Below are 55475 nucleotides of genomic sequence, written 5' to 3' on the forward strand. Positions count from 1 at the left end.
CGGGCGGGCCGACGGGCGTTTCACGGTCGCGGTGCGGCTGCCGACGGGAGGGTCATGACGGTCCGGGTGCTGATCGTCGACGACGACGCGCTGGTCCGCGTGGGCCTGCGCACGGTGGTCGACGCCGAGCCCGACCTCGAGGTGGTCGCCGAGGCCAGCGATGGCGCCGAGGTGCCGCCGCTGGTCGCCCGCCACCGGCCCGACGTGGTGCTGATGGACGTGCGGATGCCCGATGTCGATGGCATCCAGGCCACCCGGCACCTGATAGCCACCGCCGCCGTGCCGCCCCGGGTGATCGTGGTGACCACCTTCGAGAACGACGACTACGTGTACGACGCGCTGCGCGCGGGCGCCAGCGGGTTCCTCCTCAAGCGCGCCCGGCCGGCCGAGGTGGTCGACGCGATCCGGCTGGTCGCGCGCGGCGACTCACTGCTGTTCCCCGCCGCCATCCGCCGACTGGTCGCGGCCCGGGGCGGCCAGACCGACCGCCGGACCGCCCGGCTCACCGCGCGTGAGGCCGAGGTGCTGCGGCTGATGGCGGCCGGACTGTCCAATGCGGAGATCGCCGCCCGGTTGGTCGTCGGTGGCGAGACGGTCAAGACCCACGTCGGCAACGTGCTCGCCAAGCTCGGCGCCCGCGACCGGGTCCAGGCGGTCATCACCGCGTACGAGTCGGGCTTCGTCACCCCGACCGGCTGAGCTCCCCCGGCTGGGGGAGCGGGTTCACGCCGCGCGGGGAGGGACCGGATCCCGCTCAGCGGGAGCGTGAGTGGCATGACGAACTCCCGATCCTCGGCCGGTTATCTGGCCGCAGCCTGGGCGCTGAGCTACGGGGTGGTCGCCACGGTCTGGGCGCTGACCGGCGACGGCTATCCGTTCGGTGCCAACAACCCCGACGACGACCTGCACCCGTTGCGGGCGGTGCCCGTCGACCTCGGAGCCACCGTGTACGCCGTGCTCCTGCTCGGTGTCGGCGTGCTCGCGCTGGCCACCTCGGGTCGCCAGCCGATCCGCCCGCCTCGGCCGTTGCGGGCCGTCCTGCTCGGTGTCGGCTGGGCGGCGGTCGCCGCGCTGGTCGTGCTGGTGCCCAGCGCGCACATCCTGGCCGTCGTCGGCTACACGCCGATGTTGCTGATCGGTGCGCCGCTCGGCTGGCCGTCGGACATCGACTACGGCGTGATCTTCAACTGGACCACCGCCAACGAGGTGTGGGCCATCGTCGGTGGGCTGTTGCTGGCCCGGGCCCTGCTGACCTGGCAGGGCTCCGCGCGATCGGGTCCGGTCCGCTGGGGCACCTGGGTGACCTACGTCGCGGCTGCCGTGCCGGCCCTCTACGCGGTGACCCGGTTGGGCTTGGCGGTCGCCGTCGCTTCGGGGATGGTCGAGGGGGAGTTCGACGACCCCGACCTGGCGCTGGCGGCGACCGGGCTGGGCGGCTTCGCGCTGGTCGGCGCGTGGCTGACCGTCGGGCTGGTCCGCCCGTGGGGCGAGCGCTTCCCGCGCTGGATGATCGGCCTGGCGGGCCGGCGCGTCCCGGTCAAGTTGGCGACGGTCCCAGCCACCGCGGTCTCGATCGCGGTAGCTGGTGCGAGCGCGAGCTTCTTCAGCGATCCCGGCCTGCTCGGCGACATGGTCTCGGGCGAGGTCGCGGTCTGGCCGATGGCTTTCTGGCCACTGTGGAGCGTGACGCTGCTGCTCGCCGCCTACGCCTACCACCGCCGTCGCACCTCCCTCACCGGTCAGGCGGCGACCGGCTCCGGGGACGGGATCGAGGCGCGGACCGCCTCGTCGACGTCGGTGGCCGACAGCCCGAAGGTCGACTCCGCCAGCGTGGTGTCGAGCACGAAGGGGCGCTCCCACTGGTAGCTCATCTCGACGAACTCCCGGGTGCGGCGGTCGAAGAGCCCAGCGGCTCGGACCGCCGCCTTCGGGTAGCTGCGCAGCCGCGGCAGCGGGTAACCGCCCACCTCGGCGACCTTCGCGACCACCTGGCGCATGGTCATCGGTGCGGGCGAGGGCACGTGCCACGCCTGACCCCAGGCGCGCGGGTCGCGGGCGAGCGCGATCAGCGCGGCGCCCATGTCGCCGGTGTAGGTGAAGGTGTGCGGGTGGTCGAGCGGGCCGGGCAGCCAGACCGTCTTGTTGGCGCGCAGGCCGGGCATCGCCATCTCGATGATCGAGTAGCGCGGGCTCAGGTAGTCGGAGCCGCGCACCTCGGTGACCCCGCTGATCCGGCCCGATCGGTAGGCCGCCACCGCGTCCTCCCACATCTTGACCCGGACCCGGCCCTTGACCGTCGGCGCGGCCAGCGGCATGTCCTCGGTCATCGGGCGGTCGACGGGACCGTAGACGTAGAGGTTGCCGGTGATCGCCAGCGGCGCACCGCTGGCCCCGGCCGCGGCCAGCATGGCGTCGGCCATCGGGGGCCAGTCGGTCGGCCAGGTGTGGTACGGCGGGTTGGCGCAGTTGTAGATCGCCACCGCGCCCTTGCTGAGCCTGGTCAGAACGGTCGCGTCACCGGCGTCGGCGGCGACCCGCTCGATGTTGGGGTGGACCGGGCCGCTCCCGCTGCGGGTGATCAGGCGGACCTGCTCACCGGCCTCGGCGAGCTGGCGGGCGGTGGTGCTGCCAACGGCTCCGGCGCCGACGATGACATGCATGATCTTCCTCCATCGAGTGGATTGGGAGAGCAGTGCTCTCCGTTGAGAGCAATAGTCCACGGATCAGTGCCCTCTGTCAAGAGCAGTGCTCTCTTATGAGACACTTGTTCTCGTGAAGGCCACATCCATGCGGGCCCGGCTGCGGGCCGAGATGACCGACGAGATCAAGGCGATCGCGCGGCGGCAGTTGGCCACCGAGGGCGCGAACCTGTCGCTCCGGGCCGTCGCTCGCGACCTGGGCGTCGTGTCGTCGGCGATCTACCGCTACTTCCCGAGCCGCGACGACCTGCTGACGGCGCTGATCCTCGACGCGTACACCGCTGTCGGTGATGCGGTCGCGGCCGCGGAGGGCGCGGTCGACCGGGCCGACTTCGCGGGCCGCTTCCTCGCGATCTGCCACGCCGTGCGGGATTGGGCCCTGGCCAACCCGCACGAGTACGCGCTGATCTACGGCAGCCCGGTCCCCGGCTATGCGGCCCCGACCGACACGGTGGCGGTGGCAACGCGTGCGGTGACCATTCTCGGCAGGGTCATCGAGGACGCCGCCCGCGCGGGCCTGCTGAGCCACGACGACGTTGTTCTGCCGCCTGACGTCGCGGGGGAGGTCGAGCGCATCGGCGAGACCATCGCGCCGAGCGTGCCGCTCGGCGCGCTCAGCCGGGCGCTCGGGAGCTGGCTACAGCTCTTCGGCTTCGTCAGCTTCGAGCTCTTCGGCCAGCTCAACAACGCGGTCGAGCTCCCGGGCCCGCTCTTCGACCACCAGATGCGCGCCCAGGCGCGCTACATCGGGCTACCCCTGCTCTGAGTCGTTGATCGTCTCTCGGTGCTTCAGGTAGCGCTCCAGCAACCCGGTGAGCTCGCTCTGGATGAACTCGTAGAAGTCGCCCATGGCCGCGATCCGGTCACCGGCGGGCGTGGTCCGGCCGCCGGCGGCCTCGACGCCGCCCTCGGCGAGCTTGGCGACCTGCGCGAACAGGGTGCCCTTGACGATCGAGCCCAGGTACCAGGCGTCGTCAGGAAGCTTGTAGCGGTCGCGCCGTGAACCAGGCACCGCCGAGCGCTCGACCAAGCCGAGGTGCTGGAGATAGCGCACGGACTGGGAGACGGCGGCCGGGCTGATCTCGAGCCCGTCGCTGAGCTCCTTGGCGGTCAGCGAGCCGGCGTCGGTGGCCATGAGCTGCATGAGTACGCGGGCCGCCATCCGAGGGAATCCCCAGTCGGCATAGAGCCGTGCCATGTCCTCGACGTACTGCCGTAGGGCGGCCTCGTCGCGTTCCCCAGCCATGTCCCGCACCTCCTCCAGTTCCGTGATCTATCTTGACGCGCTCTTGACGCGAATCAAACTTCACAACTTTGTGAAGCAAGTGTAGCTTCCAAATTATGGAGAACGTCATTTCGGTCAATGGGCTCGTCAAGAGCTTCGGCCGGACCCGCGCCCTCGACGGTCTTGACCTCGAGGTGCGCCGCGGAGAGGTGCACGGCTTTCTCGGCCCCAACGGTGCGGGCAAGTCGACCGCGATCCGCGTGCTGCTCGGCCTGCTCAAGGCCGATAGTGGCACCACCACCCTGTTCGGGGGAGACCCCTGGCGCGACGCGGTGTCCCTGCACCGTCGCCTCGCCTATGTGCCCGGCGACGTGACGCTGTGGCCCAACCTGACCGGAGGCGAGGTCATCGACCTGCTCGGCCGACTCCGCGGCGGGCTCGACACCAAACGCCGCGACGAGCTGGTCGAGCGATTCGAGCTGGACCCGCGCAAGAAGGGCCGCACCTACTCGAAGGGCAACCGGCAGAAGGTGGCCCTGATCGCCGCCCTCGCCTCCGACGCCGAGCTGCTGGTGCTCGACGAGCCCACGTCCGGACTCGACCCGCTGATGGAGTCGGTGTTCCAGAGCTGCGTCAACGACGAGCGCGGCGCCGGGCGCACGGTCCTGTTGTCCAGCCACATCCTCGCCGAGGCCGAGGCGCTGTGCGACCGGGTGAGCATCATCCGGGCCGGCCGCACGGTCGAGTCGGGCACCCTCGCCCAACTGCGCCACCTGACCCGCACGTCGATCCACGCCGAGCTCGCCGGCGAACCCAACGGGATCGGTGCGCTCGCCGGCGTGCACGACCTTGTCGTCGAGGGCGAGCGGGTGCGCTTCCAGGTCGACAACGCCGAGCTCGACACCGTGCTGCGCGCACTGACCACGGTCGGGGTCCGCGGCCTGACCAGCCAGCCGCCGACGCTGGAGGAGCTCTTCCTGCGCCACTACCAAAAGGCCGAGCAGGCTGATGGCCCTGCGGGCCAGGCGGTGCCGGCATGACCGGCACCTGGCAGCTCTTCCGGCTCAACCTCCGTCGCGACCGCGTCGTGCTTCCCCTGTGGACGATCCTGCTCGGGCTGTTTCCCGGCCTGGTCGCCAGCAGCTTCGCCAGCCTCTATCCCGACCCGGCCGAGCTCGCGGAGTTCGCCGCGTCCATGTCCAACCCGTCACTGACCGCCGTGTACGGCCCGATCTGGTCACCGAGCCTCGGCGGCATGACCTCGTGGCGGTCCAGCATCGTGCTGCTGATCGTCGCGCTGGCCACCGCGTTCACCGTCATCCGGCACACCCGCGCGGAGGAGGAGCAGGGCCGCCGCGAGCTGCTCGGCGCCACCGTGGTCGGTCGCGGCGCCGGGCTGGCCGCCGCGCTGCTGGTCGCGTTGCTGGCCTCGGCGGTCGTCGGTGGCCTGACCGCGCTCGGCACCGCGGCAGCCGGCGCCGACGGCACCGGTTCGGTCGCGCTCGGCCTCCAGTACGCCCTGGCCTGTCTGCTCTTCGGCGCGATCGCGGCGGTCGTCGCGCAGCTCACCCAGGGCGCCCGCACGGCACGCTGGATCTCGGGCGCGGTGCTGATCGGCGCCTTCCTGCTGCGGATGCTCGGCGACGCCGGCGGCGACCTGAACTCGCCCCTGTCCTGGATCTCGCCGATCGGCTTTCTCCAGCGGATCCGGCCGTACGCCGACGAACGCTGGTGGGTGGCCGGGGTCGTGGTGCTGGTCGTGGCGCTGCTCGCCGCCGCCGCGTACCGGCTGAACGCCGTGCGCGACCTCGACGCGGGTCTCATCGCGTCGCGGCCCGGTCCGGCGCGGGCGCCGCGCGCCCTGCTCTCCCCGCTCGGCCTGGCGTGGCGGCTGCAGCGCTCGACGCTGTTCGGCTGGCTGATCGGGTACGCGGTGCTCGGCGTCTTCCTGGGCTCCGCGACCGACGCGGCGGTCGACGCCGTCAAGGACAGCCCCGACCTGGGCGACGTGATCGGTCGGCTCGGCGGTGGCGCCTCGATCGCCGACATGGTGATCGCCGCCGGCCTCGCGATCATGGGGATCGGCGCGGCCGGGCAGGGAGTGCAGGCGGCCCTGCGTGCCCGGAGCGAGGAGAGCGCACTGCGCGCCGAACCGATCCTGGCCGCGGCGGTCGGGCGTACCCGCTGGATCGGTGGGCACCTGCTGTTCGCGTTCTTCGGGCCGGCGCTCGGCCTGCTCGTGGCCGGGGTGTTCCTCGGCATCGGCTACGGCACCGCATCGGGGGAGGGCGGCGGCGCGATCGGCCGGGTGACCGGCGCGGCCGCCGTCCAGGTGCCGGCCGTCTGGTTCACCGTGGCGATCGTGGTGCTGCTGTTCGGCCTGTTGCCCCGGCTGACCTCGTTGGGCTGGGGAGTGCTCGCGTTCTTCCTGCTGCTGGGCCAGCTCGGCGCGATCCTCCAGCTCAGTCAGTGGGCGCTGGACCTCTCGCCGTTCAGCCACCTGCCGGCGCTGCCCGGCGGCGACCTGACCGTGACACCGCTGGTCGCTCTGGTCGCCCTCGCGGCCGTGCTGACCTCGGTGGGCCTGGTCGGCTTCCGCCGGCGCGACCTGGCCAGCGGCGGATAACCGGTTCGGTGGGGCTCGCGGTCGAAACCCCGAGCCCCACCGAAACATGGGCTCAATTTTATAAAACGAACGCTCGTTCATTGACGACCGAGGTCATCGAGGGGTACGACGCCGGCCAGGCCGGTGATCACCAGCAGTTCGACCAGACGCTCGTCGGCGCCTTCGACGGTGACCTCGCAGTCGTGCCGGCGGGCGGTCAGGCAGATCCGGGCGAGCGCCTCGACGGTGAGCAGGTCCGGGCAGGCCAGGGTTACGCAGACCACGACGCGCACCGGGCCGGGCAGCGCGGCCAGCCGCTCGCACAGCCCCAGGATCTCGCCGCGCCGGATGGTCGGGCCGAGCGTCAGCACGATTCGACCCGTCGACGGCTGCATGCGCACCTCCGGCGGGTACGACGGCCTCCTCGACGAGTTCGTCGTCACCCACCGACATCATCGCGGTTGCACGCGGTGCAAGGTGCGGCGGGTGGCCAGCAACGACGCGCCGAGCGCCAGGACGGCGCACACCGCGACCACGACCGAAAGCTCGGGCCACGGCAGGATCAACCGCACGTCGGCTCCGGTCTGGCCCGCCAGCGCCGACCGGATGCCGAACAAGGCGGGCAGGGCGACGAGGAACCCGACCGCCGTGCCGAACAGAACCACGAGCGCGGTCTCCGTGCCCACCATCCGCAGGATCTGCCGGTTGGTCGCGCCGGACAGCCGCAGCACCCGGAAGTCGCGGCGTCGATCGCCGGTCGCCATCACCAGCGTGTTGGCCACCGCGATGCTCGTGTAGCCGACCGACATGCCGACCATGACCAGCACGAAGATCCACACGAGGCCGTCCTCGTCGTCGTTCGACGAGTAGGTCAGCGGGTCCTGCGCCAGCACGCCGAGACCGGCGGGCACCGCGGACACCGGTGCGCCGCGCACGTACGCGGTCTGGGTCAGGGCCGACGGGTCGTGTTGCCGGACCAGGTCGCGGGGCAGCAGCAGCGGGGTAGGCAGTGCCTCGGGCGGCACCGAGGCGGCGACCCGCAGCGGCACGATCTCTCCGTCCGCGAAGGTGAGTCGCAGGGTGTCACCGGGTCGCCAGCGTGGGTCGGCGACCACCACCGTGCCGGCGGCCAACGCGGCGGCGTCGCCGGCGACCGGCACCGCGCCGGGCACCACACCGAGCGCGTCGGACGGCGTCTTCCCGTTTACGAAGACCTGAGTGGACAGTCCGGACAGGACCGTGCCGGGCAGCCCGGCCACCGCCGTGTCGGACAGCCCCGGTGTGCCGTCGGCGGTGACCACCACGTCGACGCCCAAGGCCCGCGCGTCCTCGCCGCCGAAGGCCGGCGACATGGTCTTGACCATGCCGAGGATCAGCACGGCGAAGCCCACCGTCAACAACACGGGTCCGGCGGTCGCCGCGGTCCGGCGCACCGCCGCTCCCGCGTTCTCCCGCACCACCTCGCCGGTGGCCGACCGGCGCAACGGCAGCGTCAGCGCCCGCAGCGCGGGCGGGATGACCACCGGTGCGAAGAGGGTGATCGCCACGATCAGCGCCAGCGCTGAGAAGATCGCCGTCGTCATCGAGGCGCCGTCCTCCACCATCGGCGTGAGCACGGCCAGCGCCAGCCCGGTGACGCCACACAGACCCCCGAACACCCAGCGGGGCACGGTCATCGCGCGGCGGTCGACCGCCGCGTCGCGCAGTGCCTCCAGCGGCCTCACCCGCGCCGCCCGGCGGGCCGCTGCCCAGGCACCGGTCACGGCCACCACGACTCCGGTCAACACGGCGGGACCGACGGCGAGCAGGGATGGGCTCGGTGTGAAACCGGCCGGCTCCAACTCGGCCCGCACCAGCAGGTCGCCCAACCAGGGCGCCGCCAGCATGCCCAGCGCGGCTCCCGCCGCCGACGAGACCACGCCGACCACCAGGGCCTCTCCGAGCAGCAGTCGGCGGGTTTGTCGCGGCGTCGCGCCGATCGCCCGCAGCAGGGCGAGCTCGCGGCGCCGTTGATAGGCGTTGAGCGCCGCGGTTGACGCCATCACGAACACGGTCGCGAACGCGGCGAGCAGCACCATGACGGTGATCAGTTGCGTGCCCAGCCAACGGGTGCGGCTGACCGCCTCCGGCTCCAGAGCCGTGCGCGCGTCGCCGGCCACCACGGTGCCGGCACCCCCGATCTTCGCGCGCGCGGCGGCGGCCACGGTCTCAGCGGCCGCGGCGGGTTCCAGGACCAGGCCGATCGCCCGTACGCCAGGTGCCAGCGCGACCGCCGAAGCGTCCGACACGTAGATCCCGGGGCCGTCGACCGTCCCGGAGACCCGCATCGGCCTGGGGCCGGTCGCGGTCAGCACGGTGGCCGAGTCGCCGGGTGCGAGCCCATAACCCGCGTCCAGCACCACCTCGTCCGCGGCGCTCGGTGCGGCGCCGGCCACCAATCGGTAGGGCGCCAACGCCGCCGTCGACCAGCCGTGCCCGAGCGGGTCACCGGCCGCCGGGTCACCGATCGGCCGGCCGGCGCTGACGAGTTGGGCGTAGAACGACCGGTCCGGCACCGCTGCCGCCACGCCGGGCACGGCGCGCAGCGATGCGGCCAGTTCCTCGGCGCGCCCCGTGGACCACGGCACGTACTCCACGTACGCCTCGGCGTCCTCGCCTCCGGCCGGAGACTGGACGATCACCGCGGCCCCGGCGAGCCGGTCCGGCACGGCCGGCTGGGCGGACACGAAGACCACCAGCGACGCGGTGAGCACGCCGACGCCGAGGGTCAGCGCGATGAACGAGCCGACGAACCCCGTCCACCGCTCACGGACGGTCGACCACGAGAGCATCACGCCTCCAGCCGAGCCATGCGGGCGGCGACCTCTGCGGCGAACCCGGCGTCGCCCGGAGTGCCGGGCGCGGTCAGCTCGTCGACCAGGTGACCGTCGGCGAGGAACAGCACCCGATCCGCGTACGCGGAGGCAAGCGGGTCATGGGTGACCATGACGACCGTCTGGCCGTGGCCGTGCACGGCCTCCCGGAGCAGCCCCAGCACCTGCCGAGACGAGCGCAGGTCCAGCGCGCCGGTCGGCTCGTCGGCGAACACCACGGCCGGCCGGGTGACCAGCGCGCGGGCGATCGCCACCCGCTGCTGCTGCCCACCGGACAGCTCGCTCGGCCGATGCCCGCCCCGGTCGGCGAGCCCGACGGACGCGAGTGCGGCCGCGATGTCGTCGGGTGCCGGACGCCGGCCGGCCAGCCGCAACGGCAACGCCACGTTCTGCGTCGCGGTCAGTGCGGAGACCAGGTTGAACTCCTGGAAGACGAAGCCGATCAGCTCCCGGCGCAGCGTGGTCAGGCGATGTTCGGACAGCCCGCCGAGCTCGGTGCCGCCGACCGAGACCGTGCCCGCCGTCGGCTGGTCCAGCCCGGCGGCGCAATGCAGAAGCGTCGACTTGCCAGAGCCGGAAGGGCCCATCACCGCCGTGAAGCTGCCGTCGCGGAAACCGACGGAGACGCCGTCGAGGGCGGTCACCGCCGCCCCGCCAATGCCGTACGTGCGCCGTACCGACCGCAGCGTGACCGCCTCGGCCTGCCGGGCACCTGTCGTGATCGTCATGCCCACCAGCCAACCGTCGAACGACGCCCGGCACATGGGCGCGAAGGCGACAACCGGGGGTATACCTGGGACTACCGTCGATCAGGACACCGCCGGGTACCGTCTGCTCGTGACCGCCCGAACCGCCTTCCAAGCCGTGAGCGAACGCCCGCTGGGCTTCCTCGCGTCGTCCTGGCCGTGGCGGTCCGTGGCCTACCTGATCTCCGGCGTGCTGCTCGGCGCCGTCACCGCCGGCGTGCTGATCGGCCTGTTGCTGGCCGGCGCCCTGCTGGCCCTGGCGCTCGTCGGCCTGGTCGCGTTTCTCGCCGTCGCGCTCTCCGGCATCGCCGTCGGCCGGTTCGAACGGTGGCGGCTGCGCCTCGTCGACCCGGACCCGCTGCCCAACCCGCATCGCCGACCCGAACGCAAGGGCCGGATCGCCTGGGTGCGCACACGGCTGCGCGAGCCGGCCACCTGGCGCGAGCTCGGCTACACGGTGGTCTCGCTGGGCGCCCTGTGGTGGATCGACGCGCTGATGCTGGGCATCGTGCTCGGCATCCCGGTGTCGCTGGTGCTCACCCCGTTCTTCCAGGAGCCGAGCCAGTTCGTACCCAGCTTCCTGTTCGTGGTGGCCGGGCTCGCCCTGTTGCCGTTCGCCGCTTATCCGGTGACGGTCTGGGCGGGGGCGCGGGCGGCGTTGGCCCGAGCGGTCCTCGCCCCACGCGACGCCGAGCTGGGCGCGCAACTCGTCGAAGTGGCCCGGTCGCGGGCGCGTCTGGTCGACGCGTTCGACATCGAGCGCCGCCGGATCGAGCGGGATCTGCATGACGGCGCACAGCAGCGACTGGTCGCGCTGAGCATGGCGATCGGCCTCGCCCGCCTGGAGGTGTCCGACGACTCGCCGGCCGCCAAGCACCTCACGGCGGCGCAGGACGAGGCCGAGCGGGCACACCACGAGCTGCGCGAGCTGATCCGCGGCGTACACCCGCAGGTGTTGACCGATCGGGGTCTGCCCGCGTCGGTCACCGACCTGGCCGACCGGTCGCCGGTGCCGGTGGACGTCGACGTCGAACTGCCCCGGCGGCTCTCGCAGCCGGTCGAGCTGACCGCGCATTTCGTGGTCAGCGAAGCACTGACGAACGTCGCCAGACACAGCCAAGCCCTGTCTGTCACCGTCCATGTCCGGCTGCATGTCGACACCCTGGTGCTGGAAGTGCGTGACGACGGCATCGGCGGAGCCGACCTGGCCCTGGGAACTGGCCTAGCCGGGCTGGCGGACCGGGTCGCGGTGACCGGCGGCCGGATGCTGCTGTCCAGCCCGCCGGGTGGGCCGACCCTGATTCGGGTGGAGATGCCGTGCTCCGGATAGTCGTGGCGGAAGACGCGGTGCTGCTGCGCGAGGGCCTGATCGGCATCGTGGAACGGTTCGGCCACCAGGTGATCGCCGCGGTGGGCGACGCGGCGGCGCTGACCACGGCGGTCGCGCACGACCGGCCGGACGTGGTGCTGACGGACGTGCGGATGCCGCCGAGCTTCACGGACGAGGGCCTGCGAGCGGCGGTCGAGCTGCGCGCTGCCTACGAAGGCCTACCGGTGCTGGTGCTGAGCCAGTACGTGCAGCCGACGTACGCGGCGGAACTGCTGGACAGCGGCGGCGGGCGCGGGGTGGGCTACCTACTCAAGCACCGAGTGGGCCGGGTCGAGGAGTTCATGGACGCGCTGGTACGGGTGGCCGCCGGCGGAGCTGCCGTCGATCCTGAGGTGGTGGCGCAGTTGTTGGGCCGGCGCCGGGACCCGTTGACCAGGCTGACTCCTCGGGAGCGGGAGGTGCTCGGGCTGATGGCGGAGGGACGCTCGAACGCAGCGATCGCGCGGGCGCTGGTCGTGTCAGAGGCGGCGGTGGCCAAACACATCGCGAACATCTTGGTCAAACTCGACCTACCACCAGCCCCGGACGAACACCGCCGCGTCCGCGCCGTCCTGGCCTTCCTCGGCGGCTGATCATCGGCTCTGCTCTGCGGATCAGCCCGGCAGGCCGTAGAACGCTCGGATGAAGGCGTGCTGGTCCGCCAGGGACGTGACCCGGGCGGCTGGTGCTGGATCCAGCAGGTCGACGACGTCGAAGGGCCCTTCGCCGGTCAACACGTAGCCCTCCCGCCCGCCGGAGAACTGGCGCAGTTGTCCGGACGGCAAGACGTCGGCAGGTTGGCGTCTTCTCCCCAGCATCGCGTCGCCCGGTAGCGGTGCGGTACGTCAAAGCCACATGCCAACCACGATGGGTATAGTCCGGCGGCATGAGCCGGGACCTCGCCGAGTCGGCCGCGCTGGTTTCGGCGTCAGCCGTGATGTTCGACCAGGACGGCCGATTGCTCGTCGTGAAGGCACGCGGCGAGCGTGAATGGGACATTCCCGGCGGGCATCTAGCCGTGGGCGAGGATCCTGTGGCTGCCTGCGAGCGGGAGATCCTTGAGGAACTGGGCGTTGCGGCGCGGGTCGAACGCCTCTTAGCTATCGACTGGGCTCCGCTTCCTGACGGCAGAGCAAAGCTGCTCTTTGTCTTCTCTGCCGAACTGCTGGAGCCGGTCCGTGCGTCACCCAGGGCCCAGGCGGAACTGGAGTCTGCTGAGTACATCGCGCCCAATTCGGCTTTACCGATGCTCGCCGAGCGTGTCCGCAAGCGGGTTGCCGCCGCGCTCGACGTGCTTCGCGGAGACGGTTACGCGTTTCTGACGGACGGTAGCATTCCCCGTTACGCCTCAAGGACGATCCGGTAGACATTGGTCTCTCTCTTGACGAAGCCGATCTGTTGATAGAGGCGGTTCGCTGCCACTCGCTTGGGCCGCGAGGTCAGATCGACGTCGCGCCGACGGGCTTGCCGTGCGACGTCGAGACACGATCCGATGATCGCGCGCCCGATGCCGCGCCGACGGTACTCCTCGGCTACGACCACATCCTCGATAATTGCGCGCCTGCCAGTCAGGACTTCAAACGTCACAAGAATTCCGCAACCCACGATCTCTCCATGATGTCGAGCAACAACGACGGATACGTTCGGTTGGGAGAAGATGGCTTCCATGTCTTCGTCGCCAGGCGCGTCAGCATCATCGGCGAGTTGACCGAGCAACCGGGCCAACTGTCTGGCGTCCTCGGGACTCGCGGAACGGAGCAACTCGATGTCATACGAGAGCGCCACAGCTCATCTCCTGAATCGCTCATCTGTGTAGGATATGCATATTGATGTCAAATGATATACTGCGAGAATGAGGCGATGCATCGTAACGGGATCGTCAGGTTTTCTCGGACGCCACCTGATTAATCATCTCGCAAAAAGATCCGACTTACAAGTCGTTGGCGTTGACATTCTGCCTCCCGTTGCAACTGGAACGGAGCATCACCAGGTCGACTTGCTCGATCGGTCGGCCACCAGAGCAGTGTTTAAAGGCGCAGACATGGTCTGCCATCTCGCGGCCATGGGCGACGTTGTAGCCGCCGAGAAGAACCCTGAGCGCACACTGGAGAGAAACGTCGCTGCGACGCTCAACGTAAGCCGCGAGGCGGCCGATGCGAATGCGTATCTGATCTATGCGTCGACGTGGGAGGTGTACGGTCAGTCCGCGACGGCCAGCGAATGGGGCGCTGTCGACGAGAGCCGGTATTGCCTGCCGACAAACTACTATGCCGCTACCAAACTAAGCGGCGAACACGTCATTAGCGCGACAGCCGCCATCTCCGAACTTCGCTATTCGATCCTTCGACTCGGCACCGCGTACGGCCGCGGAATGCGCCCACACACAGCCATCATGTCCTTCCTCGCTGCAGCCTCAACGGGAAAGGACATTGTTATCGCCGGCACGGGCGGTCAAACGCGTCAGTTCACTCATATAGGCGACATATGCCGAGCCTTTGAACTAGCGTGCGATCACCAACCACGCCGAGCGTTGCTGAACATAGCGGCACGTCGCTCAGTGTCGATTTCCGAGGTCGCGGGCGTGATCTGCGGTCACTTCGGGGTCAACGCGGTGTCGAGCGCCGGGCGTCACGGCGATCCACCCAACGCGGTCGTCGATGTGCAGGCCGCCAAGGTCGCGCTGGGCTGGGAGGCAGCAATGGACTTCGAGTTCGGCTTACGCGAGCTCATCGCGGAACACGCCGTCACTGACTCAAGTAGGCCGTGAGTCGGCAGTTCCCGCTGCAGATATCGCATACAGATACTCCGGCGACCGGCAAAAGCCTTGAGTAGCAAGGAGCTAGCCACTCGTACAGACGCCGAATATGCGACGTCAGTCGAGGAAGGAGTCGATCCTCCCACGATGCGGTGCGGTACTTCTCGACCTGTCGCGCCGACGAGCCATCGTAAATTGCCGGAATGACCACTTGCGCGAAAGAATCGCGCGAGATACCGGACTGTGCCGCACGTACGAGAATCTCGACGGACACATGGGCGTCAAACTTCAAATGTGGCAGGAGTCGTCTGAGAGTCGGCGCCTTGATACCTACTAGACCACAGGCGGGATCGCTGACATCCCATCCGGTGACCCGCGCGAGCGCTGCCGACAGCACGTGCGCCATGAAAACACGGTCCGCCGGGGTCGACCGCTGATCCGCGCGCGAGCTGAATCGCGCGCCGTTGACGATGGTGGCGCCGTTGATCAAGGCCGCCTCAACTTCGTCCACGCTCCCCGGCGGATGCTGACCATCGCCATCTACGAACACAATCTGCTCGGTCTCATCCGCGAGGAGGCGTTCCAGCCCGTACCGGATGGCTCCGTCGCGGCCCAACCGTAGGGCAGTGCTGAGCACCTCGACGTTGTGAGCCCGACCGATAGCCGCTGTCGCATCGTCCGACGCATCGTCGATGACGACGATCCGGCGAGAGGAAGCTCGATGCAGTTGCGAAAGAAAGCCGACGAGACCATCGGCTTCATTGTTACTGGGTACTAAGACCAGCGTCCGTGGACGATCGGCCGCGGTATCCGTGGACTCGCTCATGAGATCGAATCCAGCCGAGCCCGATCGATCTGATCCGTGAGTGCATTCGAGGTGGACACTTCGTCGACGGACACCCGGTTATGGGCACATGGCCCAACGCGTCCAGGCCGCAGGCGGTCGTCCGCCAGTAAAACGGTGCCGAAGTCGGACGCACGCGCGGGACGCATCGGCAACGCTTTGCCGTCCGGCACGGCGAACAGGTCACCCTCATACAGCCCATGTTCGCGCAGCCATCCCTCCGCTAAGCGGACCTGCTCGGTGAACTCAGCTGCAGACATGATGGCGTAGCTGGCGTGAGTCCATCCGTGGTTGCCTATGTGGACCCCTAAGTCGAGCAACGATTGAAGGTCGTCAAGGGTTGGTGGCTGCAAATAGGAGGGAATGGCCGGTGCTGGAACGCACAGCGCCTCCGCGGTGTACGCGGCGAACGAAACCCGGTCGTCCTCGTTACGCAATGACAGAAGGCGTGACTTGACCAAGCGGCGGAAACGCTCCTTTGCCGCACGATCAGCAAGGGGATACACGACACCCTCGAAGCCCACCTGCTGCAGCGAGGTCTGGTCCAGCGCACAGTTAAGCACCGCGAACGGATAAACTTGTCGCGACTCTATGTTCCAAGGGTTGACGAACAGTGTCACAGCCATGCCGGCGTCCGCGAGCAATCGAGCGACATTGGCCGCGGCCTCGGTGCTGTCATCGACGGTTATTGCTATGCCCCGCCCCGACACGGCTTCCGCGACATCGACCACCTGAGCACTTATCAGCTTGAACTGTTGGATTGCCTCCTGTTCGCTCACGAAATTGCGGGAAGTAAAAGACTGCGGATCGGGCGCATTGATCGCACCGTGCAGCGCCAGGATCAACCACGCACCTCGATTCCTATGAAGCTTCGATCGTCGAACGAGGCATTTCCGGGCTTAACGCCTTTGGTGTGGGGTGGCGAGCCGATCATCAGCGGGTCCGCCTGAATCCGCGCTAAGAGCGCCAACTCGCTCTTTTCCAGGCTCGGGGAAGGATTGGGATAGCCGTCACTCACCAGCGTGAGGCGGCCACAGCCTGGTGGCACGGGGAAGACGTCTACCCGGGCACGCGGATCGACAATGCCGTCGAACGCGCCGTAGCCCAAGTTGACGTCGGCGCTGTTTCGGAATACCGCTGCTTTACGGAGCAACGGCAGAACGAGCTCGCGCCCCAGATCGTTCTCGCGGAGCTTGTCCACGCTGGTGCCCTCGGCGATCAAACATCTCAGGTACGCTGCGCGCGTCCGAGCGGCGATCTCCTCGTGCGGCGCGTGACGCACGTGAAACTGGTCGTCGATCCCGAACGCGCAGTCGCCGATTCGCCAGACCTCTCGGCGTTGGCAGGCGAGAATCACCATCGATGCCGCTGGAATCTCATCGCTTGGCAATGAGCCTGCCTGCGAGTTGCGCAGGCGTTCGTCGCGAATCGTCTCGTGCAGCAGCTGGATCGCTTCGTCCGCTGAGGCATTTTCGGGAAGCGACTGCACAGCCGCAGCAAGCACGTCCGCGATGACTTCGCCGCTGAAAAGCCCTTGTCGTCTGTCTGAGGTTTTCGGTGTCGACCCGTCGATCACCGCAACGAATGACGGTGTGATCACGACTCGATCTTGACCGCCATCGTCTTCACCGCTAGCGCTGAGACAGTACGACTCCAAAACGCGAAAGGTCTGCACTAAAGTTCCTTGTAGTAGAGCTCCCGGGGCGGCAGCACGTGTCCGTTGTGGATGTCGCTTTCGACGACGGCGATGAAGTCGCCCTTGAACTTCTTACCCAGCGGCCGCACGGACTGGACGAAGTACCGGGCTGCCGCAACGACACCGTACGTGTGCGCACCCGACAACAATATTATTGTGCGGGGCTTGGCCGAGTACGGGTTGGTTATCCGAGCCACCACGCCGTGGTCCATGGTCAAAGGTGCGGTGACTTGATCGAGGGGGATGTTGACTCCGTTGGGCGCGGTGAGCGACAGGCTGTCGAGCTTGACCTGGCTGCGTGGCTCGAGCCTCTGCAAGATGCGTGCGGCGACCTCGTTGTTCTTCGGGCCACCCAGCACGATAACGTCCTGCTCCATCTCCTTGCGGAACTCGTCGGGGAAACACAGGCGTTGCGTGTCGAACTGCGAGTACGCCCGAACGAGCGACGGCGAGATGACCGCGAGCGCTCTGGCCTGACCGACGCCGGTTGAGGGGCGCTCGTACGCGCCGGTGTTGGTCGTGACGGATTGCGCGATGCAGATGCTCGCGCTGTACGGGTCCTTCAGCCGCCATCGCCGCCGCTCTGGTACTCGCTGCCGAAGCCTGGTGCCGAACCACGTCAAAACGGCGAGTCCGACGCCGGGTGTCAATGCGGTAAGGAGGACCTGCTCGGTTAATCCCATTCGCCACGCGCCTTCCTGCGAATCGTTAGCCGGCGGTCGGACGCGGGCCGGGCGGCGACCCGAAAGCATATACCTGCGGTTCCGCAATTGATAGGTTGCGCTCACCAGTTTGGGCTATCTGCGAGTTTTGTCGAATGGCGCTTCGAGGGCCGCGCTTTACTCTCCGAATTCGCGATCTTAGGATCCCATCCCCCAAGGCACCCGCACTCACGCCTTCTGCCGGCCCCAGGGCCCTACTCGTCCCCTCGCACCTCGAAGACGATCGCCTGTTCTGGGCGTAGGCGGGGCACCTGGAAGCCGATCGTGGACAGGGCACGGCCCGTCGTGATGAAACCGTCGTCGGGTAGCTCGGCGTCGGCTCCCCAGCAGCGGGTCACGCGGTAGCGGCGTTCCGGGTGCAGGCCCGGCAAGCGAAGACGACGCTGGCGTAGCTCGGTCGGGTTGTCGAGTTGGGCGTGCACGAAGACCGCCGCCTCATCCGTGACCACGCCGGAGACGTCGCCGTGCACCGTGCGGCCACTGTGGAGCACCACCCGCAGACGCTTGTAGAGAGCTGCCCATTCGGCCAGCAGATCTAGCTCGACCTCCGTGCACGTGCTGATGTCCCACTCGATGCCCGCGTGGCCGAACAGGGCCGTGGCGCAGCGGAAAGCCAGGCCCGCGCTGCGGCCCGTCGTGTGGGCTGGGCTCGGGCCCACGTGGCTGCCGATCAGTTCCGGCGGCAGCAGCAGGCCCGTCCAGCGTTGGATGTGCTGCCGGTCCAGCGCGTCGTTCGAGTCCGAGGCCCAGACCCGGTCCGTGCGGGCCAGGATGCCGAGGTCGACCCGGCCGCCACCCGACGCGCAAGACTCGATCTCCAGAGCGGGGTGTCGCGCGCGGAGGCGGTCGAGCAACGCGTAGACCGCGGCCGTCTGGCGGTGCACGCCCGCGACCCCATCGCGGGCCGCTTCCAGCAGGTCGCGGTTGTGGTCCCACTTGAGGTAGTCGAGCTCATATTCAGTGACCAGCGCGGAGATCCGGTCGAATAGGTAGTCGGCGACCTCGGGCCGGGCCACGTCGAGGACGTGCTGGTGTCGGGATGGTCGGGGCAGCCGGCCCGGGGTGGCCAGGATCCACTCCGGATGGTCGCGGGCCAACGACGAGTCCGGGTTGACCATCTCCGGCTCGAACCAGAGGCCGAACCGCATGCCGCGCGACCGCACGTGGTCGACCAGCGGGTGCAGTCCCGAGGGCCAGACCACCGGGTCCACCGTCCAGTCGCCCAGCCCGGCCGTGTCGTCGCGGCGGCCCGGGAACCAGCCGTCGTCCAGCACGAAGCGCTCGACGCCCACGCGGGCGGCGAGGTCGGCCAGGCGGGTCAGGCGGTCCAGGTCGTGGTCGAAGTAGACGGCTTCCCAGACGTTGAGGGTCAGGGGGCGAGGGCCGTGCGGGTGGCTCGGCCGCGACCGGATCATCCGGTGCAGCCGGTCGCTGAGCCCGTCGAGCCCGGCGTCCGACCAGACGAAATAGCCTGTGGGCGTCGAATAGGACTGCCCAGGCGTCAGCCGCACCTCGCCCGGCTCCAGCAGTTCGCCGCCGCCGAGGACCGCCACCGTGCCGGAGATTCGCTCGGCGTACTCCTCGTGCCCGCCGCTCCATCCGATATGGACCGCCCACGCCTCCGAGAAGTCGGGCGTCCCGGCTACGAGCAGCGGCGTGGCGTCGTGGCCCGTGCGGCCGCGCCGGCTCTCCCGGGCGTGCGTGCCGTTCCCGAGCGGCCGTCGTTGTGGCACCCGCTCCAGACCCCATCGTCCGGTGAAGTCGAGGACCTCGGTGGCCTGTTCGGGAAGGGGCAGCACGGTACGGAGCGCGGCGATCGTCCAGACGTCGGTGCCGACGTTCGTCAGCGTGTGCCGCAGGTGCACGACACCATGAAGATCGAGGCGGAGCTCGCTGCGCACCCGCACGCCCGCCGTCTCGTCGACCGCTTCGGCGACCACCGAGCCCTCGGAGACCGACACCGGACCGTCGAGTGCGAGCCGCAGATAGGGCCACTGCCCTGACCGGTCGCCCGTGACGCCAGGGCGGCCCGCATAGCCGTCCCACTGTGTCGGGAGCAACGGCATGCTCCCCACCGGCTGGGTCGGACCTTCGACAGCGGAGGCAAGATCGCCACCGGCGGCCGTGACCAACGCGCGCAGCGCGGCGTCGTCGAGCGGGCCGGGATCAGCGCCCCAGTGCACCACCCGGGGCAGTCCGGGGCCGGCGAGATCGAGGATCAAGGCCGCGCCCGCGGCGGCCAGCACGACGGGCTCGGTCATCGCCACAGCCTACGTTGGCTGCCCGGCCACGGCGAGATCGTCGGAGGGCGTCGGGTCGATGGTGGTCACCGCGGTGTCGCTCGGCGCCTGCTGCTTTCGGGCCAGGGCCAGGAAGGGCCAGGCGAAGGCCGAGATGACACCGCTGATGACGTACGACGTCGGGTAGCTCCAGACGTCGGCGGAGCGGCCAAGAATCGGCTGGGCCACCACGCCGCCGGTGGAGCTCATCAGCGAGTCGAACGACAGGATCGTCGCGCGTTGGCGGGACGGGATCAGGCTGTTGATGAACGCCTGGCGGATCGGGGTGGCGGCGGCCCACAGCAGGCCCCACAGCATGATCAGGGTCAGCACCACCCAGAAGTTGGCGATCAGGCCGATCAGCACGACGACCATCACGCTCAGCACCGCGGCGGCCAGCAGGGCCGAGCTGCGACGCCGGAAGAGCCCGCGGATGCGGCCCGTGAGGAAGCCGCCGGCGATCTGGGCCGCGGAGAGCAGGGCGGCGACCAGGCCGGCCACGCCGTAGGCCTGCGGGTCACCCCACAGCTCCAGCAGGTAGGGCTGCAGCGCGTAGAAGACGTAGACGCCCACGCCGCCGACGAACGGGGCCGCCAGCATCAGGTAGCGGACCGTCGGGACCCGCCAGCCGTAGTCGACCGAGTCGCTGACGATGCGGCGGATCTCGGCGATCGGGCGGCCGCCGCGGTTGGGGGTGAAGCCGATGTCGCGCATCACCACCGCGGCCACCACGAACATCACCACCAGCACCCCGGCCCGGACGACGAACGGGACGCCGAGGTTGGTGAGCTGGGCCAGGTAGCCGCCGCCGACCGAGCCGGCCAGCATCGCCATGCCGGAGGCCATCTGGGCCCGGCCGAAGACCGCGTCGAGTTGGCCGTCGAAGCCCGTGGCGGTCAGCGCGTCGACCAGCCAGGCCTCCGTGGCGCCGGAGAAGAAGGTGAAGCCCAGGCCGAGCAGCGCCGAGACCACCGCCCACTGCCAGAACGGGGCGTGCAGGTGCCAGAGGAGCACGTAGAGCCCTGTGGTGACGGCCAGCGTGAGGGTGCCGAGCAGGAACGAGGCGCGCCGGCCGCGTAGGTCGGCCACGATGCCGGTCGGCACCTCGAAGAGCACCATGCCGGCCGTGAAGAACGCGTTGGCGGCGAACGCCTCGAGGTTGTTGAGCCCCGCGTCGAGCAGGAAGATCGTGTTGATGCCCCAGATCAGCGACGCGGCGAGCGTGTTGCCGACCGTCAGCAGGTAGTAGATCCGCTTGATCGACGCCGGAGTCGCGGTCACAACGCACGCTCGGCACGGACCAGCGTGTCGATGGCGTCACGCGCACCGTCGACCGGCCGACGCACGGAAGCGGCACGCCGGACCACCAGGTCACCCAGCTCCGCCACGATCCCGGAAGGGGTCCACAGCCGCGAAAGATCCTGCGGCCCGCCCGTGCCCTCGGTGAGGTTGGTCGCGTCATGCCCGACGGCCAGCAGCGTGCCGCCGGGAGCGACCGCCGCGGCGGCCCGGCGCAGCACCGGCTCCCACAACTCCGGCGAAACGTGCAGGTAGGCGATCAGCACCAGGTCGACCACCGGCGGCACATAGTCGGCCAGGTCGGCGTGCACCCACGTGACGTCGAGCCCACGCGCGGCGGCCAGGCGCCGGCCCTTGTCGAGGGCCACGGCCGAGAAGTCGACGGCGGTAACCCGCCAACCGAGGCCGGCCAGCCAGAGCGCGTTGCGCCCCTCACCGGCGGCGAGGTCGACGGCTGTGCCCGGCGACAGCCCGGTCAGCTCGTCAGCCACGAACCGATTCGGCGAAGCGCTCCAGACCAGGTCGGTCTCGGCGTATCTGTGGTCCCACCCCTGCGCGTCCATCGCCGACAAAGCTATCCCCCGGGTCCGACAATGAAGCGTGATCAGACGTCGAGTGGTCGTGACCGGCCGGGTGCAGGGCGTGTTCTTCCGGGACACCTGCCGCCGGCAGGCGCTCGCGGCCGGAGTCACCGGCTGGGTCCGCAACCTGTCCGACGGCAGCGTGGAAGCCGCCTTCGAGGGGTCACCGGACGCCGTCGACCGCATGGTGAAATGGACTCGCAAAGGGCCGCCCGACGCGGTGGTCTACGACACCACGGTGACCGACGAGCCGCTCCAGGGCGACGACGACTTCACCGTGCTGTCGACTCCCCGCTGACGAAGGGAACGACGCGCATGGGTGTCCTCGACCACTTCCGGCTCGACGGCAAGGTCGCGATCGTCACGGGCGCCTCGTCCGGTCTCGGGGTGGCTACCGCCGTCGGGCTGGCCGAGGCGGGTGCTGCGGTGGTCGTCGCCGGGCGCCGCAAAGACCGGCTCACCCAGACCGTCGCGCTGGTGGAGCAGGCCGGCGGCAAGGCGCTCGCGGTGCCTACCGACGTGTCCGACCCCGATGCCTGCCGCGCGCTGGCCGCCGCGGCGGTCGAGCACTTCGGCCGGCTCGACATCCTGGTCAACAACGCCGGCGTCGGCACCGCGGTGCCAGCGTCACGGGAGACGCCCGAGGAATACCGCCAGGTCCTCGACATCAACCTGATGGGCGCCTACTGGATGGCCCAGGCGGCCGGCAAGCACATGACCGACGGCGGCTCGATCATCAACATCTCCAGCGTGCTCGGCATCGTCTCGGCCGGGATGCCGCAGGCCGCGTACTCCAGCGCCAAGGCCGGCCTGCTCGGCCTGACCCGCGACCTGGCCGCCCAGTGGACCGGCCGCAAGGGGATCCGGGTCAACGCGATCGCGCCCGGCTTCTTCCCGTCGGAGATGACGGACCAGTACCCGGACGGCTACTACGAGCAACGGATCGCCCAGGTGCCTGCCGGTCGCGCCGGCGACCCGATGGAGTTCGCCGCCACGGTGGTGTTCCTGGCGTCCCGTGGCGCCGGCTACATCACCGGCGCCACGATCGTCGTCGACGGAGGCGCCACTATCGTGTGACCGGCGCCAGCCTCTTGCGGAACACCCAGTAGGTCCAGCCCTGGTAGAGCAGCACCAGCGGGAGGAACAGGACCGCGACCCAGGTCATGACCTTCAGCGAGTACGGGCTGGCAGCCGCGTTGGCGATCGTCAGCGTGCCGGCCGGATCGCCGGTCGAGGGCAGCACGGCCGGGTGCAGCGCGGCGAACAGCGCGACCACGGTCAGCCCGATCGCGGCCGCGGTGCCGGCGAAGGCCCAGCCCTCCCGGCGTACCCGGTTGGTGGCCAGCGCGGCGACGGCGGCGAGTGCCGCCGCGCCGCCGAGCCCGATCGTGACCGCGTCGCGGCTCAGGTCGACCACCAGCCAGGCGAGGAAGCCGAGGAGCAGCGCGACCGCGACCGGGCCGAACCGGGACGCCAGCCGGTTGGACCGGTCGCGCACCTCGCCGGTCGTCTTGAGGGCCACGAACACCGCGCCGTGCCAGACGAACACCGCACCGAACGTGGCGGCACCGAGCAGCGCGAACGGGTTGAGCAGGTCGACCAGGCCGCCGGTGTAGTCGTGGTCGGCGGCCAGCGGGACGCCGCGCACGATGTTGGCGAAGATCAGTCCCCAGAGCAGCGCGGGCAGCAACGATCCACAAAGGATGGCCCAGTCCCAGCGCGCCCGCCAGGCGGCGTCTTCGCGCTTGCCCCGGAACTCGAACGCCACCCCGCGCACGATCAGGGCCAGCAGGATGAACAACATCGGCAGGTAGAAACCGGAGAACACGCTGGCGTACCAGTGCGGGAAGGCCGCGAACATCGCGCCGGCGCCGGTGATCAGCCAGACCTCGTTGCCGTCCCAGACGGGGCCGATGGTGCCGAGTAGCTGCCGCCGCTCGGCGTCGTCGCGTGCGAACGTGCGCATCAGCACGCCGACGCCGAAGTCGAAACCCTCCAGCACGAAGTAGCCGACGAACAGGAAGGCGATGGCGAGGAACCAGAAGGTCGAAAGGTCCACTGTGGTCTCCTCAGTCAGTAGGCGAGCGCGGGAACGTCGTCGGCTTCGTCGGAAGCCTCGTCACGCACCGGCTTCGGCGGCGGCAGCCCGGCTCGCGCGTACCGGAACAGCAGTTTGCCTTCGATCACCGCAAGAACCGCGTAGATCAGCGTGAACGCGAGGAACGACGTCAGCACCTCAGCCAGCGACACGCTGCGGGACACCCCGTTTCGGGTCAGCAGCTCGCCGAAGACGATCCACGGCTGCCGGCCCATCTCGGTGAAGATCCAGCCCGCGGTGCTCGCGCCGAGCGGCAACAGCGGCAGGATCAGCCCGGCCCGCAACAACCAGCGGTTCGACGGGGTACGACCGCGCCGCTGCGACCAGAGCACCAGCAGCGCGATGGCGGCCGCGGCGAGCCCGAGCGTGATCATCACCCGGAAGCTCCAGTAGGTGACCGGCACGATCGGCGAGTAGCTGCCGGGTCCGTACTCGGCCGCGTATCTCGCCTGGAGGTCGTTGATGCCCTCGACGGCGCCCTTGGGGTTGCCGGTGGCCAGGAACGAGAGCAGGTAGGGCAGCTTGATGGTGAAGACTTCGCGGCTGCCGTCCAGAGTGCCGATGGTCAACACGGAGAACGACGCCGGCTGTTCCGAGTGGTAGAGCGCCTCGGCCGCCGCCATCTTCATCGGCTGCACCTCGGTCATGATCTTGCCCTGGATATCGCCGGTGAACACCAGGCCCGCGCTCGCGACCATGGTCACCCAGGCGCCGAGCTTGAGCGCGAACCGATGCTCGGACGAGTCGGCGTCGGGGCGCCGCACCATGTGCCAGAGCGAGACGGCGACCAGCAGCGAGCCGGCGACGACGAAGGCGGCGAACAGCGTGTGCGGGAAGGTGATCAGCGCGACCTTGTTGGTCAGCACGGCCCAGATGTCGGTGAGCTCCGGGCGGCCGGTGTCGGGGTTCATCTTGAAGCCCACCGGGTTCTGCATCCACGAGTTGGCGGCCAGGATGAAGAACATGGACAGCACGCTGCCCAGCGCCGCGGTCCAGATGGTCGCGAGGTGGATCCGCTTCGGCAGCTTCTCCCAGCCGAAGATCCACAGGCCGAGGAACGTCGACTCGAGGAAGAACGCGAGCAGGGCCTCCATGGCCAGCGGTGCGCCGAACACGTCGCCGACGAAGCGCGAGTAGTCGCTCCAGTTCATGCCGAACTGGAACTCCTGGACGATGCCGGTGACGACGCCCATCGCGAAGTTGATCAGGAACAGCTTGCCGTAGAAGTGGGTCAGTCGTAGGTAGCGCGGATTGCCGGTGCGATGCCAGAGCGTCTGAAGGGTGGCGACCAGCGGGCCGAGCCCGATGGTCAGCGGCACGAAGAGGAAGTGGTAGACGGTGGTGACACCGAACTGCCACCGGGCGACGTCGAGCGCGTCCATTGCGAACCCCCATTTACTACGGCCGGTAGTAATACTACGTGCTGTCGTAGTGCGGGCAGTTGTCGGATGTATCACTCGACTACCGGGGCTAAACCTCGCGCCCGAGGGGTGGGTCGGCCGTTGACATCGGATGTATTGATAACTATGGTCGCCTCGTGCCGGAGGGCGTGCCATCGATCGATCGCGTCGCGGACCAGGGGGACGACCGCTGGCCGGCCGCGTTCACGCCCGGCAACGCGCAGTGGTCCGGTCACCTGCCGACGCTGACCGATGCCCCAGAGGCGCTCGCTCTGGCGTACTACCGGGCGGCCTGGCAGGTCCTCGACGGCGCACCCGGGCCACGGGCGGCCGCCCTGCTCGACCCGGTCCGCACCCGCGCGCATCTGCTGGCCGGCGAGGCGACCGACTTCCGCGCCGTCGAGGCGTACGTGGTGCTCACCGGCGATCTGGATCTGCTGGCCGAGAAGGCCGGCGGCGCGACCGTGCTCGACCGGCTGCGCGGGCTGCCCGACGGCGGGACGGTCGCGCTCGACGCCGCGCGGGTCGGTCGGGCCCGGTCGCTGGCCGCGCTGCTGCGCCGGCTCGGTGAGCGTGACGAGGCGGCGGCGATCGAGGTGGCCGCGGCCGAAGATGCCCGGGGCGTCCTGGCCCGCTACGCGGGCGGCGGGCGCTGGCGAACGGCCGAGACACCCGATGACTTGGCCGCCGCGTTCCGGGCAGTAGCCGGCGAGATGCCAGAGTTCCTCGACCTTCTCCAACGCGGCGAGCTCGTCGAGTTCGCCGATCGGCAATTGGGAGCCGAGCCGCCCGGTGGCGTCGCGTACGCGTTGTGCCGCCTGGGTCGCCCCGACCGTGCTGCGGTCCTGCTGGCCGGTGCGGCGAGTCCCGGTGCCGCCGAGCTGGAGGCGATTCTCGGCGGGCTGTTCGCGATCCGCGCCGACTTCCCCGGCTGGGAGGCCGGCTCCCGGCGGGTCACGCGGCCGGGTCTGGGTCGCCTAGAGAACTTGCCGGCAGCACTGACATAGGATGAATCACAGCTCAAGGCCCTCCCGCGATCGCAACATCGGTGGTTATCCTCCTCACACCTCCGATGTATGGGATGGCTCAATGCCCCATTTTGTCTCGCTGGACACCTACGACGTCCGCTTCCCGACCTCGCTCGAGCTCGACGGCTCGGACGCGATGAACCCCGACCCGGACTACTCGGCGGCGTACGTGGTGCTGCGCACCGGTGTGCCGGACGCGCCGGAAGGCCACGGTTTCGCGTTCACCATCGGCCGGGGCAACGACGTGCAGACCGCCGCCATCGCGGCCCTGCGTCCGTACCTCGTCGGGCGCGACGTCGACGCTGTGCTGGGCGACCTGGGCGGCTTCTGGCGCGAGCTGGTGCACGACTCGCAGCTTCGGTGGCTGGGTCCGGAGAAGGGCGTCATGCACATGGCCATCTCGGCCGTGGTCAACGCGCTGTGGGACCTGAAGGCCAAGCGGGCCGGGCTGCCGCTCTGGCAGTTGCTCGCGCAGCTCTCGCCCGAGGAACTGGTCGACCTCGTCGACTTCCGCTACCTGACCGACGCGTTGACGCCGGCGGAGGCGCTGGAGATCATGCGCGCCGCCGAGAAGGGCCGGGCGGAGCGGATCGAAACGCTGCTCGCCCGTGGCTACCCGGCCTACACGACCACCCCCGGCTGGCTCGGCTACGACGACGCCAAGCTGCGCCGGCTGTGCCAGGAGGCCCTCGACGCGGGCTTCACGCAGATCAAGCTGAAGGTCGGCGCGGACCTGGCCGACGACATCCGCCGGCTGCGGATCGCCCGCGAGGTGTGCGGCCCGGACTTCCCGATCGCCGTGGACGCCAACCAGCGGTGGGACGTCAGCGAGGCGATCGAGTGGGTGTCGGCGCTCGCGGAGTTCAACCCGTGGTGGGTGGAGGAGCCGACCAGCCCGGACGACGTCGTCGGCCACGCCGCCATCGCCCGCGGCATCGCACCGATTCCGGTGGCCACCGGTGAGCACGTGCAGAACCGCGTCGTGTTCAAGCAGCTCCTGCAACTCGACGCGCTGTCCTATCTGCAACTCGACGCCACCCGGGTGGCCGGCGTCAACGAGAACATCGCGATCCTGTTGCTGGCGGCCAAGTTCGGCGTGCCCGTGTGCCCGCACGCGGGCGGCGTCGGCCTCTGCGAGCTGGTGCGGCACTTCTCGATGTTCGACTACGTCGCGGTGTCGGGGACGATGGACAACCGGGTCATCGAGTTCGCCGACCACCTGCACGAGCACTTCATCGACCCGGCCGTCGTACGCGACGGGCGTTACGTGGCACCGGTCCTGCCGGGCTTCAGCGCCACCATGCGTCCTGAGACGCTCTCGGACTACGCGTACCCTGATGGCCCGATCTGGAGCGGGAGGCAGTGATGGGTGAGTTCGAAGGCCTTTCGGCCGTGGTCACCGGCGGCGGTTCGGGGATCGGCCTGGCGACCGCGCGGTTCCTGGCCGCCCGCGGAGCTAAGGTGGCCTGCTTCGACCTGAAGGTCGACGGCATCGATCCCGGGATGGTCGGCGTGGTGGCCGACGTGTCCGACGACGCCGCCGTGCGCGCCGGCATCGCGACCGCGGCCGAACAGTTGGGCGGCATCGACATCCTGGTCAACAACGCCGGCATCGGTGCGGCCGGCACGGTCGCCGACAACGCCGACGACGAGTGGCACCGGGTGCTCGACGTCAACGTGCTCGGCATGGTCCGGGTCAGCCGGGCGGCGCTGCCGCACCTGCGCGCCTCGGCGCACGCCGCGATCGTCAACACCTGCTCGATCGCCGCGACCGCCGGCCTGCCCAACCGCGCGCTCTACAGCGCGAGCAAGGGCGCCGTGCTCTCGCTGACCCTGGCGATGGCCGCGGACCACATCCGCGAGGGCATCCGGGTCAACTGCGTCACCCCGGGCACCGCCGACACCCCCTGGGTGCGGCGGCTGCTCTCGGCGGCCGAGGATCCGGACGCCGAGCTCGCCGCGCTGCAGGCGCGTCAGCCCAGTGGCCGGCTGGTCTCCGCCGACGAGGTGGCCGCCGCGATCGGTTACCTCGCCAGCCCGCTGGCCAGCGCCACCACCGGCACGGTGCTCGACGTCGACGGCGGCATGCACGGCCTGCGCCTGCGGCCCGTCTCGTGAGCCCGACGCTGGCGCTGGGTTGCGCTTCGCTGGGCAACCTCTACCGCGCGATCGACGACGAGCGCGCGACCGCGACGGTCGACGCGGCCTGGGACGCCGGGATCCGCTACTTCGACACGGCTCCGCACTACGGCCTCGGGCTCTCCGAGCGCCGGCTGGGAGCGGCGTTGGCCGACCGCCCGCGGGCTTCGTACACGGTCAGCACCAAGGTCGGCCGGATGCTCGAGCCGGTGCCGGGCGGTGGCGACCAAATGGACGACGGCGGCTTCGCGGTGCCGGCCACCCACCGGCGCGTCTGGGACTTCAGCCGCGACGGGGTGCGCCGCTGCCTCGACGAGAGCCTCGACCGACTCGGGCTCGACCGGATCGACCTCGTGCTGCTGCACGACCCGGAGGACCACGCCGACCAGGCGATCGCCGAGGGCTACCCGGCGCTGGCCGAGCTGCGGGACCAGGGCGTCGTCGGCGCGATCGGCACCGGCTCCAAGGACGTCCCGTTCCTGACCCGCTTCGTCACCGAGTGCGAGCCCGACGAGATCATCGTCGCGGGCCGTTACACGCTGCTGGAGCAGCCCGCGCTCGACACGATCCTGCCGGCCTGCGCGGCGGCCGGCACCGCGGTGCTCAACGCCGGCGTCTTCAACAGCGGACTGCTCGCTGTCGAGCGGCCGCACGCCGGCCTGCCCTACGAGTACGGCCCGGCACCGGCGGCCGTCGTCGAACGGGCGGCCGCCATCGCGGAGGTGTGCGTCGCGCACGGCACCACGCTGCCGGCCGCGGCGCTCGCCTTCGCCGGCAGCCACCCGGTGGTCCGCTCCGTGATCGTGGGCGCCGACTCACCCGACCAGGTGCGGCGCAACGCGGCGCTCTTCGGCACCCCGCCGCCGGCCGAGCTGTGGCCGGCGCTGGTCGAGGCCGGGTTGCTGGACCCGCGGGTGCTGCCGTGATCGTCGACGCGCACCACCACCTGTGGACGGCCGGTGCCGACTACACCTGGCTCGACGAGCCGGGGCTGGAGCCGATCAACCGCACCTTCACGCCGGCCGACCTCACCGCGGAGCTGTCCGCGGCCGGGGTGGAGCGCTCGGTGCTGGTCGAGGGCGGGCGGTGCGACACGGCCGAGGCCGCCGTGTTGCTCGGCCACGCCGCCGCGACTCCAGCGATCGCCGGAGTGGTCGCCTGGGCCGATCCGGCCGCACCGGACCTGGCGTCGACGCTTGCCGGCTATCGGGCTCTGCCCGGTGGCGAGTTCCTGGTCGGCATCCGCTCCCAGGTGCAGGGCGAGGACCAGGACTACCTGGACCGCTCTGACGTACGCGCCGGGCTGGCCGTGATCGGGGCTGCCGGGTTGGTCTTCGACCTGGTGGTGCGGGCCGACCAACTGCCGTCGGCCGCCCGGGTGGCCGCCGCCCTGCCGTCGGTGCGGTTCGTCCTGGACCACCTCGGCAAGCCACGGATCAAGGCCGGCGGCTTCGCGGAGTGGAGTGCGGCGATCGCATTGGTCGCGGCCAACCCCAACGTCACCGCAAAGGTTTCCGGACTGGTCACCGAGGCCGACTGGCAACTTTGGACGGTCGACGACCTTCGCCCGTACGTGGCGGAGGCCCTGCGGCTCTTCGGTCCTGAACGGCTGATGCTCGGGTCGGACTGGCCCGTCTGCCTGCTGGCCGGCGGCTACGGCGCCGTCCGGTCGGCGCTGCTCGACGCGCTCGGCGAGCTTCCCGCGACCGAACGGGCAGCCATCCTGGGCGACACGGCGACGCGCGTCTACCGGCTGCCCGCGTAGATTTCATTGCGGAGGGTGACGGAATGGCGCTGACCGACGAGGCGATCGACAAGATCAAGGGCATGATCATGTCCGGGGAGCTCGGCCCGGGTGACCGGCTGCCCAAGGAGGCCGATCTCGCCGAGCGACTGGGCCTGTCCCGCAACTCGCTCCGCGAGGCGGTGCGGGCACTGTCGATGATCCGGGTGCTGGACGTGCGGCAGGGCGACGGCACCTACGTCACCAGCCTCTCGCCCCACCTGCTGCTCGACGCACTGAGCTTCGTGGTCGACTTCCACCAGGACGACACGGTGCTCCAGTTCCTCGAGGTGCGCCGGGTCCTGGAGCCCGCGGCCGCCGCGCTGGCCGCCGAGCGGATGCTCGACGAAGACATCGACAAGCTCCGGCTGATCCTCGAGGACCTCGGCGACGAACCGACGATCGAGGCGCTGGTCGCCAATGACATCGAGTTCCACCGGCAGATCGCGGTCGGCACCGACAACGCGGTGCTCGCCTCGCTGGTCGACGGGCTGTCCGGGCCGACCATGCGCGCCCGGATCTGGCGCGGTCTGACCCAGGAAGGCGCCGCCGCCCGCACCCGCGAGCAACACCAGGCGATCGTCGAGGCGATCGCCGGCCGCGAGCCGGACCTGGCCCGCGCCTGGGCGACCGTGCACATCGCCGGCGTCGAGGAGTGGCTGCGCCGCGTGCTTTAGGGCGTGTCCTGCCGATCAGGACACGCCCTAAACCATTTGCCCGCGCTGGTACGTTTCGGCGTATGGGAGCTATGTCGATCCGGATCCGCCTCGCCTAGCGGCGAGCTGATCCGACTTTCCTCTTTTCAGCTCCGCCGCGTCCGGTCCGCTGCCGGTGCGGCCTCTCGTGCTGCCCGGCTCCGAATCTTCAGTCGCGGAGCACGCACATGTCTCGCCAATATGCCGGCCGCCACGAGTTCGGCCAGAACTTCCTCGTCGACCCGTCGGTGATCGCCGACATCTCACGTTTGGTCACCGCCACCGATGGCCCGATCCTCGAGATCGGCGCCGGCGACGGCGCGCTCACGCGACCGCTGAGCCGGCTCGGCCGGCCGGTCACCGCGATCGAGATCGACCCTCGCCGGGCCAAGCGGCTCGCCGACGGTCTGCCGCCGCAGGTCACCGTCCTCAACGAGGACCTGCTGTTCCACCGGGTGCGCGGCGGGGTCGGTGCGGTGGTCGGCAATGTGCCGTTCCACATCACCACCGCCACGCTGCGCTGGCTTCTGGCCGCGCCACACTGGCACACCGCCGTGCTGCTCGTGCAGTGGGAGGTGGCCCGCAGACGGGCCGGCATCGGCGGCGCGAGCCTGCTCACGGCGCGCGTCTGGCCCTGGTTCGACTTCACCGTCCACTCCCGAGTGTCCAAACACGCCTTCCGCCCGGTGCCAACGGTCGACGGCGGCCTGCTCGTGGTCCACCGCCGTCCGACGCCGCTGGTCACCGACCGGGACGCGTACCAACGTTTCGTGCACACGGTCTTCACGGGTCGCGGCTATGGGCTGCGCGAGATCCTGACCCGCGCGGCCGGCGTGCCGGCACCCGTGGCCCGCGACTGGCTTCACACGCAGCGGCTGCTCCCGAACGCCTTGCCGCGCGACCTCACAGCCGAACAGTGGGCTGCGCTGTGGTCGACGGTCCGGCGAAACCCGGGTGCGCGCGGTCGGCGCGGTGGTGTGTGATCGCGGCATGACGATTGAGTTGGCCATGCCGGATGTCGACGGGTTGCGCGAGGTCGTCGGTGTGCTGCGGGAGTGGCAGCACGAAGGCGCGCCGATGCAGTTGCATCCCGGTGACCTCGGCTGGTTCTGGCGGTTCGGCGCGGACGCGACGGCCGCCGCGGTCCGCACCTGGAGCCGCGACGGGCGCCTGCTCGCCATCGGCCTGCTCGACGGTGCCACGTTGCTGCGGATGACGACGGCGCCGGACGCGATGCGTGACGAGGAGTTGGCGCGGCAGGTGGTCGCGGACCTGAACCAGCCTTCGCTAGGTGCGCTGGTCGCAGTGGAGGCGCCGCAGGGCGCCCTGGTCAAAGACCTGCTGGCCGAGGACGGCTGGAAGCCCGGCGAGCTGAGGGCGCCGCTGAGTCGCGACCTCACCGCTCCGGTGCGGGAGCCGGGCCTGCGGATCGAGACGATCGGGCCGGAGCAGGCGCAGGTGCGGGTCGCCATGCAGCGAGCGTCGTTCGACAGGTCGACGTTCACCGACGAGCGCTGGCACGCGATGGCGGGCGGGGCCTACTCCGACGCTCGCTGTCTGGTCGGCTACGACGACCAGGGCAGTGCGGTGGCAGCGGTGACGGTGTGGTCGGCCGGCCCCGGCCGGCCCGGATTGCTCGAACCCATGGGCGTGCACCGCGAACACCGGGGCCGTGGCCACGGCAGAGCCATCACCCTCGCCGCCGCGGCCGCGCTACGAGAGCTCGGCTCCTCGAGCGCGACCGTCTGCACTGCGAGCGACAACTTCGCCGCCGTCGCCACGTACATCTCCGCTGGTTTCGATCCACTCCCCGAGAACCCGGACTTCTGCCGGAACGCCTAGCCCGTATGGATTTCGTCAAGAAATCGCACGCTCGGTGCCGAGGATCTTCGCGGGTGCACAATCGGGAGCACAGGCGTCCAGGTGACGGCAGGGGAGCTACGGTGCGCGGTCAGGCACTGGTCGGCAAGGTCGGCGTGGTGGTCACCGCCGTTCGTGGCGGAGACCGGGCCGGGGAGATCCGGATCGTGGCCCAGGGCGCACGTCACCACTACCTCGCGTACGCCGTCGTGCCGATTCCGATCGGCGCTCACGTGCTCGTCATCCACTACCGCGGCGCGCGGCAGGTCGACGTCGAACCCTGGTCTCCCATGGACCTCTAGAAAGGCCACAGCGATGTTCGGTTATCGCGTTCCCGCACCCAACGAAGCGCTGCTGATCAGTGGACGCAAGCAGCGCGGAGCGGATGCGCTGCCGTTCAAGATTGTCACGGGGCACGGCGCCTTCGTCGTGCCGATTCTGTCCAGGGCCTCCCGCCTCAGCTTGGCGATGCAGGAGGCCGAGGTCGAGGAGGACTGTTTCACCCAGCAGGGTTTGACCTTGGCTGTCCGGTCCGTCATCGCGTTCAAGGTCGGCGACGACCACGAGTCGATCGCGGCCGCGGCCCGCCGGTTCCAGGGCGACCAGTCGCAGATGCCGATCCTGGTCGGCCGGATCTTCAGCGGCCATCTGCGCAGCATCATCGGCAGCATGACGGTCGAGGCGATCATCCGTGAGCAGCAGACGCTGGCCGACGCGATCGTCGACGCGAGCAAGACCGAGATGGCCCGCATCGGCCTGGACGTCGACTCACTCCAGATCAGCAGCATCGACGACAAGGGCGCCGGCTACATCAGGGCGCTCGCCGCACCGCATCAGGCGAGGGTCAACCAGGAAGCCAAGGTGGCACAGGCGATCGCCGACCAGGCCAGCGCGATGGCGCAGCAGGAGAGCGTGCGCAACCAGGCCGAGTACGCCCGCCAGACGGCCATCAAGCAGGCGCATTACCAGGCCGAGATCGACCAGGCCCAGCAGACGGCCGCCCAGGCCGGCCCGCTGGCCGCCGCCCAGGCGCAGCAGAGCGTGCTGGTCGAACGCGCGCTGGTCGCGCAGAAGTACGCCGAGCTGCGCCAGGTCGAACTGGTCGCGGAAGTCGTCCGACCGGCGCAGGCCGAGGCCGAGCGGATCACCACACTGGCGCGTGCCCATGCCGACGCGACCAAACTGTCCGCCGAAGCGGCCGCGGCCGAGGATCGGATCGCCCTGGACCAGCTAGTCATCCAGCAACTGCCGGACCTGCTCCGCTCGGCAGCCCAGGGCCTGCAGGGCGCCAACCTGACCGTCCTCAACGGAGCGGAGGGCCTCAACAGCGTGGTCGCATCGCTGGCAGCACAGGGAATGGCGCTGTTGGAGACAGTGCGCAAGGGCATCGACCCGAAGCCGGAGGCCGTTACCCACGACCCCCGGCTAACCGCTTAGCGGGTCAGCGGCCCATCGGCCATCTGGTGGTGAGGCCGCAGACGTCCGCGATGATGGCGGCGGGGGAGCTCACGAAGAGGGCGAACGCGCTCTGGGTGCTCTGCGGGAGCATGTTGACCGTCACCTCGACCAGGTTGGCGATGGTCTGGTTCGGGCCCGAGTAGTTGAGCGACGAGGTCGCCGGGCGGGGCTTTAGCGGGTTGTGCGTCGTGACGTAGCCCCGCTGGACCGTGCGGGTGACCGTGAGGTTGATGTAGACCGAGATCGTGCGCTGGCTGTAGAGGTCCCCGACGTAGTCGTCGAGCCTGACGACGATGGTGCGGCCTCCCGCGACGCGGCCGTTGCCGTCGATGTACTCCTCGCCGGACAGGACGACACCGAAGTGCTTGCGGGTGTCGAGGACGCGGATCGGGCGCATCGCGGAGGTCACATTGGACCATCGGTCGGTGTGCAACCACGCGGGGCCGTTGGGGCCCGCGACCATGACGTCTCCGTCGGCGGTGGTGGCCAGCGTGCCGATGGGGGCGTCGAGCGGGATCCGGTCGAGCGGGGTCGGCACGACCCGCACCTTGCTCGCCACCGCGAGCGCGCCGTTCAGCTTGTCGCCGCCGGTGAGCGTGGTGCCGCTGGCGCCGCCGTCGTTCTCCAGGCCGAGCAGCACCGCGTCGCCGGGCGCCGCGTGCGCCGGGTCCACCGCGACGACGCCGGCCGCGACCGCACCGGCGCCCGCCGCCGCTCCGGCTCGCAGCAGCCGGCGTCGGGTCGTCGCCTTGTCCACGTGTACCAGTCTCCCGTCGTTCGTCTCGGTCATGGGCGCACGAGCCTGTGCTCGGGCCGGCGGGCAGCAGTCGCCGCGCCCGCAGTGGCACCTGCGGTGGTCCTGACGTCCGATGCGGCGGCGGACCGGCCGCTCGCGGCTGTCACGTACAGCGGGTCGGGGACGAGGAAACCGGTCACGTCGAGGACGATCCCGGCCGTCGAAGAGACGTACACGGCGACGACGTCGTTGTAGGTCGTGCCGTTCACCTCGTACCAGCCGGACTCGCTGAGTACGCCGTTGGAGATCACCTGGCCCTTGTCCCACCAGTTGATCGTCGACGTTCCCGGCCATTCGCCGGTGCCCCACACCGTGGCGTACCCGCTGCTGATCGTCTTCGTGGCGGTGACGGTCGCGAACAGGCCCTGCGCGCCGCGGACGAGCCCGCCGAGGTCGATGACGAAGAACGCACCCCCGACTGCCCGGCCTTGAGAGTCGATGTCGCCGCGGCCCTCGAGCAGGCGGGCGCGGCCGGCCGCGTTTCGGGTGTCGAGGACGCGGGTGGGCGGCGTCGCCACCGGCATCAGGGCGTTGCCGCTCATCAGGATGTTCGTCGTCGCGGGCGACGGGTCGGTCGGGAGGGTGTAACTGACCGAGAGGCCCGTCTGGTTGGGGGCGAGGGTGCCGGGGTCCGGCCGGTCGGTGCGCTCGAAACCTGGCACCAGTTGCAGGGCCGGCCCCTGGTTGTTGACGACGGTCAGCGTCGCCTCGGTGCCCGTGCTGTGGATGGTCGTGCTGCGGCTCGTGTTGGCCTGTCCTGCCAGGACCGGATCGCCGTCGCTCATTCTCGTTCCTCCCGGCTCAGTGGATCTCGGGTGCGGCGGCGGTCCGGCGCGCGGCCAGACCGGGCAACGCGGCCGGCTGGTCGCCGACCTTGACCTGGCTCGGGTGGGCGACGACCAGACTCGTGACGTCCAGCAGCACATGAGTGGTGGTGTTGGAGTAGATGGCGACGACGTTGCGACCACCGTCATCGGCGCCGAGAGCCACGAACACGAACGCCGAGATGACCTGGTCCTTGGCCCACCAGTTGAGCGACGAGGCCGTCGGCCGCGGCCCGCTTCCCCACATGGTCAGGTAGCCGCCGCCGGTCGTGTCGACGGCCGCGAGGTTGCCCTTCAACGCTTGGCCGTTGGACACGTAGGCGTCGAGACTGACCACGATCGACTGCCCGCCGCGCAACCGGCCGGCGGAGTCGAGGGCGGACCGGTTCGACACGATCGCGGTGCGCCCCTGCGCCGTGCGGGTGTCGAGCACCCGCACCGGGTCGATCGACACGGACGTCTGCGCCCAAGCCGTGGACCAGACCCAACCCCACTGAAGGCCATCGGCGGAGCGGTTCCACATGTCGCCCACGCCGTCGACCAGCACGGTGCCGGGCGGACTCTGGTAGACGTCGGGGAACGCGGATTCCGGCGTGGCCGCGAGCCGCAGAGCAGGGCCGTTCGTGTTCTCGAGCAGCAGCGTCTGCTCTTGCGGCTGCGAGGGCTGCAACGTCGTGGTCTCGGTGCCGGCGGACGTGGCCGCCCCGAGAATGACTTCGTCGCCTGGCGCGGCCTTGGCCGGTCCGCCGACGACGACCGCGCCGGTTACCGCACCGGCGGCCACGGCACCGCCACGTTTGAGGAACGCGCGCCGCCCGGCGCTTCGAGAACTGGACATCGACAACTCCCCGTTGATCAACAGTCGAGGGCATGTTCGCATGGCCCAAGAACCCCGGGGCATCGGCCGTACGGCGGACGACGGTAAGGGCCTACTGGCCTCCGGGTCCGAACAGGTCGGCGCTCGCCACGTACGCCATCGCTTCGGTGAACCTGGGTTCGGCCAGTCGTTGTTCGGCCAGTTCCGGTGTCACGTCGAGCAGGTGTTGGTGGATCCAGTAGACGTTTCCGAACGGGTCCCGGAAGCGGCTCACCCGGTCACCGAAGAAGAGCTCCGTCGGCGACGTCACCACCGTGGCGCCGCGTTCCACCGCCCGCCGCAGCACCGACGCGTCGTCGGCGACGTAGAGCCGCAGGAAGCCCGGCGTGGCTGGCCAATGTGGGCGGCTGTCGAAGAGCATCACCACCGAGTCGCCGATCCGGACCTCGGCGTGGCCGATCACGCCGTCGAACTCCATGCGGCCGATTTCTTTCCCGTCGAACACCGCCAGGAGGAAATCGATGACTTTTCCGGCCTCGCGGTTGATGAGCCAAGGGGTGATTGTGTGATAACCCTCAGGTACGACATTTGTCATGCGTTCACGCTACGACCCAACTAGGTCACCCACGGTCCTAGTTCATAGGGCATGATGAGTGCCGTGACGGACACGCCAGGTCGACTACTCCGCCTGTTGTCCCTGCTCCAGATGCCGCGCGAGTGGCCCGGGAGCGAGCTCGCCGAACGTCTCGGCGTCAGCCACCGCACAGTGCGCCGCGACATCGAGCGGCTGCGCGAGCTCGGCTACCCGGTCGAGGCCACGATGGGCGCCGGCGGTGGTTACCGGCTCGCCGCGGGAGCCGCGATGCCACCCCTGCTGCTCGACGACGACGAGGCCGTGGCGATCGCGGTCGGGTTGCGCACCACCGCCCGCCAGCCGGTCGCCGGCATCGCCGACGCCTCGGTGCGGGCGCTGGCCAAGCTTCAGCAGGTGTTGCCCACCCGGTTGCGGCAACGGGTCGGGGTGCTGACCGCGGCGACCGCGCCGACCGACACCGCGCTGGTCGACCCCGAGCAGCTCACCGCGCTGGCGGCCGCGGCGGCCAGCAACGAGCGGGTCAACTTCGACTACCACGACCAGGACGGCATCCCGAGCCAGCGGCTCGTCGAGCCACACCGACTGGTGATGACCGGGCGCCGGTGGTATCTGGTCGGCTACGACAACGAGCGCCACGACTGGCGCACGTTCCGCGCCGACCGGATCGACAACACCAAGTCCACGGGGGTACGCGTGCCGCCGCGCGAGCTTCCGGTCGACGACGCCGCGGCGTTCGTCACGAGCCAGCTTCATGATCTCGCACCGGTGTACGCGGCGTCGGCCGTCATCCAGCTTCCCGCGGCGCAGGCGGCGAGCCGGCTCGGCGACGCGGCCGGCACGCTGGAGCCGCTGGACGAGCACTCCTGCCGATGGACCAGCCCGGGCGACACGGTCGACTGGCTGGCCTTCCGGCTGACCTCGCTCGGCTGCGACTTCACCGTGCACGAGCCCGTCGAACTGGTCGACCACCTGCGCCGGGTCGGTGCGCGGATCGCCCGCGCGACCGCCGGTTAGAATTTTCGATCATGACGGCATGGGACGTGGCGATCATCGGCGGCGGCCCGGCCGGCCTCTCGGCCGCGTACGAGGCGGCCCAGGCCGGGGCGCGCACCCTGGTCATCGAGAAGGCGGTGCACCCGCGTTACAAGACCTGCGGCGGTGGGCTGATCGGCACCAGCATCGATCAGGTCGAGGGGCGCATCACGATCCCGGCCGCGGACCGGACCGCGACGATGGCGGTCACCCTCGACGGGCGGCGGGAGTTCGTCCGCACCTCGGTCGACGGGCCGGTGCTGGCACTGGTGCGGCGCACGGAGTTCGACGACCGGCTGCGGGCCGCGGCCGCCGACGCGGGTGCGCAGGTGCGGCAGGGCGTCGGTGTGCGCGGCATCGAGCAGGACACCGACGGCGTGCGCCTGCGCCTGGCCGACGGCGAAGAGGTGACCGCGCGGACCGTGATCGGCGCGGACGGGTCCTCCGGCGTCACCGCGCGGCACGTCGGCGTCGAGTACAGCCAGGTGGACCTCGGCCTGGAGGTCGAGCTGCCGATCCCCGCCAACCTTCGTCCACAGTGGCGCGGCCGGGTGCTGCTCGACTGGGGCCCGATTCCCGGCTCGTACGGCTGGGTCTTCCCGAAAGACGACACGCTGACCGTCGGCGTCATCGCCGCGCGCGGCAGTGGCGATCGGACCCGGACGTACCTGAAGGCGCTCGTCGACCGGTTCGGGCTCGGCGGGATCACCCCGGTCGAGGACTCGGGGCATCTGACCCGGGTACGTGCGCCCGACTCACCTTTGCGGCGGGACCGGGTGATCGTCGCGGGCGACGCCGCCGGGTTGCTCGAACCGTGGACCCGCGAAGGGATCAGCTTCGCCACCCGTTCGGGCGCGATCGCCGGCCGGCACGCCGGGAGCGGCGACCTCGACGGCTACGAAACGGCGATCGAAGCGGCGCTTGGTGCCGAAATGCGGGCCGGACGGCGGTTGATGGCGACTTTTACCAAGCGCCCCTGGGCGTTCCATGCGGTCTTGGCGAGCCCGCCTGGTTGGCGTATGTTCCGGCGGTGGTGCCGTGGCGAGACCACCTTCGATGCACTCATCGAAAAGCTACCCGTGAAGGTCGCGCTGGCCCTGCTGAGTTGACGTGCCGCCGCATCCGGAGGTGACCGTGGAGCCCGACTGGTCGGCGTTGCGCAACCACATTCGGGGCGAGGTGGTGCTGCCCACGGACGCCGGTTACGAGGCTGTCCACCGGCCCGCGATCGCCCGCTTCCATCATCTTCGGCCGCAGGCCGTGGTGCAGTGCGCGGCCGACGCCGACGTGGCGGTCTCGCTCGCCTTCGCCCGTTCGGCCGGGCTGCCCATCGCGGTGCGGGGAGGTGGGCACTCGTTCGAGGGCACCTCGTCGACCGAAGGCATGGTGCTCGACCTGAGCCGGATCGACGGTGTGTCCTTCCTGGACGGCGCGGCCAACGGCAACGGCAGCACCGACCGGCTCGTCCGGGTCGGCGCCGGTGCGCGGCTCGGTGCGATCTACGACAGGCTGGCGCCGGCCGCCGTGACCATTCCGGCCGGCTGCGGGCCGGGGGTCGGCATCGCCGGGCTAACTCTCGGCGGCGGGCTCGGGGTGCTCGGCCGGGCGCACGGGTTGACCTGTGACGCCCTGCGCGCGGCCCGGGTGGTGCTCGCCGACGGCCGCATCGTCGACTGCGACGCCGAGCTCGAGCCCGAGCTGTTCTGGGCGCTGCGCGGCGGCGGCAACGGCACGATCGGCGTGGTCACCTCGCTGGTCTTCGCCTCGCTGCCCGCGCCGTCGATGACCTCGTTCCACTTCACCTGGGAGCCCGAGCACCTGCCGGCCGTGCTGGCCGCGTGGCAGCTCTGGGCGCCGGCCGCGCCCGACACGATGGCCGCCAGCCTGGTGGTGTCCACCCCGGCCGACCCCGCGCTGATGCCCGTCACCAGCTTCTTCGGTGCGGCGCACGGCACCGAGGAGGCCGACGTCGCGCTGCTCGAGGAGTTCGTCGACCGGGTCGGCGAGCCCGCCGCGACCCAGACCCACCAGCGCGCGCCGCACCGGGAGACCAAGCGGCTGCTGGCCGACCTCGACGTGCACGGCGTGCCGCGCCGGGCCGACGCACACGCGTACAGCCGGTCGGAGTTCTTCGCCCGCCCGCTCGATGGCGAGACCCTCGAGACCCTCGTCGCGCTGCTGACCAGCGACCGGCGGCCGGGGGAGGAGCGGGAGCTCGACTTCACGCCGTGGGCCGGCGCTTACAACCGGGTCGCGCCGAGCGCCACGGCGTTCCCGCACCGATCCGAGCGGTTCCTGCTCAAGCAGAGCGCGGCGGTGGCGGCCGACGCCGAGGCGGACGACCGGGTGGCGGCCCGGGACTGGCTCGACCGGTCATGGCAGCTCACGCACCCGGCCGGCACGGGCGGCGTCTACCCGAACTTCCCGGACCCCTTGCTCGACAATCCGGCCCGGGCGTATTTCGGCAGCAACGCCGACCGGTTGCGCGACGCCGTCCGGGCGTACGACCCGGACGGCGTCTTCGGCTTCCTCGCCGGCACCGGCGCCACCGCCTAGGCGGGAGCGCCGAGGTCGGCCAGCGCCTTGTCCGCGCCGCGGTGCAGGGTGACCGGGTCGGTCTCGCGCGCGGTGTCGAGGCTGATCTCCTTGGCGGCCGCGTTGGCCTGTTCGAGCTGCGGCTTGCGGTCGAACAGGGCCTTGGTCAGCACGCAGGCGACGTTGGCGTCCAGGTCGTCCTTCACCAGCAGCAGGTTCGGCACCACGATCGTCTTCGCGTCGGCCGGCAGGGCGTAGGTGGCGGCCGGGATCGAGCCGGCCTCGTACGCCGGACTGACCTTGTTCATCTCCGGCAGCAGCGGCGTGATGTCGACGAACGCCACCTTGTCCCGGCTCGTCGTGAACAGGTCGGTGATGCCCGGCGTGGGCAGCCCGCCGGACCAGAACATCGCGTCGATCGAGCCGTCCTTCATGCCGTCGACCGTCTTCTGGAGGTCGAGCCGCTGCGCCTTGACGTCCTTGGCCGGGTCGAGACCCGCCGACTGGAGCAGCCGGTTGGCGATGACCTCGGTGCCGGACTTCGGCGAGCCGGTGGAGACGGACTTGCCCCGCAGGTCGGCGACGGTGGTGATGCCGGCGTCCTTGCGCACGACCACCTGGGTGTAGTTGGTGTAGATCCGGGCCAGCGCCTGGATCGGCTGCGGCGCCGTGAAGCTGCCCTTGCCCTGCACTGCGTCGGCGGCCGTGTCGGCCAACGAGAACGCCACCTGATAGGTGCCGCCGACCAACTGCTGGATGTTCTGCACGGACGCGCCGGTCTCCGCCGCGGTCCCCTTCACCTTCTGGTTGGTCGCGACCGAGAGCTGCTCCGCGTACGCGTTGCCGAGCGCGAAGTAGACCCCGGTCGAGTTGCCGGTCGCGATCCCGATCCGGGTGTCGGTCGTGACCTCGCAGCTCACGTCGCCACCGGTGTCGGTGCCGGCGACGTCCTGCCGCCCACCACAGCCCGCCAACGCGATACCGAGGCCGAGGACAAGGGCGGCGGACCAGATCGTGGTCGTGCGTCTCATGTGGACTCCTTCTCCAGGTGCGCCGGTTCGACAGGTGTTGCGTCGGTGGAGGTCTCGGCCCGCCGCTGCCAGGCGACCAGGGCGGCTGTGCCGAGCAACAGGACGGCGGCGATGCTGATCGAAATCGGGTGCAGGTAGAGCAGCAGCAGGCCGGCGAGCCCGGCCAGCACCCGCGGGACCGCGGTGGCCCGGCCGACGCCGAGCAGCCAACCGCCGGAGGCGACGGCTAGGGCCGCCACGGCGGCGCACGCGGCCAACGTGGTCCACACGACGCCCAGCCACGGGCCGCGGGCCAGCAGGTATTCACCTGGCTCGGTCAGCACGAACGCGATCGGCACGAGGAACGCCGGCAGCGCGTACTTCAGCGCCTGCCACATCGTCGGCACCGTGCGCCCGCCGGTGATCGCCGCCGCACCCACCGCGGCCAGCGCCGTCGGCGGGGTGACCTCGGAGAGCACCGAGTAGTAGAAGACGAACATCGCCGCGGCCGGTGCCGGCACGTCGAGGGCCAGCAACGCCGGGCCGATGATCACCCAGCCGATGATGAACGAGGCGGTCACCGGCACCGCGAGGCCCAGCAGCGCGAGCGCCACCGCCGCCAGCACCACCGTCAGCGCCAGCACCACCGTGCGGTTGTCGGCCATCGCCTCGGCCGCCCGCACCAGCAGCGACGCGAGTTGGGCGCCCAGGCCGGTCTTGGTGGTGATCGCGGTGATGATGCCGGCCGCCGCGCAGACCGCCGCCACCGGCAGCACGCCGCGTACGCCGTTGGCCAGTGCCTCGAACAGCCGGCGCGGGGTCAGGGCGTTCGGGCGGTCCAGGAACGACAGCAGGAACGCCAGCGCGGTCGCGTAGACCACCGCCTTCGTCGCGGACAGGCCGATGGCGAGCAGCACGACGATGACGACCAGCGAGGAGAAGTGGTAGCCGAAGCGGGCCAGCAGCCGCCACGCCGACGGCACGGTCAGGTCCACCGGGCGGACCCGGAACCGGCGGGCGTCGATCTCGACCGCGAGCAGGATGCCGAGGTAGTAGAGGACCGTGGGGATCATCGCCCAGCCCAGCACGACCAGGTAGGAGACCTCGAGGTACTCGGCGACGATGAAGGCGGCCGCGCCCAGGGTCGGTGGTGACAGGATCGCCCCGACGCCGGCCGCCGCGAGCATGCCGCCCGCCTGTTCCGGTGGATAGCCCGCGCGGCGCAGGATCGGCCAGGTGACCGCGCCGACGCTGACCGCGGTCGCGGTGCCGGAGCCGGACACCGTGCCGAGCAGGAAGCCGGACGCCACCGCGGTGCGGCCGGCGGCGCTGCGGGACCGCCGGAACGCGGCGACCGAGAGGTTGACGAAGAACCGGCCGGCGCCGGAGAGGTCGAGCACCGCGCCGTAGATGGTGAACAGCACGACGTAGGACGCGGCGACGTCGAGCGGTGTGCCGTAGAAACCGCTGCCGGAGTTGTAGAGCGCGTCGACGATCTGGCTGAAGTCGAGGCCCGCGTGCGCGATCGACCAGCTCTGCGGCAGCAGCCCGCCGTAGTAGCCGTACCCGAGGAACAGCAGGCAGACCAACGGCAGCACCCAGCCGGTGGTCCGCCGGCACGCCTCGACGACGAGCACGAGCAGCACCGCGCCCATCGCGACGTCGGTGGGTTCGAGCAGACCCTGCCGGTCCAGGAACGCGTTGTAGCCGCCGAGCACGGGATAGAGGCACACGCCGACGGTCAGCGCGGCCAGCACCCAGTCGAGGACGGTGGGTCGGTCGTGGCGCCGGTCTCGCCAACCGCTGCGGTACGCCAGGAAGACCAGTGGCAGGGTGCCGGCCAGGAAGATGATGAGGTAGTACTGGCTGCCCTGTGGCAACGGGCGGAAGACCTGGGTGAGCACGAGCACGGCGACCGCGAACGCTACGGCCGCGACGCCCCAACCGATCCAGCCGGTGAGCACCCGGGCGGGGCGCTCCTCGTCGTCGAACGCCGGCAGGTCGGCCGGCTTATCCACAGTGGACGCGAGCTTGATCGGCGGTTGTGCATCCGACATGTCCGGACCCTACTACGACATCGAACTATTTACAGATTCCGATGCACGTCCGAGAGGCGGTGTCGGGGGCGCATGATGTGAGGATGATCCGCTTTATTCTGAACGTCCTATGGCTGATCTTCGGTAGCGGAATCGTGCTGGCCCTGGTCTACGGACTGGCGGCTCTGATCTGTTTCGCGCTGATTGTAACGATTCCGTTCGGCATCGCCGCGCTGCGCCTGGCCAACTACTCACTCTGGCCCTTCGGTCGCACTCTGGTCACGCGGCCGACGTCTGGTGTGGCAAGCGACGTCGGCAACGTGATCTGGGCGATCGTGGCCGGCTGGTGGCTGGCGCTCACGCACATCGTCCAGGGCATCGCGCTGTGCCTGACGATCATCGGCATCCCGTTCGGCATCGCCAACTTCAAGCTGGTGCCGGCCGCCTTCTGGCCGCTCGGTCGCCAGATTGTCGAGATCCCGGACTCGCAGGCGCAGTGGACGACGCCGCGGGTGTCGCCAGCCTGAGTAGAAGCTGAGAGTCGATACAACTTGACGGCCTCTCGAATGTAGGAGTTACTCTCACTTGAGAGAAACTTCTACATTCGGGGGTGGTCGGGTTGCCGACGTCTCGTTCCAGCCGATGGCTAGCGCTCGCGGCGCTGTCCGTCGCGATGCTCACCATCGGTCTCGACACCACGGTGCTCACCGTCGCGGTGCCGACCCTCGCGGTCGACCTCGACGCGTCGAACGCGCAGCTCCAGTGGTTCGCCTCGGCCTACACGCTGGTCCTCGCCGCCGTGTTGCTGCCGGCGGGCTCGCTCGGCGACCGCTTCGGCCGCAAGCGCTTGCTGCTGGGCGCGTTGGTGCTCTTCGGCGCCGCTTCGGTGCTCTGTGCCTACGCCGGCAGCGCCGAGACCCTGATCGCCGCCCGCGCCGCCCTCGGGCTCGGCGCCGCGATCATGATGCCGCTCTCCATGGCCGTGCTGCCGGTGCTGTTCCCGGACAGCCGCGAGCGTGGCCGAGCCCTGACCATCTGGGTCACCTCGACCGCGATCGGCCTGCCCCTCGGCCCGATCCTCGGCGGCTGGCTGCTCGACCACTTCTGGTGGGGTTCGATCTTCCTGATCAACGTGCCGTTGGTGCTGGTCGGCGTGCTCGCCGTCGCGCTGTTCGTGCCCGAGTCCCGGGGCAACGACTCCCGCCCGACCGACCTGCCGGGCATCCTGCTCTCCTCCGCCGGGCTGCTCGGGCTCACCTACGGCTTCATCCGGATCGGGCAGGACGGGTGGTCCGACCTCGGCGACTGGGGGCTGGTCGCCGCCGGGTTCGCGCTGCTGGCGCTGTTCGTCGTGCGGCAACGCCGGGCGGCGTACCCGCTGATCGACCTGGCCCTGTTCCGCAGCCGTGGCTTCACCCTCGGATCGGGTCTGGCCACGGTGATCAACTTCGCGATGTTCGGCCTGCTCTTCCTGGTGCCGCAGTTCCTCCAGGCCGTCGGCGGCGCCACCGCGCTGGGCACCGGCGTGCGGCTGCTGCCGATGATCGGCGGCCTGCTGGTCGGCACCCGCGTCGGTGGTCGCCTGGGCCGCGTGCTCGGCTCGGGGCCACTGATCGGCACGGGGTTCGTGCTGCTCACGGTGGCGCTGGGGCTGGGTGCGATGACAACGGTCGGCACCGGGTACGGGTGGACCGCCACCTGGATCGCGTTGCTCGGCATGGGGATGGGGCTGGCGATGCCGGCGAGCATGGGTGCCGCGATGGACGCTCTCTCGGTCGAGCGGGCCGGTTCCGGCTCGGCCGTGATCCAGGCGCTGCGCCAGGCCGGCGGCACCATCGGCGTCGCGGTGCTCGGCACGGTGCTCAGCGCCGGCTACCAGGCGGGACTCGGCGGTGCCGCGGCCAAGCCGATCTCCGACAGCGTCTCGGCCGGCGTCGCAGTGGCCTCGGAAAAGGGCGACGTGGTGTTGCTGGACACCGTACGCACGGCCTTCGTCAACGGGATGAACCAGACGCTGTGGGTCTGTGTCGCGTTCTGCGCGCTGGCCGCCGTGATCGCGTTCTGGCTGCTGCCCCGCCGCCCCGCCGCACCGGCCCAGCCCGAGCGGCTGCCGGTGCCCGGCCCGGCGCCGGTGACAGAATCAGTGCATGCCGGCTGAACAAGAGATGGGGCTCGGGCTCCGCGAGCGCAAGAAGCTGCGGACCCGGGCCACCATCCGCGAACAGGCCATGCGGCTGTTCGCCGAGAAGGGCTACGGCGAGACGACCGTCGAGCAGATCGCGGAAGCCGCCGAGATCTCGCCGAGCACGTTCTTCCGGTACTTCCCGTCGAAGGAACAGCTCGTCCTGGTCGACGACCTCGACCCGATCATGATCCGGTCGTTCCAGGAGCAACCGGCCGAGCTGCCCGTGCTGACCGCGTTGCGCCGGTCGATGGAGCAGGCCTTCGCCGACCTGAGCCCGGAGCAGTTCGACCGGGAGCAGGCCAGGCAAAGGCTGATCCGGTCGGTGCCCGAGCTGCGCGCCGCCCAGCTCGACGAGTTGCAGCGGACGATCGCGATGCTCGCGGACGGCGTCGCCGAGCGGCTGGGACGGCCGCGGGGCGACATCGAGAGCCGGGCGTTCGCCGGTGCGGTGGTCGGCACCATCCTCGGCGTCCTGGACGAAGAGCACGACTTCTCGCTCGACCGGATGGGTCGGGCCCTCGACCTCTTCGAGGCCGGGTTCCCGTTCGACAAGTGAGGGGATACGGCCGGGCTCGACGGGGGACGGCCCGGCCGTATCCCCGGTCCTAGATCGTCAGGACGATCCGGCCCGGGACATTGCCCGCGGCCTGGCGTTGCCAAGCGTCGGCCACCGCTTCGAGCGGCACCGCCTCGAATGCGACGGTGAGTCGGCCGGCGGCGATGTGTCCCGCGAGCTCGCTGACCGTGTGGGCCTGCTGCGCCGGGGTCAGTTCGCTGTTGGTGTAGCCGAGCACCCGCAGCGACCGGCTGCGGATGGTCGCCGAGTGCAACGGCGCCGTTTCGGCCGCCGCGCTGCCCAGGTTGACCAGCCGGCCACCGATGCCGAGCACGCGCAGCGCCGCCGCGGCCGCGACGCCGAAGATCGGGTCGAGCACCAGGTCGACCGGCCCGTCGGCGGCGTCGCCCAGGCGCCGAGCCAGCGTGTCGACGTCGTCGTCCGGGTAGACCGCGACCACCCCGTCGGCGCCGGCCCGGTGTGCGCGCTCCTGCGCGGCGGTCGAGCGGGCGGCGGCGAGCACCCGGCGGGCGCCGTGCAGCTTGGCGATCTGGATCGCCGCCTGGCCGACCACGCCGCCCGCGCCGAGCACCAGCACCTGCTCGCCGGCGACCAACTGGCCGCGGCCGGTCAGCGCGTGCCAGGCCGCCACCGCCGACAGCCCCAGCGCGGCGACCAGGTGGTGGTCGACGGCTTCGGGCAGCATGGCCACGTCGGTGGCCGGCACCACCGCGTGCTCGGCCATGCTGCCGTCGCCCGGCTTCATGCCCGCGTCGGTGGGGAACCAGACCGGCGTGCCGTCGTCGAGCCGGCCGACACCCTGGACACCGGGCACGTACGGGCTGGCCGGCACGCCGAAGTACGAGGTGCCGGACGCGCAGAGCAGGTCGAGCGGGGTGATCGGCGCCGCGGTGACCGCGATGCGGACCTGCCCCTCGCCGGCCAGTGGCACGGCACGGTCGAGCACCCGCGGCGGTCGCCCGGGAGGATCGACGACGGCAGCGCGCTGAACGCTCATGTCGCGATGTCGGGGTAGGGCAGGTTGAAGTGGGCGAGCCGGGCCGCGTACTCCTTCTGGAAGGCCAGCGGTTCGGCGTAGTCGCGCTCGAACAGCGCGATGAACAAGGTCAGCGTGAGGAACGGGTGCGCGCCGAGCTCGAACAGTCGTACATAGTCGTGTGTGGACAGTGCTGCCCGTTCGACCTCGTCGAAGCGCAGCCAGGTGCTGTCCTCCCCGCTGTGGCTGTTGAGCAGCGAGTTGGCGATCTCCGCCTCCCACCAGGTGACCGTGCCGACCGGGTCCTCCCGGTAGCGCTCCACCAGGTCGGGGTCGCGGTCGACGGTGAACAGGAACTTGTCGAGCAAGTATTTGCTCATGCCGGCGCTCCGTTCGGGTACCAGGTGAAGTAGGCCTCCATCGTGTGGAACAGGTCCAGCGAGTCGGCGTAGTCGGCCCGCACCCCGGCGCCCGCTACGCCCATCATCAGCATGAAGTCCATGAAGCCATGTGTGGCGTTGCCCGGCTTGTGCAGGCTCTCCAGCGTCACCTCGGCCAGGGCGCCGTCCAGGTCGCCGTTGGCGATCCACTCGATCGCCCGCTGGTCGAACTCGGGATCCGGGCCGTGCGGGCCGAACTGGCGCGGACCACCGAGCTCCAGCGACAGGTGCCCGGTGCCGATGATGGCGACCCGCAGGTCGTTCGGCCACGACTCGACCAGCTCGCGGATCGTCTGTCCGAGTTGGACGAAGCGCTTCGGCTGCGGCAGCGGCGGCGCGAAGATGTTCGTGTAGATCGGCACGATCGGCAGGTCGGCCTCGGGTCGCAGCGTGATGATCGGGCAGGTGATGCTGTGGTCGATCCGCAGCTCGTTGCTGAACGCCAGGTCGAAGCCCGCGTCGAGGCCGGCGCGCAGGATGTGGCCGGACAGGTCTTCCTGCCCGCGCAGCAGCATCTTCGGCAGGCCGAACTCGCGTTCCTCGTTGTGCCAGTTCGCGTCGTAGAACGGCGCCTTGCCGACCAGGAACTGCGGCATGTTGTCGAGCCAGAGCTGGTGGAAGTGGTCGGAGCCGACCATCACCAACACGTCCGGGTTGGCCCGGGTCAGCGTCTCCCGGAACGCAAGGATCTTGCGCACCCACTCGTCGGCGAACGGAGGCCGGTCAGCGCCGGTCGCGTTGCTCGCGCGGTAGTAGAACGGGTGATGGGTGGAGGCGATGACCGCGACGACGTTGGCCATGCCGCTCCTCTCAGGATCGAGGTTCGTACCGGGCGTGCCGGTCGACCGTGGTGTAGACGTCCATGCCGATGGGGTTGCGCTGCTCCTCGGCGAGGTGACCGAGCAGGCCGGCGGCGCGGGCCAGCAGCGCGAAGCCGCGCAGCAGGTCGACCGGCAGCCCGAGGTCGGCGAGCGCGGCGCCGGCCACGCCCGCGCCGTTGAGCGGCAGCGTGCGCCCCAGGATCTCCGGATGCACGCGGCCGATCGCCTGGAACAGCCTCAGATGCGGGCCCTCCAGGCCTTCCTCACGGGCGATGCCGATCAGCACCGGCGTGCGCGGGTCCTGCTCCTTGTGCACCGGATGGCCGAGACCCGGCACGAACCGCTTGGCCGCGCGGGCTTCGGTGACGGCGACCCGGGCCAGCTCGTCGAAGCCCGCGTCAGTGGTAGGGAGCTCCGCCGAGGCGAGCGTGAGAGCCAGAAACCGTCCACAGTCCTCGGTCACACCGAGAAAGCGGGAGCCGCCGCCGAGCAGCCCGGCTGCCAGCGCGCCCTGGATCGACTCGGGTGCGCTCAGGTAGGTCAGCCGGGCGGCGATGGCCGTCGGCGTGAAGCCGTGGTCGGCCAGCGCGACCAGCACCGTCTCGAACACCCGGGTCTCCGCGGGTGTCGGGCGGCGCTGGGCAACCAGCCAGAAGGCGAGCTCGCCGAAGCCGACCTTGCCCATCAGGTCGGCGGCCAGGTCCTGCCCCAGCAGCGAGATGTGGGTCGCGTCGGACGTGCCGATCGCGGTGCCGAAACTCAGCTCCTCAGCCATGCGCGGATCTCCTCACCGTGTTCGTCGAGCCCCGGGGGCGGCAGTTCGTAGCGGGGCGGCGTCGCGGAAAACGTGATCGGGTTGCGCACGCTGGGCACCGCCGCCGCGCCCTCGCCGACCTCGACCACCGGCGCGAGGCCGAGCTCCTCGGCATAGTCGACCCCGCGGTCGAGCGTGTTGATCGGCGCGCAGGGCACGCCGGCCGCGATCAGGTCGCGGAACCACTCGTCCTTGGTGCGGGTGCGCAACTTCGCGACCAGCAGCGGGCGCAGTGCCTCGCGGTTGGCGGTGCGGTCCTGGTTGCGTGCGAACCGCGGGTCGTCGGTCAGCTCGGGGACACCGAGCACCTGGCAGAGCTTGCGGAACTGCCCGTCGTTGCCGGCGATGACGATCAGGTCGCCGTCGGCGGTGGGCAGCGGCTCGTACGGGAACAGGCTGGGGTGCGCGTTGCCCATCCGGAACGGCACGGTGTCGCCGGCGACCACCGCACTGCTGTGGTTGACCAGGCCCGACAGCGCGGACGACAGCAGGTTGACCTCGATGTGCTGGCCGCGCCCGGACTCGCCCCGGTGGTGCAGCGCGGCCAGGATGCCGATGTTGGCGTGCAGTCCGGCCATCACGTCGAAGACCGAGATGCCGGCCCGGTACGGCGGACCGTCCGCGTCGCCGGTCAGGCTCATCAGGCCGGAGATCGCCTGCACCATCAGGTCGTAGCCCGGGATCGACGCTCCGACGCCCGAGCCGAAGCCGCTGATCGACGCGTAGACGATGCCGGCGTTGCCGGTGGACACCGTGTCGTAGTCGAGGCCGAACCGCGCGAGCCCGCCCGGCTTGAAGTTCTCGATCATCACGTCGGCCCGCCGGGCCAGCTCGCGGGCGGCGGTCAGGTCGTCAGGGTCGCGCAGGTCCAGGGCGATCGACCGCTTGTTGCGGTTGATGCCGAGGTAGTACGTCGCGACGCCGCCGCGCACGGGTGGCATCCAGGTGCGGGTGTCGTCTCCACTCGGGCCCTCGACCTTGACCACGTCGGCGCCCAGGTCCGCGAGCAGCATGGTCGCGTAGGGACCGGCGAGGATCCGGGAGAAGTCGGCCACCAGGATGCCCTTCAGTGGCCCGTTGTTCTCCGCCACTCGCCAGCTCCTCTCAATGTGTCCGCCTAGCGGACGGTTGTCCGTACGGTTTCATCTTGGCCATGAGTTGACCCTCCGCGCAACAACTGGCACCTTGACGTTTCACTGTGAACGGGCTCACAATCGCGACGTTCAACCGGTTGGCCGCTAGGCGGACTACTGTCCGATTGGAGTGACGGCAAATGAGCGTGCTGTTTCGCAACGGCCTCGTAGTGACCATGGACAACAGCCATACGGTGCTGCGGGACGCGGACGTGCTGGTGGTCGGCGACAAGATCGCCGAGATAGGCATCGGCCTGACCGCGCCCGAGGGCACCGAGGAGATCGATGCCAGCGGCGGGATCATCATGCCGGGCATGATCGACACCCACCGGCACATGTGGCAGACCGCGATGCGCGGCTACGGTGCCGACTGGACGCTGACCCAGTACTTCGTCTGGTACTACCTCGAGTCGGGCAAGTTGTTCCGCCCGCAGGACATCTACGCCGGCAACCTGCTCGGCGCGCTGGAGGCCATCGACGCGGGCGTGACCACCACCGTCGACTGGTCGCACGGCCTGCGGACCGTCGACCACGCCGACGCGGCGGTCGACGCGCTGGAGGCGGTGCCCGGCCGGTTCGTGCTCGCCTACGGCAACATCCAGGAGGGACCCTGGCAGTGGTCGGCCGCGCCCGAGTTCCGTGACTTCGTCAACCGGCGGCTGCACGGCAAGGGCGACATGCTCGGGTTCCAGATGGCCTTCGACGTGCCCGGCGACCCGGCGTTCCCGGAGAAGGCGGCCTTCGAGGTGGCCCGCGATCTCGGCGTGGCCGTGACCACGCACGCCGGTGTGTGGGGCGCGACCAACGACGACGGCATCCGGCTGATGTACGAGAACGGCTTCATGACGCCGCAGACCGTCTACGTGCACGCGGCGACGCTGACCGCTGACTCGTACAACCGGATCGCCGCGACCGGCGGCTCGGTGTCGGTCGCGACGGAGAGCGAGCAGAGCGCCGGCCAGGGCTACCCGCCCACCTGGCAGCTTCGCCACCACGACATCCCGGTCTCGCTGTCGAACGACACCAGCGTCTGGTGGAGCGGCGACCTGTTCTCCGCGATGCGCACCACGCTCGGCGCCGACCGGTCCCGCGAGCACATGGCGGCGCACGCCAACGCGGAGACGGTCACCCACTGCCACCTGCGGGCCGAGCAGGTCGTCGAGTACGCCACCATGGGCGGCGCCCGCGCGCTGGGGCTCGACTCGGTGGTCGGCAGCCTCGAGCCGGGCAAGAAGGCCGACGTGGTGCTGATCAAGAACGACAACTCGCCGGTGATGTTCCCGATCCTCAACGTGTACGGGCACATCGCGTTCCAGGCGCAGCGGGCCGACGTCGACGCGGTCGTCGTCAACGGCCGGGTCGTCAAGCGGGCCGGCCGGCTGGTCGACGTCGACCTCGCGGCGGCCAAGAGCAAGATCACCGAGACCATCGACTACCTCGTCGGCGAAATGGGCGCTGAAGCCTGGCAGAAGGGTATGAACCCGGACATCCCCGAGGCGAAGTCCGTCGACAACCCCTACCAGTACTCCGACTACGACGCCGGCTCGGCGCAATGGAAGCATTGAGGAATGGCGCGCGAGTCCGGACCTGACTTCATCGAAGCGCTGGCCCGTGGGCTCGACGTGCTCCGTTCGTTCCCGGCCGGCCAGCCCGTGCGCACGCTGAGCGATCTCGCCGGCGTGACCGGGCTGGCCCGGCCGACGGTGCGGCGGATCCTGCTCACTCTCGAAGAGCTGGGCTACGTGCGGGTGGCGGAGCGCGGATACGCGCTGACCCCGCGGGTGCTCGAGCTCGGCATGGCGTACGTCAACTCGCTGAGTATGTGGGACGTCGCCCGGCCGCACATGGAACGCCTCGTCGCCCAGACCAACGAGTCCACCTCGATGGCCCAGCTCGACGGCGGCGACATCGTCTACGTGGCCCGGGTGGCGGTGCCGAAGATCGTGACCCTGGCGGTCAGCATCGGCACCCGCTTCCCGGCGCCGCCCACCTCGATGGGCCAGGTGCTGCTGGCCGCGCTGTCGCCGGACGAGTTGGCCGCGAGGCTGGCCGAGCCGAGCCGGTCCGGCATCACGCCGCGCTGGCAGCCGGCCCGCGACGAGCTCGACCGCCACCTCCGCGAGGTGCGGGCCAAGGGTTGGGCGCTGGCGGACCAGGACCTGGCGCTGGGCATCCGCTCGGTGGCGACCAGCGTCCGCGACGGCGACGGCAAGGTGGTCGCGGCGATCAACGTGACCGTGCACGCGGCCGAGACCTCGGTCGAGCGCCTCACCGAGGAGCACCTGCCGCGGTTGCTCCGGTGCGCCGCCGACATCAGCCACGACTGGGCCCGCAAGGGCGCGGTCCCCTTGGTGGTGACCGCGCCCTAGCGGGCTATGGCGTGTAGGACAGCAGCCGGCGCTTGGCGTTGGCAGTCGACTCCACGCTGCGGGCGATCACCCGGTCGTCAGCGTCCAGCAACAACAGCTCCGAACCCTTGTCGGTCTCCACCCGGGCGAGCATCCCGCCGTCGGCCAGGAAGATCGCGTTGGTCAGCTCGCCCTCGAACGGCATGTCGACCACCTTCTTCGCCGAGACGTCGATGATCGTGTTGCAGCCGAGGTCCCGCGCGGCGTCGCCGCCCGTGGTGTCCGGGCCAGCGAGCCAGGCGCAGATCCGGTCACCGTCGGCGGAGATGCCGTTGAGGCCGACGTAGAACCGACCGCCGACGTCGTCGCGATCGAGGGTCACCTTGTTGCCGCCGGACAGGTCCTGGACGGTGACCCCGCGAATGTCGCCGTGCTGGAACGCGATCCGCTTGCGGTCGGCCGACCAGCGGACGTGGCATCCGTCGACCTCGTCGAAGATCTCTGTAACACCCTCGGTGCTGGGTAGGGTGACCAGCCCGTAGTCCTTAGGCAACGGGTTGAAGAGCAGCAGTTCGCCGTCCGCGCTCCAGATCGGCTCCGTGCACATGTTCTCCACGTCCGGGTACACGGTGCGCCGGTCGCCACCGTCCAGGTCGGACATCATCAGTGTGCCGTTCTCCACCCACGTCACCCGCTTGCCGTCTGGGGAGACGTTCACGTTGAGGACGTCGCCACCGGGGTATTGGCGGCCGTCCAGGTAGAGCCTTCCGCGTTGGTCCAGGTAGAAGACCTTGCCCGGGACCTTCGGCAGGCCGGGCTCGGTCGACGGTGGGCTGGTCGACGGCGCCGGGGTGGTCACGGTGGGCGTCGGCGCCGGCGTCGTCGGCCGCGGGGTCGGCAGCAGGGTCGGCCCGATCGGCGGCGGGGTCGGAGTGTCGTGGTTCGCGGCCACGAAACCGACGGGGCCGCCCACGAACAGCACGGCGCAGGTCGCGATGGCCGCCGCGCCAGCCCGGCGCCGGCGCCGGAGCCAGTGGCGCGCCGCGGCGGTCCCGGGAGGCGTGACGTAGGGAGCCACCTCGTCGCGGAACTCGTTGAACAGCTCGCTCAGGCGGGCATCGTCGTCGTTGAAGTCACGCACTGTCCGCCTCCTCTTCGCTCAGTTGGGTGGCGAGCGCGGCACGACCTCGGTGCAGCCACGACTTCACCGTGTTCTCGGAAATGCCCTCCTGCCGGGCGATCTCGGCGATCGGTAGGTCCGCGAGATAGTGCAGGATCAGCGCCTTGCGGTGGTCGGGCTTCAGCGCGGCCAGCGCACGGGCCAGGGCGACCCGATCGGGACTCGGCTCCGCGACGTGCTCCGGCCTCTGCTGGCGGAGGAACTGCGCCGCTGTGCGGGTCCGCCGCCACCGGCTGGTGGCCAGGTTCCAGGCGACCCGGCGCACCCACGCCGCAGGGTCGTCGTAGTCGACCACATGTTTCCATCGGGACAGCGCCCGGCAGAACGCCTCCTGCACGACATCCTGCGCCCCCGGGAGATCCCTGGTGTACGCGTACAACTGGATGGTCAGCGACTGGAAATGGGCGGCGTAGAACTCTTCGAAGCTGGTTTGACCTGGCGGCCCGAGCCCGGGCACCACGTCGAGATCGCCCCCGTCTCGCAAGGAAACCACCGTCCTCGCATCCTCCGCGATCGCGGCCGTCCCTCGTGGGCGGCCGATCGGCGACTACACGCGTCGTCGCGCGGGAAGGTTGCGGACATCTTCCGCCATGGATCCGACAGTTACGGATGCCAGCGGTCGCCGAGCCACATGCGGTTGGCCCAGTCGGCGTACGGGAGGAAGTCCCCGACGAAGAGCTTGTGGAAGTAGGCGAAGCAGAGCACGACGAGCACCATGTACGCCCCGGCCGCGACCGCGCCCACCAGCCTGCGGTCGGTGTCGACCGGGTCGGGCGGGCCGATCATGGCGCCGAGCACGTAGACGACGGCCAGCACCAGGAAGGGAAGGATCGGCGCGGTGTAGAAGTTGAACATGACCCGGTGCGCGTCGGCCGCGTAGTAGAACCAGGGCAGCCACCCGGCCGCCACCATCAGCAGGATCGCGCCGGGTCGCCAGTCCCGGCGGGCGATGCCGAGCCAGGTGGTTCCCGCCAGGGCGGGCAGGAACGACCACCAGAGCAACGGGGTGCCGAGCAGGATGATCTCGGAGACCGGGGCCTGACCCCAGGGCGCGCCCGGGTACGCCAGGTGGACCGTCACCGGCTTGCCCAGCAGGAGCCACTGCCACGGCCAGGACTGGCTCGGGTGCTTGTCCTGGAGCGTGGAGTGGAAGCCGAACGCCTGCTGGTGGTAGTGGATCAGGTTCTGTAGCGCCCCGATGA

Annotated in this window: 59 protein-coding genes (2 of these 59 cut by a window edge); 29 read left to right on the top strand and 30 right to left on the bottom strand. The window is 70.2% G+C overall.

Going from position 1 to position 55475, the window contains the following annotated elements:
• Both BLV39_RS03960 and BLV39_RS03965 read left to right on the top strand, forming a co-directional pair.
• A protein-coding gene (locus BLV39_RS03960; protein ID WP_090787307.1) for a sensor histidine kinase crosses the window boundary here: on the top strand, nt 1-58 show its final stretch. The gene continues 1145 nt to the left of window position 1, outside the view; only the last 58 of its 1203 coding nucleotides appear in the window; its start codon lies off the left edge, out of view; the stop codon is at nt 56-58.
• Nucleotides 55-699, top strand: coding sequence for a response regulator (locus BLV39_RS03965; protein ID WP_090787310.1), 645 nt, complete (start codon nt 55-57; stop codon nt 697-699). Before BLV39_RS03960 ends, BLV39_RS03965 begins: the two co-directional genes overlap by 4 nt.
• A gap of 1040 nt (nt 700-1739) precedes the next feature.
• On the opposite strand, the gene BLV39_RS03970 is transcribed toward BLV39_RS03965, so the two are convergent.
• On the bottom strand, nt 1740-2660 hold the full coding sequence (locus BLV39_RS03970; protein ID WP_090787313.1) for a 2-dehydropantoate 2-reductase N-terminal domain-containing protein: 921 nt from the start codon (nt 2658-2660) through the stop codon (nt 1740-1742).
• 112 nt (nt 2661-2772) lie between these two features.
• Between BLV39_RS03970 and BLV39_RS03975 the strand changes: the two genes are divergently transcribed.
• Nucleotides 2773-3465, top strand: coding sequence for a TetR/AcrR family transcriptional regulator (locus BLV39_RS03975; RefSeq protein ID WP_090787315.1), 693 nt, complete (start codon nt 2773-2775; stop codon nt 3463-3465).
• On the opposite strand, the gene BLV39_RS03980 is transcribed toward BLV39_RS03975, so the two are convergent.
• On the bottom strand, nt 3451-3945 hold the full coding sequence (locus BLV39_RS03980) for a GbsR/MarR family transcriptional regulator (RefSeq protein WP_090787321.1): 495 nt from the start codon (nt 3943-3945) through the stop codon (nt 3451-3453). The genes BLV39_RS03975 and BLV39_RS03980 overlap by 15 nt on opposite strands.
• Before the next feature lie 95 nt (nt 3946-4040).
• Here BLV39_RS03980 and BLV39_RS03985 point away from each other — a divergent pair, with 95 nt between their 5' ends.
• Both BLV39_RS03985 and BLV39_RS03990 read left to right on the top strand, forming a co-directional pair.
• Complete coding sequence (locus BLV39_RS03985) at nt 4041-4964, top strand: ABC transporter ATP-binding protein (protein WP_090787324.1); 924 nt, start codon at nt 4041-4043, stop codon at nt 4962-4964.
• On the top strand, nt 4961-6550 hold the full coding sequence (locus BLV39_RS03990) for an ABC transporter permease (protein ID WP_090787326.1): 1590 nt from the start codon (nt 4961-4963) through the stop codon (nt 6548-6550). Before BLV39_RS03985 ends, BLV39_RS03990 begins: the two co-directional genes overlap by 4 nt.
• Before the next feature lie 77 nt (nt 6551-6627).
• Here the strand turns inward: BLV39_RS03990 and BLV39_RS03995 are convergent, their stop codons facing one another.
• Genes BLV39_RS03995 through BLV39_RS04005 form a run of 3 tightly spaced genes read right to left on the bottom strand, consistent with a single transcriptional unit; the run spans nt 6628 to nt 10130 of the window.
• Nucleotides 6628-6924 carry a hypothetical protein gene (locus BLV39_RS03995; protein WP_090787329.1) on the bottom strand — a complete coding sequence of 99 codons (297 nt, stop codon included), beginning with the start codon at nt 6922-6924 and terminating at the stop codon, nt 6628-6630.
• Nucleotides 6925-6981: 57 nt separating this feature from the next.
• On the bottom strand, nt 6982-9360 hold the full coding sequence (locus BLV39_RS04000) for an ABC transporter permease (protein ID WP_090787332.1): 2379 nt from the start codon (nt 9358-9360) through the stop codon (nt 6982-6984).
• Entirely contained in the window at nt 9360-10130 is a 771-nt protein-coding gene (locus tag BLV39_RS04005) for an ABC transporter ATP-binding protein (protein WP_090791107.1), read from the bottom strand. Before BLV39_RS04005 ends, BLV39_RS04000 begins: the two co-directional genes overlap by 1 nt.
• A 109-nt stretch (nt 10131-10239) precedes the next feature.
• Between BLV39_RS04005 and BLV39_RS04010 the strand changes: the two genes are divergently transcribed.
• Together BLV39_RS04010 and BLV39_RS04015 are read left to right on the top strand one after the other, a co-directional pair.
• Nucleotides 10240-11478: a sensor histidine kinase gene (locus BLV39_RS04010; protein WP_090787334.1), complete on the top strand. Its 1239-nt coding sequence runs from the start codon at nt 10240-10242 to the stop codon at nt 11476-11478.
• The gene (locus tag BLV39_RS04015; RefSeq protein WP_090787337.1) at nt 11466-12110 is read left to right on the top strand and encodes a LuxR C-terminal-related transcriptional regulator; all 645 of its coding nucleotides are present in this window, start codon (nt 11466-11468) and stop codon (nt 12108-12110) included. The genes BLV39_RS04010 and BLV39_RS04015 overlap by 13 nt, the downstream gene beginning before the upstream one ends.
• Nucleotides 12111-12131: 21 nt before the next feature.
• Here the strand turns inward: BLV39_RS04015 and BLV39_RS42805 are convergent, their stop codons facing one another.
• Complete coding sequence (locus BLV39_RS42805) at nt 12132-12302, bottom strand: hypothetical protein (RefSeq protein WP_176984757.1); 171 nt, start codon at nt 12300-12302, stop codon at nt 12132-12134.
• Between the two features lie 101 nt (nt 12303-12403).
• Between BLV39_RS42805 and BLV39_RS04020 the strand changes: the two genes are divergently transcribed.
• Entirely contained in the window at nt 12404-12883 is a 480-nt protein-coding gene (locus BLV39_RS04020; protein ID WP_090787339.1) for an NUDIX domain-containing protein, read from the top strand.
• Here the strand turns inward: BLV39_RS04020 and BLV39_RS04025 are convergent.
• The gene (locus BLV39_RS04025) at nt 12859-13302 is read right to left on the bottom strand and encodes a GNAT family N-acetyltransferase (RefSeq protein WP_090787342.1); all 444 of its coding nucleotides are present in this window, start codon (nt 13300-13302) and stop codon (nt 12859-12861) included. The two genes, BLV39_RS04020 and BLV39_RS04025, sit on opposite strands and share 25 nt — an antisense overlap.
• A gap of 67 nt (nt 13303-13369) precedes the next feature.
• On the opposite strand from BLV39_RS04025, the gene BLV39_RS04030 reads away from it, so the two are divergent.
• A complete protein-coding gene (locus BLV39_RS04030; RefSeq protein ID WP_090787345.1) occupies nt 13370-14284 on the top strand; it encodes an NAD-dependent epimerase/dehydratase family protein in 915 nt (304 codons plus the stop codon).
• On the opposite strand, the gene BLV39_RS04035 is transcribed toward BLV39_RS04030, so the two are convergent.
• From BLV39_RS04035 to BLV39_RS04065, 7 genes are all read right to left on the bottom strand, one after another.
• A complete protein-coding gene (locus BLV39_RS04035; RefSeq protein WP_090787348.1) occupies nt 14262-15098 on the bottom strand; it encodes a glycosyltransferase in 837 nt (278 codons plus the stop codon). The genes BLV39_RS04030 and BLV39_RS04035 overlap by 23 nt on opposite strands.
• Nucleotides 15095-15961, bottom strand: a complete 867-nt coding sequence (locus BLV39_RS04040; protein ID WP_090787352.1) for a polysaccharide deacetylase family protein — start codon at nt 15959-15961, stop codon at nt 15095-15097. The genes BLV39_RS04035 and BLV39_RS04040 overlap by 4 nt, the downstream gene beginning before the upstream one ends.
• Nucleotides 15958-16716 carry a hypothetical protein gene (locus BLV39_RS04045; protein ID WP_143049634.1) on the bottom strand — a complete coding sequence of 253 codons (759 nt, stop codon included), beginning with the start codon at nt 16714-16716 and terminating at the stop codon, nt 15958-15960. Before BLV39_RS04045 ends, BLV39_RS04040 begins: the two co-directional genes overlap by 4 nt.
• 74 nt (nt 16717-16790) lie before the next feature.
• Nucleotides 16791-17600 (bottom strand): hypothetical protein, encoded by an 810-nt coding sequence (locus tag BLV39_RS04050; RefSeq protein ID WP_143049635.1) that lies wholly within the window; start codon nt 17598-17600, stop codon nt 16791-16793.
• Nucleotides 17601-17728: 128 nt separating this feature from the next.
• Nucleotides 17729-19795, bottom strand: coding sequence for an alpha-galactosidase (locus BLV39_RS04055; RefSeq protein WP_090791108.1), 2067 nt, complete (start codon nt 19793-19795; stop codon nt 17729-17731).
• A gap of 9 nt (nt 19796-19804) precedes the next feature.
• A complete protein-coding gene (locus BLV39_RS04060) occupies nt 19805-21094 on the bottom strand; it encodes an MFS transporter (RefSeq protein ID WP_090787361.1) in 1290 nt (429 codons plus the stop codon).
• The gene (locus tag BLV39_RS04065) at nt 21091-21675 is read right to left on the bottom strand and encodes an SAM-dependent methyltransferase (RefSeq protein WP_090787366.1); all 585 of its coding nucleotides are present in this window, start codon (nt 21673-21675) and stop codon (nt 21091-21093) included. Before BLV39_RS04065 ends, BLV39_RS04060 begins: the two co-directional genes overlap by 4 nt.
• Nucleotides 21676-21712: 37 nt before the next feature.
• Here BLV39_RS04065 and BLV39_RS04070 point away from each other — a divergent pair, with 37 nt between their 5' ends.
• Nucleotides 21713-21991 carry an acylphosphatase gene (locus BLV39_RS04070; RefSeq protein WP_090787369.1) on the top strand — a complete coding sequence of 93 codons (279 nt, stop codon included), beginning with the start codon at nt 21713-21715 and terminating at the stop codon, nt 21989-21991.
• A 17-nt stretch (nt 21992-22008) separates the two neighbouring features.
• Nucleotides 22009-22770, top strand: a complete 762-nt coding sequence (locus BLV39_RS04075) for an SDR family NAD(P)-dependent oxidoreductase (protein WP_090787371.1) — start codon at nt 22009-22011, stop codon at nt 22768-22770.
• Here the strand turns inward: BLV39_RS04075 and cydB are convergent.
• Nucleotides 22760-23752, bottom strand: coding sequence for a cytochrome d ubiquinol oxidase subunit II (gene cydB / locus BLV39_RS04080; RefSeq protein ID WP_090787374.1), 993 nt, complete (start codon nt 23750-23752; stop codon nt 22760-22762). The two genes, BLV39_RS04075 and cydB, sit on opposite strands and share 11 nt — an antisense overlap.
• 14 nt (nt 23753-23766) lie before the next feature.
• Nucleotides 23767-25173 carry a cytochrome ubiquinol oxidase subunit I gene (locus BLV39_RS04085; RefSeq protein WP_090787377.1) on the bottom strand — a complete coding sequence of 469 codons (1407 nt, stop codon included), beginning with the start codon at nt 25171-25173 and terminating at the stop codon, nt 23767-23769.
• 155 nt (nt 25174-25328) lie between these two features.
• Between BLV39_RS04085 and BLV39_RS04090 the strand changes: the two genes are divergently transcribed.
• From BLV39_RS04090 to BLV39_RS04135, 10 genes are all read left to right on the top strand, one after another.
• Nucleotides 25329-26198, top strand: a complete 870-nt coding sequence (locus BLV39_RS04090) for a hypothetical protein (protein WP_090787381.1) — start codon at nt 25329-25331, stop codon at nt 26196-26198.
• Between the two features lie 82 nt (nt 26199-26280).
• Complete coding sequence (locus BLV39_RS04095) at nt 26281-27585, top strand: L-fuconate dehydratase (protein ID WP_090787384.1); 1305 nt, start codon at nt 26281-26283, stop codon at nt 27583-27585.
• Complete coding sequence (locus BLV39_RS04100) at nt 27585-28337, top strand: SDR family NAD(P)-dependent oxidoreductase (protein WP_090787387.1); 753 nt, start codon at nt 27585-27587, stop codon at nt 28335-28337. The genes BLV39_RS04095 and BLV39_RS04100 overlap by 1 nt, the downstream gene beginning before the upstream one ends.
• Nucleotides 28334-29284, top strand: coding sequence for an aldo/keto reductase (locus tag BLV39_RS04105; protein WP_204082784.1), 951 nt, complete (start codon nt 28334-28336; stop codon nt 29282-29284). Before BLV39_RS04100 ends, BLV39_RS04105 begins: the two co-directional genes overlap by 4 nt.
• Nucleotides 29281-30123 carry an amidohydrolase family protein gene (locus BLV39_RS04110; protein ID WP_090787389.1) on the top strand — a complete coding sequence of 281 codons (843 nt, stop codon included), beginning with the start codon at nt 29281-29283 and terminating at the stop codon, nt 30121-30123. The genes BLV39_RS04105 and BLV39_RS04110 overlap by 4 nt, the downstream gene beginning before the upstream one ends.
• 23 nt (nt 30124-30146) lie before the next feature.
• On the top strand, nt 30147-30818 hold the full coding sequence (locus tag BLV39_RS04115; protein WP_090787392.1) for a FadR/GntR family transcriptional regulator: 672 nt from the start codon (nt 30147-30149) through the stop codon (nt 30816-30818).
• Nucleotides 30819-31024: 206 nt separating this feature from the next.
• Complete coding sequence (gene erm / locus BLV39_RS04120) at nt 31025-31819, top strand: 23S ribosomal RNA methyltransferase Erm (protein ID WP_090787394.1); 795 nt, start codon at nt 31025-31027, stop codon at nt 31817-31819.
• 7 nt (nt 31820-31826) lie between these two features.
• On the top strand, nt 31827-32678 hold the full coding sequence (locus BLV39_RS04125) for a GNAT family N-acetyltransferase (RefSeq protein WP_090791110.1): 852 nt from the start codon (nt 31827-31829) through the stop codon (nt 32676-32678).
• Between the two features lie 101 nt (nt 32679-32779).
• Nucleotides 32780-32998: a hypothetical protein gene (locus BLV39_RS04130; RefSeq protein WP_090787397.1), complete on the top strand. Its 219-nt coding sequence runs from the start codon at nt 32780-32782 to the stop codon at nt 32996-32998.
• 13 nt (nt 32999-33011) lie between these two features.
• Nucleotides 33012-34133: an SPFH domain-containing protein gene (locus tag BLV39_RS04135; protein WP_090787400.1), complete on the top strand. Its 1122-nt coding sequence runs from the start codon at nt 33012-33014 to the stop codon at nt 34131-34133.
• A 4-nt stretch (nt 34134-34137) separates the two neighbouring features.
• On the opposite strand, the gene BLV39_RS04140 is transcribed toward BLV39_RS04135, so the two are convergent.
• From BLV39_RS04140 to BLV39_RS04155, 4 genes are all read right to left on the bottom strand, one after another.
• Nucleotides 34138-34911: a hypothetical protein gene (locus BLV39_RS04140; RefSeq protein WP_090787403.1), complete on the bottom strand. Its 774-nt coding sequence runs from the start codon at nt 34909-34911 to the stop codon at nt 34138-34140.
• Nucleotides 34912-34940: 29 nt separating this feature from the next.
• Entirely contained in the window at nt 34941-35735 is a 795-nt protein-coding gene (locus tag BLV39_RS04145) for a hypothetical protein (RefSeq protein WP_090787406.1), read from the bottom strand.
• Between the two features lie 16 nt (nt 35736-35751).
• Nucleotides 35752-36612, bottom strand: coding sequence for a hypothetical protein (locus BLV39_RS04150; RefSeq protein ID WP_143049636.1), 861 nt, complete (start codon nt 36610-36612; stop codon nt 35752-35754).
• Between the two features lie 91 nt (nt 36613-36703).
• Nucleotides 36704-37186, bottom strand: a complete 483-nt coding sequence (locus tag BLV39_RS04155; RefSeq protein WP_090787412.1) for a VOC family protein — start codon at nt 37184-37186, stop codon at nt 36704-36706.
• 63 nt (nt 37187-37249) lie between these two features.
• On the opposite strand from BLV39_RS04155, the gene BLV39_RS04160 reads away from it, so the two are divergent.
• The 3 genes from BLV39_RS04160 to BLV39_RS04170 are packed head-to-tail and all read left to right on the top strand — an operon-like array spanning nt 37250 to nt 40774.
• Nucleotides 37250-38200, top strand: coding sequence for a helix-turn-helix transcriptional regulator (locus BLV39_RS04160; protein WP_090791111.1), 951 nt, complete (start codon nt 37250-37252; stop codon nt 38198-38200).
• 11 nt (nt 38201-38211) lie between these two features.
• On the top strand, nt 38212-39327 hold the full coding sequence (locus BLV39_RS04165) for a geranylgeranyl reductase family protein (protein ID WP_090787415.1): 1116 nt from the start codon (nt 38212-38214) through the stop codon (nt 39325-39327).
• Nucleotides 39328-39346: 19 nt separating this feature from the next.
• Nucleotides 39347-40774 (top strand): FAD-binding oxidoreductase, encoded by a 1428-nt coding sequence (locus tag BLV39_RS04170; RefSeq protein WP_176984758.1) that lies wholly within the window; start codon nt 39347-39349, stop codon nt 40772-40774.
• Here BLV39_RS04170 and BLV39_RS04175 read toward each other — a convergent pair.
• A complete protein-coding gene (locus BLV39_RS04175; RefSeq protein ID WP_090787421.1) occupies nt 40771-41784 on the bottom strand; it encodes a TAXI family TRAP transporter solute-binding subunit in 1014 nt (337 codons plus the stop codon). The genes BLV39_RS04170 and BLV39_RS04175 overlap by 4 nt on opposite strands.
• Entirely contained in the window at nt 41781-43820 is a 2040-nt protein-coding gene (locus tag BLV39_RS04180) for a TRAP transporter permease (RefSeq protein WP_090787424.1), read from the bottom strand. Before BLV39_RS04180 ends, BLV39_RS04175 begins: the two co-directional genes overlap by 4 nt.
• Before the next feature lie 83 nt (nt 43821-43903).
• On the opposite strand from BLV39_RS04180, the gene BLV39_RS04185 reads away from it, so the two are divergent.
• The 3 genes from BLV39_RS04185 (at nt 43904) to BLV39_RS04195 (ending at nt 46540) form a co-directional block, all read left to right on the top strand.
• Nucleotides 43904-44326: a YccF domain-containing protein gene (locus BLV39_RS04185; RefSeq protein WP_090787427.1), complete on the top strand. Its 423-nt coding sequence runs from the start codon at nt 43904-43906 to the stop codon at nt 44324-44326.
• Between the two features lie 92 nt (nt 44327-44418).
• On the top strand, nt 44419-45957 hold the full coding sequence (locus BLV39_RS04190; protein WP_090791112.1) for an MFS transporter: 1539 nt from the start codon (nt 44419-44421) through the stop codon (nt 45955-45957).
• Entirely contained in the window at nt 45947-46540 is a 594-nt protein-coding gene (locus BLV39_RS04195; RefSeq protein ID WP_239083696.1) for an acyl-CoA-like ligand-binding transcription factor, read from the top strand. The genes BLV39_RS04190 and BLV39_RS04195 overlap by 11 nt, the downstream gene beginning before the upstream one ends.
• A 49-nt stretch (nt 46541-46589) precedes the next feature.
• Here BLV39_RS04195 and BLV39_RS04200 read toward each other — a convergent pair whose 3' ends face one another.
• The 5 genes from BLV39_RS04200 to BLV39_RS04220 are packed head-to-tail and all read right to left on the bottom strand — an operon-like array spanning nt 46590 to nt 50703.
• Nucleotides 46590-47558: a quinone oxidoreductase family protein gene (locus tag BLV39_RS04200; protein ID WP_090787433.1), complete on the bottom strand. Its 969-nt coding sequence runs from the start codon at nt 47556-47558 to the stop codon at nt 46590-46592.
• The gene (locus tag BLV39_RS04205) at nt 47555-47917 is read right to left on the bottom strand and encodes a hypothetical protein (protein ID WP_090787436.1); all 363 of its coding nucleotides are present in this window, start codon (nt 47915-47917) and stop codon (nt 47555-47557) included. Before BLV39_RS04205 ends, BLV39_RS04200 begins: the two co-directional genes overlap by 4 nt.
• A complete protein-coding gene (locus BLV39_RS04210; RefSeq protein ID WP_090787439.1) occupies nt 47914-48777 on the bottom strand; it encodes a DODA-type extradiol aromatic ring-opening family dioxygenase in 864 nt (287 codons plus the stop codon). The genes BLV39_RS04205 and BLV39_RS04210 overlap by 4 nt, the downstream gene beginning before the upstream one ends.
• Nucleotides 48778-48787: 10 nt before the next feature.
• On the bottom strand, nt 48788-49573 hold the full coding sequence (locus BLV39_RS04215; protein ID WP_090787441.1) for a citryl-CoA lyase: 786 nt from the start codon (nt 49571-49573) through the stop codon (nt 48788-48790).
• The gene (locus tag BLV39_RS04220) at nt 49558-50703 is read right to left on the bottom strand and encodes a CaiB/BaiF CoA transferase family protein (RefSeq protein ID WP_239083697.1); all 1146 of its coding nucleotides are present in this window, start codon (nt 50701-50703) and stop codon (nt 49558-49560) included. The genes BLV39_RS04215 and BLV39_RS04220 overlap by 16 nt, the downstream gene beginning before the upstream one ends.
• A 182-nt stretch (nt 50704-50885) precedes the next feature.
• Between BLV39_RS04220 and BLV39_RS04225 the strand changes: the two genes are divergently transcribed.
• Both BLV39_RS04225 and BLV39_RS04230 read left to right on the top strand, forming a co-directional pair.
• Complete coding sequence (locus tag BLV39_RS04225) at nt 50886-52310, top strand: amidohydrolase family protein (protein ID WP_090787444.1); 1425 nt, start codon at nt 50886-50888, stop codon at nt 52308-52310.
• Nucleotides 52311-52313: 3 nt separating this feature from the next.
• Nucleotides 52314-53114, top strand: coding sequence for an IclR family transcriptional regulator domain-containing protein (locus tag BLV39_RS04230; RefSeq protein ID WP_090787447.1), 801 nt, complete (start codon nt 52314-52316; stop codon nt 53112-53114).
• Between the two features lie 4 nt (nt 53115-53118).
• On the opposite strand, the gene BLV39_RS04235 is transcribed toward BLV39_RS04230, so the two are convergent.
• From BLV39_RS04235 to BLV39_RS04245, 3 genes are all read right to left on the bottom strand, one after another.
• Entirely contained in the window at nt 53119-54234 is a 1116-nt protein-coding gene (locus BLV39_RS04235) for a TolB family protein (protein WP_090787450.1), read from the bottom strand.
• The gene (locus tag BLV39_RS04240; RefSeq protein ID WP_176984759.1) at nt 54227-54757 is read right to left on the bottom strand and encodes an RNA polymerase sigma factor; all 531 of its coding nucleotides are present in this window, start codon (nt 54755-54757) and stop codon (nt 54227-54229) included. Before BLV39_RS04240 ends, BLV39_RS04235 begins: the two co-directional genes overlap by 8 nt.
• 119 nt (nt 54758-54876) lie before the next feature.
• On the bottom strand, nt 54877-55475 hold the end of the coding sequence (locus BLV39_RS04245; RefSeq protein ID WP_090787456.1) for a dolichyl-phosphate-mannose--protein mannosyltransferase. Its footprint extends 931 nt past the window's final position; 599 of the gene's 1530 nt are visible here — the last part of the coding sequence; its start codon lies beyond the right edge, outside the window; the stop codon is at nt 54877-54879.

Source organism: Asanoa ishikariensis (genome assembly GCF_900107455.1).
GTDB classification, from domain to species: Bacteria; Actinomycetota; Actinomycetes; order Mycobacteriales; family Micromonosporaceae; genus Asanoa; species Asanoa ishikariensis.

Coding starts and splice junctions, on each gene's coding strand:
- BLV39_RS04145 (WP_090787406.1), bottom strand. CDS start 35,735: ATGAGCGACGGCGATCCGGTCCTGGCAGGACAGGCCAACACGAGCCGC.
- BLV39_RS04180 (WP_090787424.1), bottom strand. CDS start 43,820: ATGTCGGATGCACAACCGCCGATCAAGCTCGCGTCCACTGTGGATAAG.
- BLV39_RS03985 (WP_090787324.1), top strand. CDS start 4,041: ATGGAGAACGTCATTTCGGTCAATGGGCTCGTCAAGAGCTTCGGCCGG.
- BLV39_RS04185 (WP_090787427.1), top strand. CDS start 43,904: ATGATCCGCTTTATTCTGAACGTCCTATGGCTGATCTTCGGTAGCGGA.
- BLV39_RS04225 (WP_090787444.1), top strand. CDS start 50,886: ATGAGCGTGCTGTTTCGCAACGGCCTCGTAGTGACCATGGACAACAGC.
- BLV39_RS04165 (WP_090787415.1), top strand. CDS start 38,212: ATGACGGCATGGGACGTGGCGATCATCGGCGGCGGCCCGGCCGGCCTC.
- BLV39_RS04115 (WP_090787392.1), top strand. CDS start 30,147: ATGGCGCTGACCGACGAGGCGATCGACAAGATCAAGGGCATGATCATG.
- BLV39_RS04150 (WP_143049636.1), bottom strand. CDS start 36,612: ATGTCCAGTTCTCGAAGCGCCGGGCGGCGCGCGTTCCTCAAACGTGGC.
- BLV39_RS04210 (WP_090787439.1), bottom strand. CDS start 48,777: ATGGCCAACGTCGTCGCGGTCATCGCCTCCACCCATCACCCGTTCTAC.
- BLV39_RS04125 (WP_090791110.1), top strand. CDS start 31,827: ATGACGATTGAGTTGGCCATGCCGGATGTCGACGGGTTGCGCGAGGTC.
- BLV39_RS03995 (WP_090787329.1), bottom strand. CDS start 6,924: ATGCAGCCGTCGACGGGTCGAATCGTGCTGACGCTCGGCCCGACCATC.
- BLV39_RS04200 (WP_090787433.1), bottom strand. CDS start 47,558: ATGAGCGTTCAGCGCGCTGCCGTCGTCGATCCTCCCGGGCGACCGCCG.
- BLV39_RS04215 (WP_090787441.1), bottom strand. CDS start 49,573: ATGGCTGAGGAGCTGAGTTTCGGCACCGCGATCGGCACGTCCGACGCG.
- BLV39_RS03990 (WP_090787326.1), top strand. CDS start 4,961: ATGACCGGCACCTGGCAGCTCTTCCGGCTCAACCTCCGTCGCGACCGC.
- BLV39_RS04155 (WP_090787412.1), bottom strand. CDS start 37,186: ATGACAAATGTCGTACCTGAGGGTTATCACACAATCACCCCTTGGCTC.
- BLV39_RS04085 (WP_090787377.1), bottom strand. CDS start 25,173: ATGGACGCGCTCGACGTCGCCCGGTGGCAGTTCGGTGTCACCACCGTC.
- BLV39_RS04175 (WP_090787421.1), bottom strand. CDS start 41,784: ATGAGACGCACGACCACGATCTGGTCCGCCGCCCTTGTCCTCGGCCTC.
- BLV39_RS04135 (WP_090787400.1), top strand. CDS start 33,012: ATGTTCGGTTATCGCGTTCCCGCACCCAACGAAGCGCTGCTGATCAGT.
- erm (WP_090787394.1), top strand. CDS start 31,025: ATGTCTCGCCAATATGCCGGCCGCCACGAGTTCGGCCAGAACTTCCTC.
- BLV39_RS04095 (WP_090787384.1), top strand. CDS start 26,281: ATGCCCCATTTTGTCTCGCTGGACACCTACGACGTCCGCTTCCCGACC.
- BLV39_RS04020 (WP_090787339.1), top strand. CDS start 12,404: ATGAGCCGGGACCTCGCCGAGTCGGCCGCGCTGGTTTCGGCGTCAGCC.
- BLV39_RS04065 (WP_090787366.1), bottom strand. CDS start 21,675: ATGGACGCGCAGGGGTGGGACCACAGATACGCCGAGACCGACCTGGTC.
- BLV39_RS04005 (WP_090791107.1), bottom strand. CDS start 10,130: ATGACGATCACGACAGGTGCCCGGCAGGCCGAGGCGGTCACGCTGCGG.
- BLV39_RS04055 (WP_090791108.1), bottom strand. CDS start 19,795: ATGACCGAGCCCGTCGTGCTGGCCGCCGCGGGCGCGGCCTTGATCCTC.
- BLV39_RS03980 (WP_090787321.1), bottom strand. CDS start 3,945: ATGGCTGGGGAACGCGACGAGGCCGCCCTACGGCAGTACGTCGAGGAC.
- BLV39_RS04000 (WP_090787332.1), bottom strand. CDS start 9,360: ATGCTCTCGTGGTCGACCGTCCGTGAGCGGTGGACGGGGTTCGTCGGC.
- BLV39_RS04030 (WP_090787345.1), top strand. CDS start 13,370: ATGAGGCGATGCATCGTAACGGGATCGTCAGGTTTTCTCGGACGCCAC.
- BLV39_RS04195 (WP_239083696.1), top strand. CDS start 45,947: ATGCCGGCTGAACAAGAGATGGGGCTCGGGCTCCGCGAGCGCAAGAAG.
- BLV39_RS04035 (WP_090787348.1), bottom strand. CDS start 15,098: ATGAGCGAGTCCACGGATACCGCGGCCGATCGTCCACGGACGCTGGTC.
- BLV39_RS03965 (WP_090787310.1), top strand. CDS start 55: ATGACGGTCCGGGTGCTGATCGTCGACGACGACGCGCTGGTCCGCGTG.
- BLV39_RS03970 (WP_090787313.1), bottom strand. CDS start 2,660: ATGCATGTCATCGTCGGCGCCGGAGCCGTTGGCAGCACCACCGCCCGC.
- BLV39_RS04205 (WP_090787436.1), bottom strand. CDS start 47,917: ATGAGCAAATACTTGCTCGACAAGTTCCTGTTCACCGTCGACCGCGAC.
- BLV39_RS04230 (WP_090787447.1), top strand. CDS start 52,314: ATGGCGCGCGAGTCCGGACCTGACTTCATCGAAGCGCTGGCCCGTGGG.
- BLV39_RS04100 (WP_090787387.1), top strand. CDS start 27,585: ATGGGTGAGTTCGAAGGCCTTTCGGCCGTGGTCACCGGCGGCGGTTCG.
- BLV39_RS04075 (WP_090787371.1), top strand. CDS start 22,009: ATGGGTGTCCTCGACCACTTCCGGCTCGACGGCAAGGTCGCGATCGTC.